The following is a 52,761-nucleotide window of genomic DNA, read 5'->3' on the forward strand; positions in this document are numbered from 1 at the left end:
GCCCACCGTGGCCGGGAAACTGTCGAAGGCGGGGCGGTGTCGGATTGCGGGGTGTCCGCGGCATGGGCCCGAGGCATGCCTCGGGCGGGTTGGGCAGGACGCCCAACCCCGGTCTTGCCGTGTGCGCAGGAAAGCGCACACGAGCAAGCCGCGGCCAAGCCTACAGGGACGTACTTGCGGCGTCCCCGCAATCCGACACCGCCCCGCCAAGCCACGGATCACCCCAGAGTCGGCTGTTGCTGTTGCCAGGGTTGCCGGCCAGCGGCCGGCACCGCAGCAGGTGCCGGGTGCAACCCGGCCGAACCCCCGCCGGGGTAAACTAGCTGGATGGCTTCCCGTCCCGCGCACGACCTGCTCCGCCGCGTCTTTGGTTACGACGATTTCCGTGGTCCGCAGCAGGACATCGTGGAGCATGTGGCTGCCGGTCACGATGCCCTGGTGCTGATGCCCACCGGCGGCGGCAAATCACTGTGTTACCAGGTGCCCGCCCTGCTGCGTGACGGCTGTGGCATCGTCATCTCGCCGCTGATCGCGCTGATGCAGGACCAGGTCGAAGCCCTGCGCCAGCTCGGCGTGCGCGCCGAATTCCTGAACTCGACCCTGGACGCCGAAACGGCCGGCCGGGTCGAACGCGAACTGCTCGCCGGTGAGCTCGACATGCTCTATGTCGCTCCCGAGCGCCTGCTGACCGGCCGCTTCCTGTCGCTGCTGTCGCGCAGCCGGATCGCCCTGTTCGCCATCGACGAAGCCCATTGCGTGTCGCAATGGGGCCACGACTTCCGCCCCGAATACCGGCAGCTGACCGTCCTGCACGAGCGCTGGCCGGAGATTCCGCGGATCGCCCTGACCGCCACCGCCGACCCGCCAACCCAGCGCGAGATCGCCGAGCGCCTGGACCTGGCCGAAGCACGTCACTTCGTCAGCTCCTTCGATCGCCCCAACATCCGCTACACCGTGGTGCAGAAGGACAACGCCCGCAAGCAGCTGAGCGATTTCCTGCGCAGCCATCGCAGCGAGGCCGGCATCGTCTACTGCATGTCACGGCGCAAGGTGGAGGAAACCGCCGAGTTCCTGTGCACGCAGGGGTTCAATGCCCTGCCCTACCACGCCGGCCTGCCCGCGGAGGTGCGTGCCAACAACCAGCGCCGGTTCCTGCGCGAGGACGGCATCGTCATGTGCGCGACCATCGCCTTCGGCATGGGCATCGACAAGCCGGACGTTCGCTTTGTCGCCCATACCGACCTGCCCAAGTCGATGGAAGGCTACTACCAGGAAACCGGCCGCGCCGGGCGCGATGGCGAAGCCGCCGAGGCCTGGCTCTGCTACGGCCTGGGCGATGTGGTGCTGCTCAAGCAGATGATCGAGCAGTCCGAGGCAAGCGAGGAACGCAAGCAGCTGGAGCGGTCCAAGCTCGACCACCTGCTGGGGTACTGCGAATCGATGCAGTGCCGCCGCCAGGTGCTGCTGGCCGGTTTCGGCGAGACCTATCCCAAGCCCTGCGGCAACTGCGACAACTGCCTGACACCGCCGGCGGCCTGGGATGCCACCATCCCCGCGCAGAAGGCGTTGAGCTGTGTTTACCGCAGCGGCCAGCGCTTCGGCGTCGGCCACCTGATCGACGTCCTGCGCGGCAGCGAGAACGAGAAGGTCAAGCAGCAGGGCCACGACAAGCTGAGCACCTACGCCATCGGCCGCGACCTGGACGCGCGCACCTGGCGCAGCGTGTTCCGCCAGCTGGTGGCCGCCAGCCTGCTGGAAGTGGACAGCGAGGGCCACGGTGGCCTGCGCCTGACCGATGCCAGCCGCGATGTGCTGACCGGTCGCCGCCAGATCAGCATGCGCCGCGATGCGGTCAGTGCCAGCGCCGGGCGCGAACGCAGCGCGCAACGCACCGGCCTGTCGGTGCTGCCGCAGGACCTGGCCCTGTTCAACGCGCTGCGCGGCCTGCGCGCCGAGCTGGCGCGCGAGCAGAACGTGCCGGCCTTCGTGATCTTCCACGACAGCACCCTGCGCAACATCGCCGAACAGCGCCCGACCTCGCTGGACGAGCTGGCCCGGGTCGGTGGCATCGGCGGCACCAAGCTCAGCCGCTATGGCCCGAGGTTGGTCGAGATCGTGCGCGAAGAGGGATGACCCCGGTAGCGCCGGGCCGTGCCCGGCGGCGCGCATATCGACCGCGCTTCACGCTCGCCGGGCATGGCCCGGCGCTACCAGGCTGCGCGATTGCACACCCTCGCCCGGCTCAAACCTTGAACCACCCGTTCAGCCGGATGTGCATGTCCGCCCACTTGTCGCTAGATTAGCGCCATGTCCCTCGCCTCGACCCTGCTCCGTGTCGTGCTCATGCTCAGCCTGTTTCTCAACGGGCTGAACACGGCCATGGCCAGCGGGCACGAGGACATGGGCCGCATGGCCCATGCGATGGCCTCGGCGATGACCGATGAAGGCGACGCCGACTGCCACCACCACGCAGGCATGACGGCCGACGAGGCGCCGCAGGCCAAGGCCCCCGCCCACGACGCACACTGCCAGATCAAGGACTGCGTGCGCAGCTGTGCCCAGCACCCGCTGCTGGCCGTGCAGGCACTGCCTTTCCTGGCGGGTCCCGGTCTTTCCCTGACCCCGCAGCCGATGCCTGCCAATGGCCGCCCGGCACCGCCGCTGCCGCCGATCTCACGCCCTCCCATCGGCTGATCCAACACGCCTCGTGCGCGCTGCGCACTGAAGCCGGCCCTGCGCTGGCGTCTTTCCGTGTTTGGAGTCACCACCATGAGTACCCGTATTCCTCCCGGCCCGGGCGCTGTGCCCATGCCGTCGCGCCGTCTGTTCGTGCAGGGCATCGCTGCTGGCGGCGTGGTCGCCGGCATCGCCGCGGCCGGCATCCCGCAGCGCGCGCTCGCCGCCGCTTCTGCCGCGCCACGCCTGGCCGGCGCACCTTCGGTCATCAGCGATACCCGCGTCGAACTGGCAATCGGCGAGTCGCTGGCCAACTTCACCGGACGCACCCGCCCGGCGATCACCGTCAACGGATCGCTGCCGGCACCGATCCTGCGCTGGCGCGAAGGCCAGACCGTGGACCTGTTCGTGCGCAACACGCTCGGCCAGCACCCTACTTCGATCCACTGGCACGGCATCCTGCTGCCGGCCAACATGGATGGCGTGCCCGGCCTGAGCTTCAACGGCATCGGCCCCGGCGAGACCTACCACTACCACTTCGACCTCAAACAGTCCGGCACCTACTGGTATCACAGCCATTCGCTGTTCCAGGAACAGGCGGGTCTGTACGGTGCGCTGATCATCGACCCGGCCGAACCGGCGCCGTACCGGCATGACCGCGAGCACGTGATCATGCTGTCCGACTGGACCGACATGGATCCCGGCGCGTTGTTCCGGCGCATGAAGAAGCTCGCCGAGCACGACAACTACTACAAGCGCACCCTGCCCGACTTCCTGCGCGACGCGCGTCGCGATGGCTGGTCGGCCGCGCTGTCCGACCGCGGCATGTGGGGCCGGATGCGGATGACGCCCAGCGACATCTCCGACATCAACGCGCACACCTACACCTACCTGATGAACGGGACCGCGCCGGCCGGCAACTGGACCGGGCTGTTCCGCAGTGGCGAAAAGGTGCTGCTGCGTTTCATCAACGGTGCGTCGATGACCTACTTCGACGTGCGCATTCCCGGCCTGAAGATGACCGTGGTCGCCGCCGACGGCCAGTACATCCATCCGGTCAGCATCGACGAGTTCCGCATCGCCCCGGCCGAAACCTACGACGTACTGGTGGAACCCAGCGGCCAGGATGCCTTCACCATCTTCTGCCAGGACATGGGCCGCACGGGTTATGCCGCCGGCACCCTCGCCGTGCGGCATGGGCTGCAGGCACCGATTCCCGCGCGCGATCCGCGCCCGTTGCTGACGATGGGCGACATGGGCCATGACATGGCCCATGTCACAGGAATGTCGGGTCACGACATGGGCGGCGGTGGCCACGGCGGCCACGACATGGCAGCAATGAAGGGCATGGAAGGCGGCTGCGGTGCCAGCATGGGCCACGGCGCACATGGCGGCGGTGATACCGCCAGCAAAGCGCCAAAGCATCCGGCCAGCGAGCGCAACAATCCGCTGGTGGACATGCAGAGTTCGGCCACCGAGCCCAAGCTGGACGACCCCGGCATCGGCCTGCGCGACAACGGCCGCCAGGTGCTGACCTATGGTGCGATGCGCAGCCTGTTCGAAGACCCCGATGGCCGCGAGCCCGGCCGCGAGATCGAGCTGCACCTGACCGGCCACATGGAAAAGTTCTCCTGGTCGTTCGACGGCATTCCCTTCGCCGGTGCCGAACCGCTGCGCCTGAACTACGGCGAGCGCATGCGCATCGTGCTGGTCAACGACACCATGATGCAGCATCCGATCCACCTGCATGGCGTGTGGAGCGACCTGGAAAACGCGCAGGGTGAATTCCAGGTGCGCAAGCACACCATCGACATGCCGCCCGGTACACGCCGCACCTATCGCGTACGCGCCGATGCCCTCGGCCGCTGGGCGTACCACTGCCACCTGCTGTACCACATGGAAGCAGGCATGATGCGCGAAGTGAGGATCGAAGAATGAGCCGTTCCTTGCTTGCCCCAAGCCTGTTGACCCTCGGCCTGTTGGCCGCGCTGCCCACGTTCGCGCAGTCCCATGCCGGCCATGACATGACAGCACACGCGCCTCCTGCCGATGCCACGCCAGCGGCCGACGTGGATCATTCGAAGATGGACCATTCGAAGATGGATCACGGTGCGATGGACCATTCAACGATGGACCATGGCGCGATGGATCACTCGACAATGGGCCACGGCACGCCCGCGCCGACGCAGCCGCGCGAACCGATACCTGCCCCCACCGATGCTGATCGTGCGGCCGCGTTTCCACCCATCGCGCATGGTGCGATGGAGCACCCACCGGAAATCCACAGCCTGCTGCTGATCGATCGCCTGGAACACTGGGATGGAAAGAACGGCAACGGCCAGGCCTGGGAGGCCAGCGGCTGGATTGGCGGCAACATCAACCGCCTGTGGCTGCGCACCGATGGCGAACGCAGCGAGGGCCGCACGGAATCATCAGGCGTGGAAGCGCTGTACGGGCGTGCAATTTCGCCGTGGTGGGACGTGCTGGTCGGTGTACGCCAGGACTTCCGCCCCGCCGATTCACGCACCTGGGCGGCGATCGGCATCCAGGGCTTGGCGCCGTACAAGTTCGAAAGCTCGGCCACGCTGTATGCCGGTTCCGGTGGTCAGCTGATGGCCAAGGCCGAGATCGAATACGACGTGCTGTTGACCAACCGGTTGATCCTGCAGCCCCTGCTGGAAGCTACCGTGGCCAGCAAGGACGAACCGGAGCACGGCATCGGCCGCGGCCTCAACAAGGTCGAAGCCGGCCTGCGCCTGCGCTACGAGTTCAACCGTCGCTTCGCGCCGTACATCGGCATCAGCCACGAGCGCGCCTTCGGCGATACCGCCGACTATGCCGGCGACCATGCACGCGACACACGCTGGGTCGCCGGCATCCGCATGTGGTTCTGAGCAGCCGATCATGAGCAGCAGCCAGCCCCGGCAACCGCCGGGGCCGGCTACACTGCCGCACGTTCCATTGCAGGCTGCACCATGTCGTTGCATATCCGCCGCGCCACCCTGGACGACGTCGACGCGTTGTCGGCAATCGCCATCGCCACCTATATCGAAACCTGGGGCGATTCCTATCCGCCGCAGGACCTGCACCGCTTCCTGCAGGATCACTACGGCGCCGAGCCGCAGCGAGCGGAACTGTCCGACCCGCGCAGCGCGGTGTGGCTGCTGCTGGAGGGTGAGACGGTGGTGGGCTATCTGGCCGCCGGTGCCAACACCCTGCCGCATGCCGAAGCACGCGAAGGCGACATCGAACTGAAGCGGCTGTACATCCTGGCCAGCCACCAGAACGGCGGCAACGGCGCGCGCCTGATGGATGCCTTCATGGCCTGGCTGGACCAGCCGCAGCGCCGAACCCTGTGGGTGGGCGTGTGGGAAGAGAACTTCGGCGCGCAGCGCTTCTACGCGCGTTACGGCTGCAGCAAGGCCGGCGAGTATGACTTCATCGTCGGCGACAGCCGCGACCGCGAGTTCATCCTGCGCCGGCCCTGAGCAGCGTCAGAAATCGAACAGCTCGGAGAGGAAGCTTTCCTTCTTCTTTTTCTTGTAACCCTGGCTGTACTGGCCACGGTTGTCATCATGGCGCTGGCCGAGATGACGGGTATCGCGATGCATCACCGGCGGCGGAGCGGCCTGCGGTTGCACAGGCGCGGGCCCTGGCGGCGGCATGGCGGCACCTGCACCGTCAGTGGCGCGCTCGATGATCTTGTCGAGTTCGCCACGATCCAGCCATACACCACGGCAGCTCGGGCAGTAGTCGATCTCGATGCCATGGCGCTCGGCCATCTGCAGGGTCTGGGTCTTGCACACGGGGCACAGCATTCGCATTGCTCCTGTCGGTCTGGCCTCGACTGTACCTGCGTGCGGATGACTGTGCGGCAACGCATGACCGATGGCACAGGGACTTCCGGCGCGTGCCGGCACGTCCCCCGCCCTGCAGACTGCCTTGCGACCTCGCTGCAAGGAATGCATGTGACTGCCCGTGACTCGATTTCCACCGGCGTCCGCCTGGTGCTGGTGCTGCTTGGCGTTGGCCTCGGCCTGAACGTGCGCGACATCAGTTCCACGCTGGGCGCGCCGATTCCCGCCCTGCCCATCCCCTACGGTGGCAGCCTGCTGGACAACGCGCTGGCGGTGCTGGTCGCACTGCTGCTGGCCACGCTGCTGCGCCCCCGCGGTGTGGGCCTGCTGGCCAGCCTCGGCCTGCGCGGAAACGGCATGCGTGGCCCGTTGTGGGTGCTGCTGGCCAGCCTGCCGTGCTGGCTGGGGCTGGCCCTGCTGGGGACGCCCAACACGGCGCTGACGACGCTGGACGCCACGATGCTGGCCGTGCTGTTCCCGCTGGCCGAAGAAGTGCTGTTCCGCGGCCTCGGCTTCGTGCTGCTGGTGAAGATCGTACGCGGCCCCTGGCCGTTGCTCGCACTGCCGCAGGCCCTGCTGTTCGGCATGGTGCACTGGCTGGGCTTCGGCGGCTTCGACGGCGGCGGCATGGCCCTGTTCGTCGGCGTAGTGATCGCCTTCGGCGGTTTCATCTTCGCCTGGCTCGACCACCTCGACGGCAATACCCAGTGGTGCGGTCTGGCCCTGCACATGTCGATGAACCTGGCCTGGAATGTGTTCAGCCTCGACGACGCCCTTGCGCTGGGCTGGCAGGCCACCAGTTTGCGCATCGGCACTACGCTGCTGGCAGTGGCAGCGCTGGCCTGGCATGTGCGGCGCCAGCGCAACCGCGCGCTGTAACGCCGGCTTAGCCGATCCTGCACACGGGGCTCACTGGGGGCTTGCGCATACTTGCGCGCCTTTCATGCCCTGCCGTCCGGAGTTGTTGCGTCATGCTGCTGTCCAAGCGCCACGTTGAACCACGCGTCCTGCTGATCGAAGACGCCGAGGAAACCCGTGAACTGAGCCGGATGGCGCTGGAGAGCCAGGCCTGCCACGTCGCAGGCGTCAGCAGCGCCGAAGCCGCGCTGGGCCTGCTGGCCGCCGGAGAGCGCTTCGACCTGATGTTCACCGACGTCAATCTCGGCCTGGTCAGCGGCATCGAGGCCGCCAACCGCGTGCGCAGCCTGTATCCGCAGCTGCCGATCCTGGTGACCTCCGGCATGGACCAGCATGCCGTGCTGCCGCAGTTGCACGACGGCATCCATTTCCTGCCCAAGCCCTACAACATGAGCGAGCTGCTGGATGCGATCCGGCTGTGCTTCCGCCATGCCGCCGATGCCGCGCTGATGCCGGCGCCGCAGGCGAGCGCGGCCTGAGGCTGCCATCCACGCATGGCGTGGCTCTACTGGTGCAGCCACGCATGGCGTGGCTCTACTGGTGCATCCACGCATGGCGTGGCTCTACTGGTGCATCCACGCATTGGCGTGGCTCTACTGGTGCATCCACGCATGGCGTGGATCTACTGGTGCAGCCACGCATGGCGTGGCTCTACTGGTGCATCCACGCATTGGCGTGGCTCTACTGGTGCAGCCACGCTTGGCGTGGATCTACGGCGATGCGCACCGTTGCGCGAACGGAAAATGCTGCCAGTAGATCCACGCCATGCGTGGATGGAGCCGGCCGTCAGCCGCCGGTATACGGTCCTTCGCCCGGAAGTACCTGCAGCAGCGCACCGGTGATCACGCGCGGATATACGGTGAGATGGTCTTCGCCATCAATCACGATGTTCTCCACCTGCAGCTTGCGACCACTGCGCTGCAGCTGGCCGGCGAAGTCGGCCGCCTGCCGCAGCATGTCGTTGCCCGTTGAATAGCGCGGCCCCGGCTTGACCGTCTCGTAGCCGCCCACCGACAGCAGCACGCGGATGGGCTGTGAAGGCATCACGGCGGCATCCTGCATGCGCGGCAGCAGGCCCTGGTCGAACCACAGCGACGGACTGGACAGGATGTAGGTGCCGAACATGTCGGGCTGGGTCGTCAGCACGTAAGCACCAAACAGCGCGCCATAGGAATGACCCGCAAACACACGCCGGGCCGGATCGGTACGGTAGCGCGCATCGATCAGCGGCAGCGCGTGGTCAGCCAGGAAGTCGCGGTAATGGGCCGCGCCGCCATAGGTCACGTCATCGCTGTAGTAGCCGGCAGGGGTGCGCACAGGATCACTGGGGGTGTAGTCGCGCGAGCGGCTCTGTTTGGAGGTCAGGCCTTCCTGCGGCGGCAAACCGACCAGGATGAAATCCTCGATGTTGACGCCCTGCTGCCCCACCAGGTTGCGTATGCTGCGCACCAGCGGAAAGCTGTACAGCGCATCGGTCACGTACACCACCGGATAACGCTTCTGCGGATGCGCCGCGTAGCCGGCAGGCAACGCCACCCACAGGGCATAGTCGCGCCCGATCGGGTCATGCACGCGCAGTGACTCGGTATCGGGCAGCACAACGCCTGGCACGGCCGTCGCGCTTTCCCTGGCTTCCTTCTGCGTTGCCGGCGGCGCCACCGACATCGCGCACCCTGCCAAGGCCAGGCAGGCCAGCACACTCCATACACGCACACGCTGCATCCGCGCTCTCCTGTTGCGGGCGGCGCACCCAGGTGGCGCCGCTGATGCATCCTCACACACCGCGTTGTTGCGCGCCAAACCCCTCTCAGGGCGACGCCGGCGGCGGTGCCGGGAACAACGTACGCAGGCCCTGCAGGGCGGCCGGGTGGTAGATCGTGGCATGGGTCTCTTCCGGCAGCGGCTGGTACTTCACCAGCGTCGCCGGCGATGCCTGCTGCAGCAGCGACGCCAAGCGTGCGCTCGACGCAGCCAGTTCCGGCTGGCCACTGCTGGCCAGGAACAGCCGCGCGCCGCTGCGCGCAACCGACGGCACCTGCTTGCCTGCGCCAGACAGCAAGGCGCCGCCGTTCCACCACAGGCTGGGGTCCAGCGCGATATAGCTGTTGAACAAGGCCGGTTCCTGCAGCAGCGTCTCGATCACGAACAACCCGGCCAGCGATTCCCCGATCAGTGCCCGCTCATCGGTGGTCGCATAGCGCTGGCGTACCTGCGGCATCAGTTCATCGCGCAGGAAATCACGGTACGCCGCCGAGCCACCGATGCGCGGCGCGATCTTCCGATCCTCCGCCACGTTGCTGGGGCCGGTCATGTCGCGGCGGCGCTCGGTGTTCTCGATGCCGACCAGCAGGAACGGGCGCATGCTGCCGTTGCCGGTCAGCACCTGCACCAACCCGGCCACGTGCAGGAAGTCCTCGCCGATGCCGCCGTCGGGCATGTACAGCACCGGCAGTGGCGTTTTCGGGTCCAGGCCCCACGGCTGCGGGCGGTAAACGTTGATGCGGCGGGTCTCGCCCAGCGCCTTGGACTGGAGGGTGAAGGTCTCGCCGATGACCAACGGTGAGGCGACCGCCGGCGGAGGCGCCGGTTCGGCGGCCATCAGCGGCGCGGCGGAGACACAGGACAACAACAGCGACAGCACGATCAAGCGCATTGGGCGCCCCATCCAGCGAAAGATGCCGAGCATAGCGCCCGGACGCGCGCATTGGTGCCTGCCAGATGCGTAGATCCACGCCATGCGTGGATGACTTGCCGTGACTCGCGCCCGGTTACGGCCGCCATACCGCGCGTGCACCGCCATGTGTCGTGTTTGAACCGCCAAGGACGCCGCTATCGTCGCACCTGCACCGAAATGCGGTGGGTACAACTGGAACGCACAGAGGACATTGATAGCGAAAGTGAAGCCAGCTTTACACGCGCTGGTTCACGGCAGATGCATCGTAATGTGCTGTTTGCGGCATCTTCCAGCGCGATCAACCAGCCGCAGAAACGAATGCGTCGTGTACTGACGCTTGCTGCGCAAGACAGGCCTACGCCACCATCGTCGCGCGTCTGGATTCCGCATGTCCTTCCGGAAATTCCTGATTGAAATCCAAGCGCAGGCGTAAACACCATGCTGCGCCACCGACAACGGGTGGCACCGGGCCTGCAAGCCTGGGAAGACAAAAAGCATGTTGTTTGCGCTCACCCGTCGGCACTGTCTCCGGACCGTGCCGGCGGGTGATCCGTCGGCCTTTATGGCGGGCGGTGCGTGGGGGTCTTCGGATCCGCCGGTTAACTGCTTACTGTCTTCCCGGCTTGCAGACACGCACCGTCCGCCACCCGCCTCACGCGGTGGCATTCCCACCCCAGAGCCGAGGAAGCCGAGATGACCGAAGGTCCGCCCTATCCCTCATATGCCGCCAGCGTCAACGACGACGATGACAACCCTGCGCCAGAACTGAGCACGTTCCTGGGTTGCCTCGAGCGCATCCGCGCGGGCGAAGGTGCAGACGGCCAGCCCTGGCCTGATACCAGCCTTCCCGCAGGGCGCAGGCTGGCACTGTCACGCGTGGAGCGGGCGGCCGTCGGCATGCTGACCGTGGCAGAGATGCTGCACGCCGCCGATCGCTGCCGATCAATGGCAACGCCGGACCGGCATCTGGATGACGGCGTGGTCGAGGGGCTGTTCTTCGCCTTCCGCGGGCTGGCGGAACTGGTATGCCGGGATATCCGGCCTGAATAGGAACCCTGCACCGTAATCCAGCCCATACTCGGGCCGGGCCCGTCCCGGGTTCCATCGACACTGACACAAGGAGGTTCGCATGTTGAATGCCATGATCATTGCCGCGCTGGCCGCAAGCCCGGCCGCGCCCGTACCGTACGCCGACTGCCTGCTCGGCAACATCCAACCCGGGTTATCCGACCGCGCCGTGCAATTGGTGCAGCAGGCATGCGCCGCAAAGCACCCCGACAGTTTCATTGCCTCGCTGGAACTGGAGCGCAATTACAGCGCCCAGCGGCAGGCCCGGTTCGACGCAGAGCGCGCCGCAGTGGAGCGTGCTGCGAATGCTGCCGCCAAGGTAGAGGCAGACCGCGAGGCGGCCCGTTCCCAGGGCGCGAAGGCCAGGTAGGACCTCAGGCTTCTGCAACAAAAAAGGCACCGCTTGGCGGTGCCTTTCTGGATGACCGAGGTCATGGCCTGCAATGGTGGGCCGTGATGGATTCGAACCATCGACCAAAAGATTAAAAGTCTTCTGCTCTACCGACTGAGCTAACGGCCCATGCAAGGCCCCGGCCTTTCGGCGGGGTGGGCATTCTACCGTACTTTTCCGGGCGGGGTGAAGCCGGGGATCTACCAGGTTGCCGGCCAGCGGCCGGCACTACCCCGGCTGCGGGCCTCTAAACCTTTCCGCCACGCGCCGCATCTCACCTGCGACCCTACCCCGGAGCGATGGATGCGCCTGCCACTGCCGCTGATGCTCGCCCTGCTGCTGCGGTTTGACGCCGCTGCGGCATCGCCTGCACAGGTGCGGACCGACGACATCGGCCGCTTCTGGGCTACTTACGATGCGGTACTCGCCGAGCCCGATGCCGCGCAGCGGGTGGCCCTTGTGCAGCAGCGCTATATCAAGCCCGGCAGCCCTGGCCTGCACGCGCTGATGAAGGTGCGCAACTACACCGCCGCCGAATACGAACAAGCAATGCTCGCCTGGCCGCGCTTCTGGGCCTCGGTGCGGCCGCTGACCGCCAACGCCCGGCAGGCCAGCGCTACGCTGGAGCGGGATCTGGCTGCGTTCCGCAGGCTTTACCCCGCCCTGCGTCCGGCCAGCATCACCTATGCGGTGGGCGTGCTGCGCACAGGCGGCACCACGCTGGGGGACCAGGTGCTGATCGGCGCCGAAATGGCACTCGGCGATGCAAGCGTGGATGTCAGCGAACTGCCGGAGCCGTTGCGCAGTCGCCTGCGGGCCTTCTACGACAGCGCGCCCGGCGCGAACAACGCGCAGAACAACCTGCATGAGTACGTGCACACCCAACAGCGCGAGACTACGGGATCGCTCGCACAGTACGCGGTGCGCGAAGGCGTGGCCGAGTACATCGCCGAGCGGATCAGCGGTCGCCGCCCGGCACTGCCGCTATACACCTATGGCCCGTTGCACGAATCGGAGATCCGCGCTCGCTTCAGAGCGGAGATGGATGGCGATGACCTGGACAACTGGCTGTACAACAACGCCCGCAGCCCGTTCGGGGTGAGTGATGTGGGGTACTACGCGGGTTACCGCATCGCGCAGGAGTACATGCGGCAGCAGCCGGATGAGCAGCCGGCGATCGCACGGATGATCGAGCTGGATTACAGCGATCCGGTTGCGGTGCGCGGCTTCATTGAAGCATCGGGGTGGCTGCGGCAGCGGTAGCGCCGGGCCGCGCCCGGCGGACAGCGCCAACCAAGGTTGGCACCTACCAGAATCAGACCTGCCGGGGCTGCCGGCCAGCGGCCGGCACTACCGGAATCCCAACATTGGTAGCGCCGGGCCGCGCCCGGCGGACAGCGCCAACCAAGGTTGGCACCTACCAGAATGAGACCTGCCGGGGAAGCCGGCCAGCGGCCGGCCATACGAGAGCCGGTCAGGCGTACAGCGTCGGGTCGGGCACGCCGGCTTCGGTGAAGCCCTGCGCGCGCAGGCGGCAGGCATCGCAATGCCCGCAGGCCGCGCCGCTGGCATCGGCGTTGTAGCAGGACACGGTCAGGCCGAAGTCCACGCCCAGTCGCACGCCTTCGCTGACGATCTGGCCCTTGCTGAGGAACTGCAGCGGCGCATGCACGGTGATGCCCGCGCCTTCCACGCCCGACTTGGTCGCCAGGTTGGCCAGCGCCTGGAAGGCGGCGATGAACTCGGGGCGGCAATCCGGGTAGCCGGAGTAGTCCACGGCGTTGACGCCGCAGAAGATGTCGTTGGCACCAAGCACTTCGGCCCAGCCCAGCGCCAGCGACAGCATGATGGTGTTGCGCGCCGGCACGTAGGTCACCGGGATGCCCTCGCCGCCCGCCTCGGGCACGTCGATGTCGTCGGTCAGCGCCGAGCCGCCGATGCTGCGCAGGTCCACGTCCACGGTCTTGTGCACGATCACGCCCTGGGCCTTGGCCACGCGCGCGGCAGCATCCAGCTCGGAGGTGTGGCGCTGGCCGTAACGCACGCTCAGGGCATGCACGGCGAAGCCCTGTTCCTGGGCCATGGCGATGACGGCGGCTGAATCCATGCCGCCGGAGAGAAGCACGACTGCCTTCTTCATGGGTAAATCATCCGGGTGGGGGAGAAAGCCAGCACGCTGTCCCGCGCCGGAGCTACATCAGGAAACGCTGCGCCGGCTCATCGGCCCGGCTCGTCGTTCCACAGGATTTTATGCAACTGCATCTGGAAGCGCACCGGCAGCCGGTCTTCGACGATCCAGTCGGCCAGCTGGCGGGCAGTGATTTCGCCCTTGCTGGGTGAGAAGAACACCATCGTGCGCTGCACCAGCTGGTGTTCGGCGACCATGGCCTTGGCCCAGTCGTAGTCTTCGCGGTTGCAGATCACGAACTTGATCTGGTCACGCGTGGTCAGCAGCGGCAGGTTTTCCCAGCGGTTGCGCGCGACCTCGGCCGAGCCGGGGGTCTTGATGTCGACCACGCGCGACACGCGCGGATCGACGGCGCTGACGTCCAGCGCACCGGAGGTTTCCAGCGACACCTCCAGGCCGGCGTCACACAGCTTCTGCAGCAGCACCAGGCAGCGCTTCTGCGCCAACGGCTCGCCGCCGGTCACGCAGACGTGGCGCACGCCCTGGGCCTGCACGTGGGCCACGATATCGTCGATGTCCCACCAGGTGCCGCCGTGGAAGGCGTAGGCGGTGTCGCAGTACTGGCAACGCAGCGGGCAGCCGGTCAGGCGCACGAACACGGTCGGCCAACCGGCGGTATCGGCTTCGCCCTGCAGGGAGGTGAAGATCTCGGTGATCTTCAGGCGCGGAAGGGGCGACTGCACGATCTCGCTGGGCGTGGCAACGGCGGCGGACGGGGGAACGGCGGTCATGGCAAAGACTTCTTGGTGGGACACGTGGCGGGTGGACTACCGTGGCCGGTAACGAACGCAGCCGAGCATGGCTCGGCTCTACAACAGCAGCCGGTCGGGTATGGCCCGGCGGGTAATGCAAGCCGCCGGGCATGGCCCGGCGCTACCGGATCCGGACGGGTTTGCCGACCCGGAAACGAAAGCAGCCGAGCAAGGGCTCGGCGCTACGGGGAACACATTGTACGCCCGCTCAGCGGATCAGCGGATCTGATTGCCGAGGCGGATCGACTGCAGGCGGTCCTGCGCGGTACGCGCGGCATCCGAGCCCGGGTATTGCGCCACGACGGTCTCCAGCGTCTGCTGGGCCTGGTCGACTTTGCCCTCGCCGTACTGCGAGAGGCCGACCTTGAGCAGGCCGCCAGCGGCCTTGTCGTGGGTGGGATAGCGCGAGAGCAGTTCGCGGAACTGGGACTCGGCCATCGGGAAATTGCGGGTGGCGTAATAGCTTTCGCCCAGCCAGTACAGCGCATTGGGGGCGTAGACGCCGTTCGGGTACAGCTCCAGGAAGCTCAGGAACAGCTGCGCCGAATCATCGTACTTGCCCGCCTTCAATGCGTCGAAGGCCACGTTGTAGGACGTACGCTCGTCACCGGTGACGGCCAGGCTGCCCGGGTCACCATGGACGGAAGGCGGCCGCTCGGAAGTGGCCGCCGCTGCGGGTTTTGCCGGGGCTGCAGGAGCCTTCGGTGCGCTCGCCGGAACCGCGGGCAGGGCCGGGGCGGCAGAGCCCCCTTCCAACCGGTTCAGGCGGCTGTCCAGATCCAGGTACTGGTCCTGGGCGGTCTGCTTGAGCTGGGCGTTGTCGTGCTGGAGTTGCTCGATCGAGGCCTGCAGGCTGGTGACCTGCTGCCGCAGCTGATTGATCTGGTTCAACAGGTCCTGGTTGGCACTGTTGTTGTACATCTGCTGCTCGAGCGAACCGACGCGGTCGGCCAGGCTCTGACGTTGTGCATGCGCCGGTGCGGCAGCCACGAGGGCTGCCGCAACGACCAGCATCAGTTTGATGCCAAGGCGCATGGATTACTGCGCGGTGTAGACGATTTCGACGCGACGGTTCTGCGACCAGCAGGACTCGTTCGACTCGGTGCAGACCGGACGCTCTTCACCGTAGGACACGACGGTCAGCTGCGAAGCCGAGCCACCGTTGGCCTGCAGTGCCGAGTTGACGCCGTTGCCACGACGCTCGCCCAGGGCCTGGTTGTACGCGCGCGAACCGCGCTCGTCGGTGTGGCCCTGCAGGGTGATGCGCGAGGACGGACGGTCACGCAGGTACTTGGCGTGGCAAGCCATGATGGCCTGGAATTCCGGCTTCACGTCTTCCTTGTCCAGGTCGAAGTAGACAACGCGCTGGCGCAGGCAGGCATCGGTGTCCAGGTCGCCCGGGCCGTACAGGCCGGAGGTGGACGGACCGGTCGGGGTGGTGGTCGAGGTGCCGGTATCGACCGGAGCCGGGGCTTCTTCCTTGACCTTCTTCGAGCAACCGGCCAGGACGGCCACAGACAGCAGGGAAACAAGCAGAACGCGGGTGGACTTGTTCATGGCGATACCTTTGTGGCTCCTAAGCCGATGAGGGGTTCAATACAGAGAAAATATTAACACTCTTTTAGCGCTGGGTACGGTATGGGGACCATGCCGGCTCGCGCACATCGCCGTCTGCCAGGACCAGGCGCTGGCGCACGCGCGCATCGGCCGAGACGGCGTACAGCACACCACGACCACCCTCACGGGCGGCATACAGCACCATGCTCGCGTTGGGCGCAAAGCTCGGCGATTCGTCCAGCGAACCCGGCGACAGCGTGCTCCAGCGGGGCGAACCCAGCGAGCTGTCCATCAGGGCGATCTTGTAGCTGTTGCCCGAACCCTGGGCGACGGCGATCTTCTTGCCGTCGTAGGACACCGAGGGCTTGGCGTTGTAGTTGCCCTGGAAGGTCACGCGCTCGGCGCTGCCACCACCGGCACCGACCTTGTAGACCTGCGGACGGCCGCCGCGGTCGGAGGTGAAGTACACCGCGCTGCCGTCCGGCGCCCAGGTCGGCTCGGTATCGATGGCGAAGTGGTTGGTCAGCTGGGTCAGCTGCTTGCTGCCCAGATCCATCACGTAGATTTCCGGGTTGCCCGAACGCGACAGGGTCAGGGCCAGCTTGCGGCCGTCCGGCGAGAAGGCCGGGGCGCTGTTGATGCCGCGGAAGCTGGTGACCAGCTCACGGGCGCCGGTGGAGATGTTCTGGATGTAGATGGCCGAGTTGCCACGTTCGAAGCTGACGTAGGCCAGCTTGTTGCCATCCGGGCTCCACGACGGCGACAGCAGCGGCTCGGCCGAACGCACGATGGTCTGCGGGTTGAAGCCGTCCGAATCGGCCACCATCAGCGCGTAGCGCATGGCGTCGCCCTTGCCGCTGGCGGTCACGTAGGCGATGCGGGTCCAGAAGGCACCACGGACACCGGTGATCTTCTCATAGATGGCGTCGGCCATCTGGTGGGCAACGTCGCGCATGGCATTGCCACGTGCGGTCATCGCCAGGCCCAGCAAGCGCTCGCCCTTGGGCACGTCGAACAGTTCGTACTCGACGCGGTAGGCGCCGGCACCGGCGTCCATGACCCGGCCGACGACGATGTAGTTCTGCTTCAGCGCGCGCCAGGTGGCGAACTGGATGTCACCGCCACGGATCGGCTTTTCGACGATCTGCGCTTCGGGCAGCGTGCGGAACTGGCCCGAACGTTCGAGGTCGGCACGGACCACGCCGGCGACGTCGGTCTGCGGAGCACCGGCTGCACCCTGGTAGGGCATCGGCACGATGGTGATCGGGAGGGCGGAGGCATTGCCGCCGATGATGTCGATATCCAGCCCCTTCTGCTGCGCGACGGCAGCAAAGGGCAGCAACAGGGCCGCAAACACGGCAAGCCAGCGAGGCATCTTCTTCATGGAGCGCTCAAATAGGGGGAACCGGAACGAGGGATAACAAAACGGCAGTGAACCGCTTCGCAATCATGAACCAAGGGTACGTGAATTCCTGGTCAGTGCCAGCCGGGTCTCTCACATGCCGTTAACGTCGCGGCCACCTTTCGTGCGAATGACGCGTCCCAAGCATGGCGTGGACGGGCCCGCACGATCCAGAGCTAAAGGCGTCATCGGATGACGGGACAGCCCCAAAGGGCTGCCCTGCCCCCGCGCCTCAGCGATCCTGGGCGGTGAACGTGAAGTTGATCGTGCGTGCGAATACCTGCTCGAAACCGCGGTACGGCAGCGGCTGGGCGTTGAGCACGGCGGCCTCGATCGAGCGCTTGCCGGCTTCATCGAACGGGCAGCCGGCGCTGACCGTGGCGCTGCGGACGGTACCGCCCGGCAACTGGTTGATGGTGATCTGGCAGCGTTGGCCCAGCGGCACGCTGTCCGGACGCACCCACTGCGCCAGCACCTTGGCCTGGATGGCCGCCGCGTACTTGGCAGACAGATCATCACTGCTGCCACCACCACCGGCAGCCGGCTGTGCGGCACCACTGGCACCGGCAGCGGCCGTGCCTGCGGCATTGCGCGCAGCGGCGACCTGGCGCAGCTTCTGCTCGGCCAGCTTGGCTTCCTTCTCGGCCTGCTCGCGGCGGGCGCGGATGTCGGCGATCTTCTTCTGCTTCTCGGCCTCGGCCTTGTCAGCGGCCAGGCGCTCCTGCTCGGCCTGCTTCTTCTTGGCGTCCGCTTCCTGCTGCTTGGCCAGGCGCAGCTTCTGCTCGGCCTCTTCCTGCCGCTTGCGCTCGGTCAGGTCGATCTGCTCCTGGCGGCGCTTGGCTTCCTGCTCCTGCTTGGCCTTTTCCTGCGAGATCGCCAACGCGCTGACCGCGTCCTGGTCCTTGGTATCGGGCTGCGCCACGCGCTCCTGCGCCTGTTGCTGCTGCGGCGTCGGTGCGTCCTGCGGGCGCGGCTCTTCAATCGGCTGCGGCGGCGGGATGGTGTCTTCCGGCACCGGGATCGGTTCGGCCACCGGCGGCGGCAGGTCTTCCAGCTTTTCCGACTGGCGCAGGGCCTGGCGGGCGGCAGCGGCTTCGGACGCGGACAGTGCCAGGCTGGCCTCGACCGAGGGATCACCTGCGGCGGCATCGGTATTGCGCTGCGGTGACCACAGCCAGGCGCCGATGAAGATCAACGCGACCAGCAGGTGCACCAGCACGGCCAGCACCATCGGCTGGCCCCAGCCGGGTTCCTGCTTGTGCGGTGGCGGCAGGGCGTCAGCGTGCATCGGTGGCCAGGCCTACCTTGTCCACGTTGGCGCGCTTGATCACGTCCATCGCCGCGATGACCTTTTCATAGGCCACGGCACGGTCGGCGGCGACGATCACGCGCACTCCCTTGTCCTGCGCGGCGATGCCGGACAGGTGGCCCTGCAGTTCCTCGGCAGTGACGGCCGTGGGTTCCTTGGCGTCGGGCAGCTTCAGGCTGAGCTGGCCGTCCTGGCGCACCGAGACGATCACCGGGTCCTGCTTGCTTTCCAGCGCCTTGGCGTTGGAATTGGGCAGGTCGACATCGAAGCTCAGGGTGAGCAGTGGCGCGGTGACCATGAAGATGATCAACAGCACCAGCATGACGTCGATATAGGGAACGACGTTGATTTCCGATTTCAGCTTGCGGCGCTTGCGGCGACCGATGGCAGCGGACATGGCTTGGACTCCCGGGTCTGGCGCTTACTCGTCGCCAGCGCTCTGGCGCTGCAGGATCGAGCTGAACTCGTCGGCGAAGGTCTCGAAACGCACCGACATGCGCTCCACGCGGGTGGTGAAGCGGTTGTAGGCCCATACCGCCGGGATCGCCACGAACAGGCCGATGGCAGTGGCGAACAGCGCTTCGGAGATGCCCGGGGCGACGGCGGCGATACCGGCCTGGGCGCCGCTGCTGATCATGTCGTGCATGGTCACCATGATGCCGAACACGGTACCGACCAGGCCAACGTACGGGGCGGTCGAGCCGATGTTGGCCAGCAGCTCCAGGTTGCGCTCGAGCTGGTCGACTTCGCGGGTGTAGGTGGTGCGCATGGCGCGCTGGGCACCTTCCAGCTGGGCACGGCCATCCAGCCGGCGCTTGTCGCGCAGGCGGGTGTACTCGCGGAAACCGGCTTCGAAGATGGCTTCCAGGCCGCCGACATTGCGGCTGCGGTCGGTGGCCGAGCTGTACAGCTTGCCCAGGTCGGCACCGGACCAGAAGCGGTTCTCGAACTCGTCGGCTTCGCGGGTGGCCTGCTTGAAGATGCGGGCCTTGCGGAAAATGATGACCCAGCTGACGAACGAGCCGACCAGCAGCGCCAGCACGATGATCTTCACCGGCAAGCTGGCCTTGGCCATCAGTTCGAGGTAGTTGATGCCGCCGCCGGTGGTGGCCTGGGCAAGGGTCTGGGTCGCGGCATTGCTGACGTCAGCCGGCAAAGCCTCGGTGACCGTGGCCTGCAGGGCCAGGAGCGTTGCGATCATCCGTTGTTCCTCAAGAGTTCTGTTCGGATTCGGGGTGGAGGTGGGGTTGCAGCGCGGCAAGGACGGCATCGTCCATGCCACGCGGGCGGAAACTGGCCGCGTCCAGTGCGGCGATGCGGACCTGTGCGGACAGCAGCAGCTGGCCGTCGCGCAGGACCTGCTGGTCGAAGACCATGCTGGCCTTCTTCAGCTGGACCAGGGTGGCGCTTACCTGCAGCTGGTCATCCAGCCGTGCCGGCTTGATGAAATCCATCTGCATGGAGCGCACCGCGAATACCATGCCGTGCTCGGACCGCATGCGCTCCTGGCCGTAGCCCAGCGCGCGCATCCATTCGGTCCGGGCCCGTTCCATGAAGGCCACGTAGCGGGCGTGGTAGACCACCCCGCCAGCGTCGGTATCTTCCCAGTAAATGCGTGTCGGCCAACTGAATCGCGGTTCAACCGACATCGGGGACCTCGGCAAACAGGTCCTGCGGCGGGTTCTTCGGCTTCAGGCCCATGTGCCGGTAGGCCTTGTGGGTCGCCATGCGGCCACGCGCGGTGCGCACCAGGAAGCCCTGCTGGATCAGGTACGGCTCGACCACGTCTTCCAGCGTGCCACGCTCTTCGGACAGCGCCGCGGCGAGCGACTCGATGCCTACCGGGCCACCGTCGAAGTAATCGACCATGGTCTTCAGCAGCCGGCGGTCAAGCTCGTCGAAGCCTTCCGGGTCGACCTTGAGCATCTGCATTGCGGCCTGGGCTACGGTCTGGTCGATGTGGCCACCGGCCTTGACCTGGGCGTAATCGCGCACGCGGCGCAGCAGGCGGTTGGCGATACGAGGGGTGCCACGCGCGCGGCGCGCGATCTCCCCTGCCCCGTCGGCGGTGCAGTCGATGGCCAGGATCGCGGCCGAGCGGCGCACGATGCGGGTCAGTTCTTCGACGCTGTAGAACTCCAGGCGCTGGACGATGCCGAAGCGGTCGCGCAGCGGTGCGGTCAGCAGGCCGGCGCGGGTGGTGGCGCCGATCAGGGTGAACGGCGGCAGGTCGATCTTGATCGAGCGCGCCGCAGGGCCCTCGCCGATCATGATGTCGATCTGGAAATCTTCCATCGCCGGATACAGCACTTCTTCCACCACCGGCGACAGGCGATGGATCTCGTCGATGAACAGCACATCGTGCGGCTGCAGGTTGGTCAGCAGCGCGGCCAGATCGCCGGCCTTCTCGATCACCGGGCCGGAGGTCACGCGCAGGGCCACGCCCAGTTCGTTGGCGATGACGTGGCTGAGGGTGGTCTTGCCCAGGCCGGGGGGGCCGAAGATCAGGACGTGGTCCAGCGCGTCGCCACGACCCTTGGCGGCCTGGATGTAGATCTCCATCTGCTCGCGCACCGGCACCTGGCCGAGGTAATCGGCAAGTCGCTTGGGTCGGATGCTGGCGTCGGCGGCGTCATCCTCGCGGGTGGCGCCGGCGGCGATGATGCGGTCGTCGGTCATGTGCTGATTATGCGGTAAAAGCGGGGAGATTCGGCCAGGCTGCGCCCGGCACCCGCAGAAGCAACTGCAACTTCAACTGCCGAAGCGACAGCAGAAGCAGGTTTCCTGATGGATGGCGGGGTGGGTCCGGTTGCGGGGGACCTGCAAGTACGTCCATGTAAGCTCGGTCACGCCATCCATGGCGCTCACGCCCCCGCAACCGGACTCACCCCGCCTTCGACAGATCTCCGCGATCTGCCGGAATGGCATGGCCTGCTCCTGGTAGGTGTCGACCTTGGTCGACACGGCATGGCCTGCTATTGGTGGGTGTCGACCTTGGTCGACACGGTAGATCCACGCCATGGGTGGATGGAACTGAGGAGCAGAGTGGGCTCGGCTTCTGGCACGCGGCGCCTCCGCAAGTGGAGCCCCCTTGTTGTTCAAGGGGGCGCGCCGACAGGCGGGGGGTTAAGGCGGAATGCGGGCGGGGCCCACGATTTGCGCAGCAAATCGTGGGACGTAGCGCAGGTGGAGATTAGATCTCCACCTGCGCGCCCAGCTCGACCAGGCGGTTGCCCGGAATACGGAAGAAGCCCGTCGCCGGGGCGGCGTTCCTGTGCATCAGCGCGAACAGCTTGTCGCGCCAGATCGGCATGCCACGGTTGGCGGTGGCGACGATGGTCTCGCGGCTGGCGAAGAAGGTGGTGTCCATCGGGTCGAAGTAGATGCCACCGTGGTCGCACGAGCGCATCAGCGCCAGCGGCACGTCGGGGGTCTCCATGAAGCCGAAACGCACGTAGACCCGATAGAACTCATCGCCCACCGATTCGATCTTCAGGCGCTGCCCTTCCGCCGCGTACGGCACCGGCAGGGTCACCACATGCAGGAACACGTTGCGCTCGTGCAGCACCTTGTTGTGCTTGAGGTTGTGCATCAGCGCATGCGGGGCCACGGTCGGGTCGGCGGTGAGGAACACCGCGGTACCGGGTACGCGTACCGGCGGCGCCAGCATCAGGCCCGGCAGGAAGGTGTCGATGCGGATGCCGTCCTTGCGGATCTCGTCGCGCAGCAGTTCGCGGCCACGGCGCCAGGTGCGCATCATGGTGAACAGGAAGATGCCCAGCACCACCGGGAACCAGGCGCCCTGCAGCAGCTTGGCGCCGTTGGCGATGACAAAGCCCAGATCGATGATGAAGAACACCACGCACAAGGGCAGGATCCAGTTGCGTGCCTTGGGCCACAGCGAACGTGCAACCAGGGCCAGCAGCAGGGTATCGATCAGCATGGTGGCCGACACCGAGATGCCGTAGGCCACGGCCAGGTTGGACGAGCTGCGGAAGGCCAGCACCAGGCCGATCACCATCACCGCGATGCCCCAGTTGATGCCGGGGATGTAGATCTGGCCGATGGTGTCGTGCGAGGTGTGCTTGATGCGCATGCGCGGGATGTAGCCCAGCTGCATGGCCTGGCGCGAGACCGAGAACGCACCGGTGATCACCGACTGCGAGGCGATCACCGCAGCCATCGTGGCCAGGATGATCATCGGGTACAGCGCCCACGACGGCACCGCCTCGAAGAACGGGTTCTTCACCGCCTCGGGATGGTTGAGCACCAGCGCGCCCTGCCCCAGGTAGTTCAGCACCAGGCAGGGCAGCACGAAGAAGTACCAGGCGTGGCGGATCGGCTTGGCACCGAAGTGGCCCATGTCGGCGTACAGCGCCTCGCCGCCGGTCACCGCCAGCACCACCGCGCCGAGGATGAAGATGCTGTGCCAGCCGTGCTCCATGAAGAAGCGGATCGCCCACCACGGGTTGAACGCCTTCAGCACTTCCGGCGCGTCGACGATGTTGTAGATGCCGATCGCGGCCAGCGAAATGAACCAGATCGAGGTGATCGGGCCGAACAGCTTGCCGATCTTAGCGGTACCGAAACGCTGCACCGCGAACACGGCCAGCAGCACCACCACGGTGATCGGCACGATGAAGGCGTGCAGCCCGGGGGCAGCGACCTCCAGGCCTTCGACGGCACCCAGCACCGATATCGCCGGGGTGATCACGCCATCGCCGAAGAACAGCGAGGCGCCGAAGATGCCGAGGATGCCGACCACATAGGCCGAGCGCGACCCATTGCGCAGCGTGCGCTGGGTCAGCGCCATCAGCGCCATGATGCCGCCCTCGCCGTCATTGTCGGCGCGCATGATGATGGTCACGTACTTCAGGGTGACCACGATGTTCAGCGCCCAGAACGCCAGCGACAGCACGCCCAGCACGGTGTCGTGGTCGCTGTTGAGCCCGTAGTGCGGCGAGAACGCCTCCTTCAGGGTGTACAGCGGGCTGGTGCCGATATCGCCGAAGACCACGCCGATCGCACCGATGATCAGCGCCAGGCCCCCGGCGGGGGGAGCGTGACCATGGCCACCATGGGCGGCGGTGTGCGGGGTTTGACTGCTGGACATGGGGCTCCTGGCGAAGCTCAGGGTGTAATGGGGAAGGAAACGGAGCGGATCAGCGCAGCGCCGATTGCAGGGCCTTGCGGATGACCATGGCCACTTCGTCGCCCTCGTTGAAGGCCTCGCGCGCCATCCGCGCCGCCTCGACGGGCTTGTAGCCCAGCTGCTGCAGGGCCACGGTGGCATCGGACAGCGGATCGGCCGGGGCCGGGCCACTGCCGGTCGGCAGTGCGCCACCGGCACCGAACTGCGCCGCGCGGTCGCGCAGTTCCAGCACCATGCGCTCGGCGGTCTTCTTGCCGATGCCCGGGATGCGGGTCAGCGCGGTGATGTCACCGGCCTGGACCATGCGGGCGAATTCTTCGACGGTGACCCCGGACAGCACGGCCAGCGCGATCTTCGCGCCGATGCCGCTGACCTTCTGCACGTCGCGGAACAGGCGGCGCTCGCCTTCGCGCAGGAAGCCGTACAGCGAGACGCTGTCTTCCTTCTGCGAATAATGGGTGTACAGCGTGACCTCACGGCCCAGCTCGGGCAGGTCGTAGAAGGTGCTCATCGGCGCCTCCAGCTCGTAGCCCACCCCGTTGACGTCCACCACCAGCCACGGCGGCGCCTTGTAGGCGACGATTCCGCGCAGTCGACCGATCATTGCGTGCAGCTCCTCATTTGCGGCCCCACGCCTGGCGGGCAGTCAGCCCCAGGCGGTTGGCCGTTGCCCTTACGTGGGCATGGGTGATGGCCACGGCCAACGCGTCGGCCGCGTCGGCCTGCAGCTTGGTTTTCAGGTTGAGCATGAGCCCGACCATGTGTTGAACCTGTTGCTTTTCGGCGCCGCCACGACCGACCACCGCCAGCTTGATCTCGCTGGCAGCGTATTCGTGCACCGGCAGGTCGCGCAGCACCACCGCCGAAATCGCCGCGCCACGGGCCTGGCCCAGCTTCAGCGCCGAATCGGGGTTGCGCGCCATGAACACCTTTTCGATGGCCACTTCCTGCGGCTGGAACTCCAGGCACAGCTCGGCCAGGCCCAGCACCAGCAGCTTCATGCGCTGCGGAAAGTCATCGGCACCGAGCAGCACCAGCGGCTGGTGATGCACGTGGCTGACCCGGCCGCTGGCATCGACATCGATGATGCCGACCCCGGTCCGTTGCGAACCCGGGTCGATGCCGAGAATGCGGGTCATGCGGCACACGCGCGCAGGCCGCTGATCCGGGAAGGACGCATGCGGCGGTGATGGCTGGAAACGTCTGGGGTCATCATGGTCCGCATTGTCCGCTCACCGGCCGCCAAAGGCGACCGGCGCAGCGTCCGTTCAGGCGTAGGCGTCCGCGCCGAGATCGGCGTTGGAGTACACGTCCTGCACGTCGTCGAGGTCTTCCAGCATGTCCAGCAGCTTCTTGACCTGCAGGACGGTGTCGCCCTCGACCTTGATGTCGTTGTCGGCACGGAAGGTCAGCTCGGCATGATCCGGCGTGCGGCCAGCCGCCTGCATCGCATCCTTGACTGCGTGGAAGCTGTCCGCGGCGGTGAGCACGTCGATCGCGCCATCCTCCGGGTAGACCACGATGTCATCGGCACCGGCCTCGATGGCCGCTTCGGAGATGGCGTCCTCATCGGCGCCGGCGCCGTAGTGCAGCACGCCCACGCGCTTGAACATGAAGCTGACCGAGCCTTCGGTGCCCATGTTGCCGCCGCACTTGCTGAACGCATGGCGGACATCGGCCACGGTGCGCACGCGGTTGTCGGTCAGGCAATCGACGATGACGGCCACGCCACCGGGCGCGTAGCCCTCGTAGCGGATCTCTTCGTACTCGACGCCTTCCAGTTCACCGGTGGCCTTCTTGATGGCGCGCTCGATCACGTCCTTGGACATGTTCGCGGTCAGCGCCTTGTCCACGGCTACACGCAGGCGCGGGTTGTTGTTGGGGTCGCCTCCACCGCCGCGGGCGGCCACGCCGATCTCACGGATGATCTTGGTGAAAATCTTGCCGCGCTTCGCGTCAGACGCGTTCTTGCGGTTCTCGATGGAGGGGCCTCTACCCATGGGTCTTTCCGTACGTGCGTTGATGGATAAGGCCGCGGATTCTACCTGATCGGGCCCGCTGACCGTGTCGAGGACGGATGGATGCCGCTGCGCTCGCCGGGCATGGCCCGGCGCTACCGGGGGTGCACCGCCGTGGTAGCGCCGGGCCATGCCCGGCGAACCGCCTTACGCGGCGGCAGCGTTCCGGCCATGGTCGAACTGGCCATGGCGGAGGAAATGCGCGGTCTGCCGCGCGGCATCGGGCGACACCACCAGGCCGCTGTGGCTGGTGCGCACCACGCAGTGGTCGGCCAGGCCTGGCAGGCGGGTCTCGGCCAGCGCCACGGTACCGTCGGAATCGTCATCCAGCGCCCCGAGCAGGCTGCCCAGCCCATGTGGCACCGAGCCGGCGATCAGGCCGACGGCGGCCTTGCCCTGCCAGTCCGGCAGCCCGTCCAGCAGCAGCTCGCTGCTGCGGCCCAGGGCCAGGCCCCAACCATGTTCGGACAACGAGCGCGCAGTACCACTGCCCCGCAGTGGCGATCCCAGGCAGACCACGCGCTGCACGGGCAGCTGCGGCTGCCGGCGCAGGGCTTCCAGCGCCAGCAGGCCACCCAGGCTGTGCCCGACCAGCGACAGCGGGCCTGCATCTGCCAGCCGCTCCAGCAACTGCGGCACGGCCACATCGGGACCGCCAAATACGGACGAGTAGCCAAAGGTATGGACCTGGAAGCCGCGCGCGCGCAGGCGCCAGGCCAGCGGCCCGACCCAGGCACGGGCATTCCAGATGCCATGCAACAACAGAACGGGGGGAGTCATGTGCAACAGCCTGGCGGTCAGCGGGGCGGAACTACGGTGATTGAACAGAAGCCAGGGGCAAGCGGCGGTGAACGGTTTCAGGCCGGATGCGGCAAACGGCGCAGGATGAACTCAAGATCGTTGGTATCGCCCACCGGGAACAGGTACTCGCCGGCCTTTTCAAAACCATACCGGGCGTAGAAGCGCTGCGCGCCGAAGTTTTCCGACCACACGCCCAGCCACAGCGTGCGCGGGCCGTCGTGCTCCAGCCAGGCCAGCGCGGTTTCCAGCAGGCGGCTGCCCCAGCCGCAGCTCTGCTGCGTCTTGATCAGGTACAGGCGCTTGAGCTCACCGTCACCGGGCTTCACCTCCGGATGCGGCAACCCACAGGGGCCGGCGGCGGCATGGCCGACCGCCTCCCCGTCCAGCTCCAGCAGCCACACCGCGTAATCGGGGTGGGCCAGGATCGTGCGCTGACGCTCGACCGTGTAGGCCTCGTCGATGAAGTCCTGCAGGTCCTGCGGCGGATACAGATGGCCGAAGGTTTCGGTGAACGTGCGTGCGGCCAGCGCCGACAGGGTCGGCGCGTCGTCCACAGTGGCGCGGCGGATCGAATACATGGGTCGAGTTGACGTCAGGACCACGGTTCGGGTCAAGCCCGTTCCGCCGGCTCCTTGTCGTCTTCTTCCTCTTCCTCTTCTTCGTATTCCTCGTCGTCCTCTTCTTCCTCGCCGTCTTCCTCTTCTTCGCCTTCCTCGTCCTCGTCGTACTCTTCCTCTTCGTCGTCTTCGTAATCCTCGACGCCGAAGTCTTCACCGTCCCAGCGGCCTTCGCCGTCGGCGACGAAGGTCAGGGCCATGGCCGACGGGTTGGTACCGACACGGACCAGCCAACCACCGAAGACACGTGCACGCTCGGTGACCAGGTTGGCCTCGGAGCCTTCATTGCCCAGCTTTTCCCACTCCAGCGAAAACGCAAACTCGGTCATTGCCTGGATCTCCTGATCAGTTTTTCTTGGGGCGAACCTGGATGTGCACTTCGGCCAGCTGCTCGTCGACGATCGGCGACGGCGCGTCGGTCATCAGATCCTGCGCACCGGTGGTCTTCGGGAACGGGATGACGTCGCGGATCGACTCGGTGCCGGCCATCAGCGCGGCAATGCGGTCGATGCCGAAGGCGATGCCACCGTGCGGCGGCGCGCCGTAGTTCAGCGCGTCGAGCAGGAAGCCGAACTTGGCGCGGGCTTCTTCGGCACCGATGCCGAGCAGTTCGAACACCGCGCTCTGCATGTCGGGGCGGTGGATACGGATCGAACCGCCGCCGATTTCATTGCCGTTGAGCACCATGTCGTAGCCGCGCGAAACGGCGGTCTTGGCGTGCGCGCGCAGGTCGGCGATGTCGTCCACGGCCGGCGCGGTGAAGGGGTGATGCAGGGCGACGTAGCGCTGCGCTTCCTCGTCCCATTCGAACATCGGGAAGTCGGTGACCCACAGCGGTGCCCAGCCGTCGGCGACCAGACCGAAGTCCTTGCCGGCCTTCAGGCGCAGCGCGCCCATGAAGTCGGACACCTTGTTGTAGCCGCCGGCACCGAAGAACACGATGTCGCCGTTGCCGGCGCCGACATGGGCGACCAGGGTGGCGAAGCCCTCTTCACTGAAGAACTTCTGGATCGGCGAGCTGATTTCACCGTTCTCGCCCACCTTGATGTAGGCCAGGCCCTTCGCACCGTACTTGGCGGCGTGCGCGGCGTACTCGTCGATCTGCTTGCGCGACAGGCTGGCACCACCGGGGATGCGCAGGGCGGCGACGCGGCCATCGGCATCGTTGGCAGCAGCGGTGAACACCGGGAATTCGCTGGTCTTGACCAGCTCGGCCACGTCCACCAGTTCCAGCGCGATGCGCAGGTCAGGCTTGTCCGAACCATAGCGACGCATCGCCTCGGCCCAGGTCATGCGCGGGAAGCTGGCATCCAGTTCGACGTCGACCACTTCCTTGAAGATGGCGCGGATCATGTCTTCGACGAAGTCCTGCACGTCGCGCTCGCGGACGAAGGCGAACTCCATGTCCAGCTGGGTGAATTCCAGCTGGCGGTCGGCACGCAGGGCCTCGTCGCGGAAGCAGCGCGCGATCTGGTAGTAGCGGTCGAAGCCGGCCACCATCAGGATCTGCTTGAACAGCTGCGGGCTCTGCGGCAGGGCATAGAACTCGCCCGGGTGCATGCGCGCCGGCACCAGGAAGTCGCGTGCACCTTCCGGGGTGGCCTTGGTCAGGATCGGCGTTTCGATGTCCTGGAAGCCCTTCTCGTCCAGGTGGCGGCGCAGGGCCTGCACCAGCTTGATGCGGGTGCGCTGCATGCGCTGCATCTCCGGACGGCGCAGGTCCAGGTAGCGGTACTTCAGGCGGGTTTCTTCGCCCGGGTTCTCGTGGGCGTGGAACGGCAGCGGTGCGGCCTTGTTCAGCACGGTGATGGCGGTGGCGATCACTTCCACCTTGCCCGTGCGCAGCTTGTCGTTGACCGCGTGGCGGGCACGTACCACGCCTTCCACCTGCAGCACGTCCTCATAGCCCAGCGAGGCGGCCACGGCGAACACTTCGGCGTTGTCGAGCTCCACCGTCACCTGCACGATGCCTTCATGATCGCGGAGATCGATGAAGCAGACGCCGCCCTGGTTACGGGCCACGTCGGTCCAGCCGGCGAGGGTGACAGTCTGGCCAATCAGGGTCTCATCGACCAGGCCGCAGAAGTGGGTACGCATTGGGGGAAAGCTCCGCTGGAGAACGCCGGCGCCTGATGGGGGCCGGAAAGCCTCTTATTCTGCGGCCGACGCCCCGGCCGGGGCAAATGCGGACGGTCACGCGGGCTTGATCGCCCCCGTCCTTATAGTCGCGCACCTACTCCCGTATGGGGATGTCGCCATGAAACCGCAGTCCCTGGCCAGCCTGGCCGTGATCCTTGGCACCTTTACCGCGCTCGCCCTGCACTCCGCCCCTGCCGCCGCGCAGGACGGGGTGGTCCGCTGCGAGAGCCAGAACAACCGTGAACGCGTCTGCAGCACCGGCTGGCGCGATGCCCGGCTGGTCCGCCAGCTGTCCGGCTCGGCCTGTGTGGAAGGCCGAACCTGGGGCACCCGCAATGGCAGCATCTGGGTCAACAACGGCTGCCGCGCCGAATTCACCCAGGGCCGAGGCGGCTGGGGTGGCGGCAACGGCGGCGGTTGGGGTGGTGGCAACGGCAACGGCAACAGCGGCACCGTGCGCTGCGAAAGCCAGGACAACCGCGAACGCAGCTGCCCGGTGGGCTGGCGCAATGCACGCGTGGTCCGGCAGATCTCCGGCACGCAGTGCGTGGAAGGCCAGAACTGGGGCGTGCGCAACGGCGCGATCTGGGTCAACCGCGGCTGCCGCGCCGAGTTCGCCGAGGCCCGCGGTGGCTGGGGCGGCGGCAATGGTGGGGGCAATGGCGGCGGTTGGGGTGGTGGCAACAGCAACTACACCGTGACCTGCAGCAGCAACAACAACCGCCAGCAGAGCTGCAACTGGGATGAACGCCAGGGCCGGCCTGTGCTGCAGCAGCAGCTGTCCGGCAGCGCCTGCCAGGAAGGCCGGACCTGGGGCTACTCGCGCGGCAATGTGTGGGTCAGCAACGGCTGCCGGGCGCGCTTCGGCACGCGTTGAGGGGTAGCGCCGGGCCATGCCCGGCGAGCGCAGTGGCAGGGTGTCCGCTTGAAAGCCGCCGGGCATGGCCCGGCGCTACCGGGCTGTCCGCGGCAGCATGCCAGGGGGCCGATCAGGGTGCCGGCGCCGCTGCATCACCCCAGGGCGCCGGCGGTAGCGCGACCGGCTTGCTGAGATCGAACTCGACCCGGAAACGGCGCCCTTCCGGGCGCGTCAGCTCATAGACGAAACGCTGGTCCGGCTCGATCTCCATCGCCCAGGTGTTGTGGGTTGAAGCCAGCATGTCGGCACGGCGGAACATCGCCACCGATTCGCCATCTGCGGGGAACTGCTGGCGTCCGGCGGTGCCCGGCGGCTTGCTGTCACCGCCGTACAGGGTGATCGCATCGGGACTGCCATCGGCGTGGCGATGGTCGTGCTTCAGGCGCAGCCCGTGCTCGGTGCGGGTCAACACCCAGGTGCGCGAATGATCATCGCCGACGTGGAACGGGATGCGCAGCTCATGGCCCGGGTCGGCGCAGCCCCGCACGTGCATCACCAGCTTCTGCCCGGCGAAGGGGTCTTTACCGGTAGGGGCCGGCGTGTCTTCCACCACCTTGCCCTCGTACGCCTGGCCACAATGGGCAGCGACCGCGGCCATGAAGGCGTCGGCCGGCGCGGTCGACAGATCGTGGTTGACCGTATGCGATGGCTGCGAGCAGGCGGCGAGGCCGAGCAGGGCGAAGGCGGAAGCAACAGCGGCGATCGGTTTCATGCCCCAACCCTAACGGCCATGGCCGATGCGCGCAAACCGCACTCCCTGGATCCACCTCAGCGCTCGGCTGCAGGGGCGACGGCAACCACGTCCGTCGCCGCCACCGGCGCATCTTCTCCCTGCCCTGCCGGCTCCTGCTCGACCGGATCGACATCGAACGGCGTGCGGAACACCAGCGAAGGCAGCAGCGTGGTCAAGGCCGCATACAGCAGCAGCGCGCCGAACAGCACCGCGGGAATCTGGAAGCGATCGCGCATGATCGCGGCCAGCACCAAGGTGAAGATCAGCGTCGGTGCCAGCGCCAGCGATACGCGCAGGCTGCTGCGGAAGCTCTCGCCGAACATCACGCGGCGCTGCAGCCAGACCACCGCGATGCGCAGCGGCAGCACCACCAGGGTGATGACGATGCCCAGCCCCAGTGCCTCCCAGCTCAGCGCTTCGCTGGGCACCTTGGTGCCGGCGTTGAAGAAGTAGAACGGCACGAAGAACGAGGCGAACAGACGCAGCGCATGCAGGTTTTCGTGCGAGGCCAGCAGCGGCATGCGCTGGTGCAGCAGGCGCGCGACCAGGCCGGCAATGAAGGCGCCGACCAGGTAGTACACGCCCAGCAGGTAGGTGATGTACGCCGCCACCATGCCCACCATCACCAGCAGCGAGAATTCCGAGCCCGGCGCATGCGGCGCGACCCAGCGACCGAGCGCGATGAACAGCAGCGGCAGGCCGATCATCATCGCCAGCAGGGCCAGGCTGGACAGCGCCATGTGCCCGGGGTCGCCAGCCTGCAGCACGATGAACAACGCCGCCAGGGCCAGCAGTTCACCGGCGATGGCCTTGCTGGTGACCCAGAACCGCTCGTCCTCGCTCAGCCCCAGCCGCGACAGCGAATCCATGATGAAACCGGTGGAGGGGGTCAGCAGCGCAAGCGCCAGCAACCCGGCCGCTTGCCATGGCAGGCCGGCGTAACGCCAGGCCAGCCAGCCGACGCCGAACAGGGTCGCACTGCGGATCAGCAGATGCGCCAGCAGCGGCCACATGCCGCGCCGCAGGGCCTGCAGGTCAACTTCCAGGCCGGCGAACAGGAACAGTGAGGAGATGCCCAGCGTGGCCAGCAGCGCGATGACCGCGTCGTGCGCCTGGTCGCCCAGCCAGAGCATGCCGATGATGCCGAACAGCAGGCAGGTCAGCGGCGCCGGCAGGCTGAACCGCTGCAGCGCGCGCGGGATGACCAGCAGCGCGAAGATCAGCAGCAGGTAGACCAGTTCATGGCTCATCGGGGGGACTTCCGTGTGGATCGAACGCGCGCAGGATGCGGGTTCGATCCGGATCGGGCAAGCCGGACACGGCTGAAAGTGTCCTCATCTTTTCGGCAGGGCGCCCTTCAGCGGATCAGCCCATCGGCGATCCGCCCGACCTGCGCAAGCACCGCCGCGCGCTGTTCGAAGCTGATCGTGCCCGCCTGCAGATAGGCGGTCAGGACCCAGGGCGAACCGCCCTGCACCGGCCACAACACGGCGATGTCGTTGCGGGCGTCTTCGCCATTGCTGCCGGTCTTGTCGCCCACCCGCCAGCGCTTGCCCAGGCCCGCACGAAGGCAGGCATCGCCGGTTTCGTTGTCGATCAGCCAGTCGGCCAACTGCTGGCGTGAGGCAGGCCTGAGTGCATTGCCCAGCACCAGACGCTGCAGTGTCGATGCAATGGCCGCCGGCGTAGTGGTGTCGCGGGGATCATCGATGGCGAAGCTGTTCAGTTCCGGCTCCAGGCGATCGCTGCGGGTGATCGTGTCGCCGCTGGCGCGCAGGAACGCGGTGACTGCTGGCGGCCCGCCGATCGCTGCGAACAACAGGTTGGCGGCGGTGTTGTCGCTGGTGATCAACGTGGCCCGGCACAGGTCACGCACGGTCAGGTCCTTGCCGACGTGGCGGCGGGTGACCGGCGCGTGCTCCAGGAGGTCCTGGGTCCGCACCGGCAGGCGCCGGTCCAGCAGTGCCGCATCGCGCTCGGCCTGCTTGAGCACCGTGGCGGCCAGCACGCTCTTGAAGGTGCTGCACAGCGGGAAGCGTTCGTCCTGGCGATGGCCGAGGCGACGACCACCGGCACTGTCGAGCAGGGTTACGCCGAGTCGACCGCTGCACGCCTTTTCCAGTGCCGCGAAGTCGGCGGCGGCGGCGATGGCGGCATTGACCGGTGTGGCGGGCACGGTGGCGGGTGCGGCAGCCCGGGCCAGCAGCGGCAACGCAAGGGTGGAGGCGACTGCGGCACTACTGAACTGCAGGAATCGACGACGGGCAAGCATGCGGAATCCTCGTGGAAGCTGTCCCGATTATTGAAAGGGTGGGCAAAGGCGACCAGCGCGTTTTTTCAGCGTCAGCCATGAGATTAATTCATGCATGACGCATTAAACCCTTTATTTATCCAACGCCCATGGCAAGGCGCTACCATCAGCCATCATCCTGCCTCACACGTCCCTATGCTGCACCCCACCCTTTCGCTGAATGCGTTGCGCGCCTTCGAAGCGGCTGCCCGGCACCAGAACTTCACCCGGGCCGCCCTGGAACTCTGCGTCAGCCAGGCGGCGCTGAGTCACCAGATACGCGGACTGGAGGACCGGCTGGGTATCCGCCTGTTCCACCGCCTGCCCCGCGGCGTGGCGTTGACCGAGGAAGGAGCAGCCCTGTACCCGGTGCTCAATGAATCCTTCGAGCGCATTTCAGCCAGCATCGCCCGCTACACCGGTGGCCCGGCGCGGGAAGTGCTGACGATCGGCGTGGTCGGCACCTTCGCCACCGGCTGGCTGCTGCCGCGGCTGGCCGCGTTCGATGCGGCCCACCCGGATATCGAACTGCGGCTGCAGACCCACAACAACCGCATCGACCTGGCCGGTGAAGGCCTGGACCTGGCGATCCGTTTCGGCGATGGCGACTGGCAGGGACAGGCCTGCACGGCGATCCTGGACGCGCCGTTCGCACCGTTGTGCGCGCCGGCACTGGCGCGGCGGCTGAAGCATCCGCGCGACCTGGCGGCCTTGCCGCTGCTGCGTTCGTACCGCAGCGACGAATGGCCACGCTGGCTGCAGATGGCCGGGGCCAACGGCGTGGAAGCACGCGGACCGGTGTTCGATTCGTCCTTGACGCTGGCGGTAGCTGCGGCCGGTGGCGCAGGCGTTGCCCTGCTGCCGTTGCGCATGTTCGAAGCGGACCTGGCCGAGGGCCGGCTGCTGCAGCCGTTTGCCACCACGCTGGAACTGGGTCGCTACTGGCTGACCCGTCTGCGCTCGCGTGCCGAACGGGAACCGGCCAAGCGGTTCCGCGAATGGCTGCAGGCACAGGGATGAAACACGCGCGCCGCGGGTAGCGCCGGGCCATGCCCGGCGCGCGCAGCGGTTGGAAGAAGCCGCCGGGCATGGCCCGGCGCTACCGATGGAATCAGGACTCCAGCAGTTCCATCCAGGCCGCTTCGGCCTTTTCCAGCTGTGCGGCGGCGGCTTCGCGGTCGCGGCCGAGCACGGCCATGCGCGTGGCATCGGCATAGTTGCTCGAGTCGGCAAGCTGCCGGTCCAGTTCGGCCAGCACACCTTCCAGCTCGGCGACCTTGGCTTCGGCGCTGGCCAGCTTGTGCGGGTTGACCGGCTTCTTCTGCACCACCTGCGCGACCGGTGCGGTCGTGACCACCACCGGTTCCTCCACCTGCTCCATGCGTGCCTTGGTGCCCTGCGCCTGCGGGCGCGTGCGCAGCCAGGCGGCGTAGGCATCGAGGTCACCATCGAAGGGTTCGACCACGCCGTCGGCCACACGCCAGAAGGTGTCACAGACCAGGCCGATCAGGTGGCGGTCATGCGAAACCATCACGATCGCGCCGTCGAAATCGGCCAGTGCTTCGGCCAGGGCTTCGCGCATTTCCAGGTCAAGGTGGTTGGTCGGTTCGTCCAGCAACAGCACGTTCGGCTGCTGCCAGGCGATCAATGCCAGCGCCAGGCGTGCACGCTCGCCACCGGAGAAACCATCCACCGGTTCAAAGGCACGGTCGCCCGGGAAATTCCACTTGCCGAGGAAATCGCGGAACGACTGGTTCGGTGCATCCGGGGCCAGGTCGCGGAAGTGCTCCATCGGCGACTGGCCTTCATGCAGCGACTCGACCGTGTGCTGGGCGAAGTAGCCGATGCGCAGGTCCGGGTGCGCGGCGCGCTCGCCGGCAATCGGTGCCAGTTCGCCCACCAGGGTCTTCACCAGGGTGGTCTTGCCGGCGCCGTTGGGGCCCAGCAGGCCGATGCGCTGGCCCGCTTCCAGGCCGAAGCCCACGTTGCGCAGGATCACCGAATCGCTGCCGTAGCCGGCCTCGACGTGGTTCAGGCGGATCAGCGAGAACGGCAGCTTGGCCGGCGGTGCGAACTCGATGCGGAATTCGCGCTCGGCGCGCACCGCCTCGGTGCCGGCCAGCTTGGCCAGGCGCTTCATCCGGCTCTGTGCCTGTGCGGCCTTGCTGGCCTGGGCCTTGAAGCGGTCGATGAAGCTCTGCAGGTGGGCGCGCTCGGCCTGTTCCTTCTCATGCGCGATCTGCTGCTGGCGCAGCTGCTCGGCACGCTGGCGCTCGAAGTCGGTGTAACCGCCCGGGTAAAGCTTGGCGCCACCACCGTGCAGGTGCAGGGTGTGGGTGGCCACGTTGTCGAGGAACTCGCGGTCATGCGAGATCAGCAGCAGGGTGCCCGGGTACTTCAGCAGCCACTGTTCCAGCCAGTACACCGCGTCCAGATCCAGGTGGTTGGTCGGTTCGTCGAGCAGCAGCAGGTCGCTGGGCATCATCAGCGCGCGGGCCAGGTTCAGGCGCACGCGCCAGCCGCCGGAGAACGAGGACACCGCGCGGTGGTGCGTTTCGGCCGGGAAGCCCAGGCCATGCAGCAGCTTGCCGGCACGTGCTTCGGCGTCGTAGGCGTTCAGCTCGGCCATGCGCGTATGCGCCTCGGCCACCGCTTCCCAGTCTTCGCGGGCGGTGGCGTCGGCTTCGGCAGCCAGCACCGCAGCCACTTCGATGTCACCGCCCAGCACGAAGCTCAGCGCCGGGTCCGGCAGGGACGGGGTTTCCTGGGCAACGCTGGCGATGCGGATCTTGCCCGGCAGGTCGACGTCACCCTTGTCGGCCTCCAGTTCGCCCTTCACCGCCGCGAACAGGCTGGACTTGCCAGCACCGTTGCGGCCGACCACGCCTACCCGGTAACCGGCATGCAGGGTCAGGTCGACATTGGACAACAGCAGCCGCTCGCCGCGGCGCAAGGCGAAATTACGAAGCGAAATCATGGGGGGAGGCGTCCATATAACCGAATGGAATGTGCTGGTAAGCACTGTTCCTGCGACGCAATTCTAACGTTAACGAATACTTGACGCGCCCCGGGATGCGCGACGGCCGACGTTCCTCTCTCCCACGTCCTGTCCGCGCGCCTCCCGGGCCCCTCCCCCGTCATTGCCTGTCGCAGCTAAATGGTTGCTGCTGCAACGTTTTTTCTGATGACCAGCATTTGACAGGCACTGAATATCCCGTTAATTCCTGTATTGCGCACCGCAACAACCGTCGTCCGCCTCACCCCCGTGATGTCGATTCCGGTGCCATCCCGCCAACCGGAGCCCCCTCCCGATGACCCGCAAGACCAGCCTGATCGCCGCCGCCGTCGCTGTCGCACTCGGTGGTTCTCCGTTCGTTGCCGCCGCCCAGCAGGCCGGCACCGCCGCCAACACCCTGGATACGGTGATCGTCACCGGCACCCGCGTGGCCGACCGCACGGTCGCCGAATCGCAGTCGCCGATCGACATCATCACCCCCGAGATCCTGCAGTCCACCGGTACCGGTGAGCTGGCCACCGCGCTGTCGCGCGCGCTGCCGTCGCTGAACTTCCCGCGCCCCGCGCTGACCGACGGCACCAGCGGTGTGCGCCCGGCACAGCTGCGCGGCCTGTCCCCGGACCAGGTGCTGGTACTGGTCAACGGCAAGCGCCGCCACACCTCGGCGATGATCAACGTCAACGGCAGCATCGGCCGCGGTTCGTCGGCGGTGGACATCAACGCGATTCCGATCGCCGCCATCGAGCGCGTCGAGGTGCTGCGCGACGGCGCCTCGGCGCAGTACGGTTCGGATGCCATCGCCGGCGTCATCAACATCGTGCTGAAGGGCAGCGGCAGCGGTGGCAGCCTGGCCGTCGATTACGGCCAGTACTCGGCCGGCGACGGCAACAAGTACCAGCTGTCCGGCGATACCGGCGTGGAATTCGGCAACGGCCGTGGCCGCGTGCACGTGGCCGGCCAGATCAGCCAGCAGGACGAGAGCGACCGCGCCGGCCCCTATCGCGGCACCACGCCGAACACCGTCAACTACCCGTCCGTGGGCCAGACCACCTTCATCGTCGGCGACCCGCGCGTGGACGCCACTGCGGCGTCGGCCAATGCCAGCTTTGATTTCAGCGACCACGTGACCGGCTATGCGAGCGCGCTGCTCAGCAACCGCGACATCACCTCGTTCGCGTTCTACCGTTCGCGCAACCACAACGGACAGACCGCGCTGCTGGCGCAGACCTACCCCGACGGCTTCGTGCCGGAGATCAACCAGTACTCCAAGGACCGCTCGCTGGTGGCCGGGGTCAAAGGCAACACCGACAACGGCTGGACCTGGGACCTGAGCCTGAACCACGGCGAGAACACCCTGGATTTCCACACCCGCAACAGCATCAACTACAGCCTGGGCGCGACCAGCCCGCGTTCGTTCTACGACGGCACGCTGAAGTACCAGCAGGACATCTTCAACGCCGACCTGACCAAGTCGCTGGACTGGGGCCTGGCCTATCCGGTCACGCTGTCCTTTGGCGGTGAGTACCGCCGCGAGAAGTGGGACCAGAACCCGGGCGAGCTGAATTCCTACACCGGCACCGGTGCGCAGGGCTTCGGCGGCTTCACCCCGACCAACGAAGTGCACACCGACCGCCACAACTACGCGGTCTATGCGGGCCTGGAAGCGGACCTGAGCGAGAAGTTCTCCGCCGGTGTCACTGGTCGTTACGAGGATTACTCGGACTTCGGCGACCGCTTCTCCGGCAAGCTGTCGGCGCGCTATGCCTTCACCGACAAGGTGGCGCTGCGTGCCACCGCCTCCAGCGGTTTCCGCGCACCGTCGCTGGCCCAGCAGGGCTACCAGGCGGTGACCAGCCAGTTCCTCAACGGCGTGTTCGTTGAACGCGGCACCTTCCCGACCACCAGCCCGGCCGCACAGGCTTTGGGCGCGTCGCCGCTGAAGGCCGAGACCTCCACCTCCTACAGCCTGGGCCTGGTGCTGCAGCCGGTGGATCGCCTGTACATCACCGTCGACGCGTACCAGATCGACATTGACGACCGCATCGCGTTGTCGTCCAGCATCAGCACCAATGCCGCCAGCAGCGCGCTGCTGACCACGCTCGGCCTGCCGCAGGTGACTGCGTTCTCGTACTTCACCAACGGCCTGGACACCCGCACCCGCGGCGTCGACTTCGTGTCCAGCTACACCGTGCCGTTCAGCGCCAGCAGCCTGGAACTGACCGCGGCCTACAGCTACAACGACACCGAAGTGCAGCGCGTGGGTGGCACGCCGGCGGTGTTCGGCACACTGGGCCTGACCCAGTCGCTGATCGGCCGCGATGAGATCGGCCGCATCGAGGACAGTTATCCGCGTGACAAGACGATCCTGAGTGGCACCTGGCGTTCGGATCACTGGGAACTGGGCCTGGCGGCGACCCGCTACGGCGAGTTCACGGTGCGCAACTCGGCCACCGCCGCGCGCGACCAGACCTACGGCGACAAGTGGGTGCTGGATGCCTCGGCCAGCTACAAGCCGAGTGCGAACTGGACGCTGACGGTGGGCGCCGACAACCTGCTGGACGAGTACCCGGATCGCACCGAGGACCTGCAGAACTCGACCTTCGGCATGCTGCCGTACAGCAACTACTCGCCGTTCGGCTTCAATGGCGCGTATGTGTACGGGCGGATCAAGTACAACTGGTAAGCGGTAACGGGCGTGCCGGGCCCTGCCCGGCGGGTTCATCCGGGGTCAGATCCCTTTTCCTGCAGGAAAAGGGATCTGACCCTATTTGCTCTAAAGGTTTGCCGCATTTGGCTCATTAGGTGAAAATCGGGGCATCCCCCCGATTTCTGCGAGAGCCGATGCACCATGACACCGACCTGATCAACATCGTTGCCGTTGGTCTCGGGCTCGCCTTCATCTTCGGCGCGCTGGCCAACAAGCTCCGCTTGTCTCCTCTGGTCGGTTACCTGGTTGCTGGCATCTGCGTCGGGCCGTTCACGCCGGGCTTCGTTGCCGACCAGGCACTGGCCAACCAGCTGGCCGAGCTGGGCGTGATGCTGCTGATGTTCGGCGTCGGCCTGCACTTCTCGCTGAAGGACCTGATGGCGGTCAAGGCCATCGCCATTCCCGGTGCCATCGGCCAGATCCTGGTCGCTACCCTGCTCGGCTGGGGCCTGGCGGCATTGATGGGCTGGCCGGTCATCCACGGCGTGGTGTTCGGTTTCGCGCTGGCCACGGCCAGTACCGTAGTGCTGCTGCGCGCGATGGAAGAGCGCCGCCTGCTGGAAACCCAGCGCGGCAAGATCGCGGTCGGTTGGCTGATCGTCGAGGACCTGGCCTGCGTGCTGGCACTGGTGATGATGCCGGTGATGGCCGGTGTGTTCGGGCCCGACGCGGCCAATGAACACCACACCCTCGGCAGCGTGCTGGCCAGCATCGGCTGGACGTTCGTGCAGCTGGGCCTGTTCGTGGCGGTGATGCTGGTGGTCGGCCGCCGGGTCATTCCGTGGATCCTGGAGCGCATTGCCGGTACCGGCTCGCGCGAACTGTTCACCCTGTCGGTGCTGGCGATCGCGCTGGGCGTGGCGTTCGGCTCGGCGATGCTGTTCGGTGTGTCCTTCGCGCTGGGCGCGTTCTTCGCCGGCATGCTGCTCAATGAATCGGAACTCAGCCACAAGGCGGCCAGCGATTCCCTGCCGCTGCGCGACGCGTTCGCGGTGCTGTTCTTCGTCTCGGTGGGCATGCTGTTCAATCCCGGCATCCTGATCGAGCACCCGTGGCAGGTGCTGGCCACCGCCGGCATCATCATGTTCGGCAAATCGGCGGCGGCGTTCTTCATCGTGCGCGCGTTCGGCCACCCCACCGGCACCGCGTTGACGATCTCGGCCAGCCTGGCGCAGATCGGCGAGTTCGCCTTCATCATCGCCGGCCTCGGCGTGACCCTGAAGATCCTGCCGCCGACCGGCCAGGCGCTGGTGCTGGCCGGCGCGCTGATCTCGATCATGCTCAATCCGCTGGTGTTCGGCCTGCTCGACCGCTGGCTGCTGAAGCACCAGGAAACCACGCCCACTGCGGTGGAGACCGAGCTGCCACCGGGGCCGTCGCTGGATCTGCACGACCATGCCATCGTCATCGGCTATGGCCGCGTCGGTAGCGCGCTGGCGCAGGTGCTGCGCGACCGTGGCGTGCCGGTGATGATCATCGACGACAACAAGGAACACGTGGCCGAGGCGCATGCCGCCGGCCTGCCCGGCATCCGCGGCAGCGCCGCCTCGGACAAGGTGCTGGCCGAAGCCCATCCCGAGCGCGCGAAGATCGCGGTGCTGGCGATCCCGCAGCCGCTGGAAGCCGGTGAGACCTTGGCCAAGCTGCGTGCGATCAACCCCAACCTGACGCTGCTGGCGCGTGCGCACAGCGATGCCGAAGTGAAGCATCTGCTTGAACACGGTGCCGACGGCACGGTGATGGCCGAGCGCGAGCTGGCCTACTCGCTGGCGGAAATGGTGATGGCCACCCCGCCGTACCGCAGTCTTGGGCAGCACAGCATCCCGGTGGTGTGAGGGTGCGGCCGGGCTGCGCGCGGCACCCGCTGTTGTGCCGGCCGCTGGCCGGCAATCGCAACAGCAACAGCAACAGCAACAGCTTGCTTCCTGTGGGATGGCGGAGTGGGTCCGGTTGCGGGGGACGCCGTGAATCCATCCCTGGAGGCTTGGCCGCGGCATCCATGCCGCGGACACCCCCGCAACCAGACCCACCCCGCCTTCGACAGATTTCAGCGAGCTGCGGGTACGGCGTTCGGTGCCGCTGTTGGTAGGTGTCGACCTTGGTCGACACAGTAGATCCACGCCATGCGTGGATGGATCTCCATCGGAATCGAGTATTTCGACAGTGCATCAAAATGCGTCCATGCACGGCGTGGATCTACCTGGGTTGGCTGCGCCCAAAAAAATCCCCGGCCGACCCGCATCGGCCGGGGATGATATCGCCACGCCCTTGGAGAGCGTCTCTACCGTAACGCTTTCCTGCAGTGGTGGTGATCGCCTCTGGCGATGACGACCAAGCCAGCAGGCATCAGCCGTCCGCCAACGCCTGTTCCAGGTCCGCGCGCAGATCGCCGATGTGCTCGATGCCGATCGACAGGCGCACGGTGTCCTCGCTGACCCCGGCCCTGGCCAGTTCGGCCGCATCCAGTTGGCGATGGGTGGTCGACGCAGGATGGGTGGCCAGTGACTTGGCATCGCCCAGGTTCACCAGCCGGGTGAACAGTTTCAGGGCATCGAGGAAGCGGGCGCCGGCAACGCGCCCGCCCGGCAGTCCGAAGGTCAGCACACCGGAGCCATGGCCGCCCAGATAACGCTGCGCTGCCGCGTGTTCGGGGTCATCGGCCAGCCCGGCATAACGCACCCACGCCACCTTCGGATGCGCGCGCAGGTACTGCGCCACGGCCAGCGCATTGGCGTTGATCCGCTCCATGCGCAGCGCCAGGGTCTCGATGCCCTGCAGGATCAGGAAGGCGTTGAACGGTGACAACGCTGCGCCGGTATTGCGCAACGGCACTACCCGCGCACGGCCGATGTAGGCCGCCGCGCCGAGCGCTTCGGTATAGACCACGCCGTGATAGCTCGGATCGGGCTGGTTCAAGCGGGCGAAGCGTTGCGGCTGTGCCGTCCAGTCGAAGCGGCCGGAATCGACGATCGCCCCGCCCAGGCTGGTGCCGTGGCCACCGAGGTACTTGGTGAGCGAGTGCACCACGATGTCGGCGCCATGTTCGAACGGGCGCAGCAGGAATGGCGTGGCCACCGTATTGTCGACGATCAACGGCACGCCGGCCGCATGCGCGACCTCGGCGATGGCGGCGATGTCGGTGACGTTGCCGCGCGGGTTGCCGATCGATTCGACGAACACCGCCTTGGTGCGTTCATCGATCAGCGCGGCGAACGCGGACGGATCTGCCGGATCTGCGAAACGCGCCTGGATGCCGTACTGCGGCAGCGTGTGCGCCAGCAGGTTGAGGCTGCCGCCATACAGCGCACTGGCAGCGACGATGTTGTCGCCGGCCTCGGCAATGGTCTGGATCGCGTAGGTGATCGCGGCCTGCCCGGAAGCCAGTGCCAACGCGCCGATTCCCCCTTCCAGCGCCGCAACGCGCTGCTCCAGCACGTCGGTGGTGGGGTTCATGATGCGCGTATAGATGTTGCCCGGCACCTTCAGGTCGAACAGATCCGCCCCGTGCTGGGTGTCATCGAATGCGTAGGCCACGGTCTGGTAGATCGGCACCGCCACCGCGCGGGTGGTCGGGTCGGGGCGGTAGCCGCCGTGCACGGCCAGGGTTTCCAGTTGCCACTGCGGATCGCTCATTGCGCCAGGCTCCATCCGGGGAAACGCCCACCATAGGCCAGCCATCGACCGCCATTGAGAGCCCCTGGCGATGACGCCAGTACCGGCGGTTATCAGGTTGCCCGGGATTCAGGCAGTCGTCATGGGCCATTGCTAGGCTTCGCCGCCGGGCCCTTTGCCCGGACAAGGACGCCCTACCGATGCAGCCCTCCCCGTGGACTCCCGCCGCCGGCAACCCGACCCAGGTGCTGCTGGTCGAGGACGACCGCCGCCTGGCCGAGCTGGTCAGCGACTACCTGAGCGAACATGGATTTGCCGTGCAGCACGTGCCGCGTGGCGACCTGGCCAGCGCGGCCTGCCGCCAGCACGCGCCGGAACTGGTGGTGCTGGACCTGATGCTGCCTGGCCTCGGTGGCATCGACGTGTGCCGGCAGATCCGCAGTTTTTCCGACGTGCCGATCCTGATGCTGACGGCGTGCGAGGACGATATCGAACAGGTGCTGGGCCTGGAGTCCGGCGCCGATGACTACGTGCACAAGCCGATCGAGCCGCGCCTGCTGCTGGCGCGCCTGCGCGCGCTGCTGCGCCGTCGCCATGGCAGCGGTCCTGCCGGGGTGCCGTGCAGGCTGATGCATGGCGAACTGCTGATCGATCGCGTGCAGCGCGAGGTCCACCTGCATGGGCAGCCCGTAGAGCTGGGCACCACCGAATTCGAGATCCTCTGGCTGCTGGCCAGCCAGCCCGGGCAGATCCTGTCGCGCGACCAGATCCTGCAGGCGGCGCGCGGCATCGGTTTCGATGGCCTGGACCGCAGCGTGGATGTCTGCATCGGCAAGCTGCGCCGCAAGCTGGGCGATGACGCGCGCGAACCGCGCCGGATCAAGACCGTGTGGGGCCGCGGTTACCAGTTCAATCCCTCGGCCTGGTCGGCGTGAAGCGCCTGTTCCTGTGGTTGTGGTTCGTCACGGGCGGCTGCCTGCTGGTGTCGGTGTTCAGCCTCAACCACCTGCTGGACCGCATCTACACGCCCCTGCAGGAACGAGTCTTCGTCGAACAGGTGCGCGGACAGGTGTATGCGCTGCGCAGCGGACTGGCCGGCCTGGACCGCCAGCAGCAACAGCAGCGCCTGCTGCAGTGGCAGCCGCATTACGGCATTGCGCTGTCACTGCTGGATGCACCGCCCGTGCTCGATGACGAAGAGCGCAGTGCCCTGCGCGGGGACGGCTTCATCGTCCGTGAGCGCTACCAGCAGGTGCTGCTGCCTATCGAGGGGACTGACGGACCCTGGCTGCAGCTGCGCCTTCCCGGCGAGGTGCAGATGACCCTGTACATGACCGCCGCCGCCTACCTGTGCATCCTGCTGCTGGTCGGCGCCTGCCTGTATGCCTGGGTACGCCTGCTGTGGCGCGACCTGGAAGCGCTGCGGGGTCATGCCGATCGCATCGGTGCCGGCGACCTGCAGGCACGTGCGCAGGTATCGCCACGCTCGCAGATCCGGGTCATCGTCGAGCATTCCAACCGCATGGCCGCGCGCGTGGCCGAACTGGTGCAACGGCAGCGCGATCTTACCCATGCCATTTCCCACGAGCTGCGCACGCCGATCGCACGCCTGGCCTTCGGCCTGGATCTGATGCAGGACAGCAACGACCCGGCGCGGCGGGCACACCTCGCTGCCGGCCTGCATGGTGATCTGGCCGAGCTCAACCGGTTGGTCAGCGAACTGCTGGCCTATGAGCGGCTGGAGCATCCCAACGACGCCGAGCCCATGCAGCGGATCGAGGCGAACGACTGGCTGCAGGCCTGCATGGAAGACGCACGGCGCGATGCCGAGCGCGCGGGCCTGGTGCTGCAGGTCTGGCCCAGCGCGCTGCCACGCGTGGATGCCGAGCCACGCCTGCTGCAGCTGGCCCTGAGCAACCTGGTCGGCAACGCGATGCGCTATGCACGCACCCGTGTGGAGGTGTCACTGGTCAGCGTGGCCGGCAAGGCCTGCCTGCGCGTGGATGACGATGGCCCCGGCATTGCCGAAGGCGATCGCGAGAAGGTGTTGCGCCCGTTCACCCGTCTGGATGACAGCCGCAGCCGCGACACCGGCGGCTTTGGTCTTGGCCTGGCCATCGCCGGGCGCATCGCGGTTCGTCACCACGGCGAGCTGCGCGTGGGACGCGCGACCCTGGGCGGTGCACGCCTGGAAATGCACTGGCCACTGGCTGCCAGCTGAACGCCACGGGCCGCGCTTACAGTTGCTTACAACTCCCGCACAACTGCGGACGGATTGGTCGGTGGCATCCCGCCACGCTGTCGACCCAGCAGCACGCGCCGGATGCGCGCACTGCATTTCCTCCCACTGTAGAGAGTTGCCATGTCCCACCGTCGCCGTTTCCCCATCCTGCTCGGCCTGGCCCTGCTGCCCTTGTTCGCAACGTCCACAGCGCATGCCAAGGAGGATCAATGGACCTTCGAGCTGGCCGCCGGTGGCGGCGTTGCCCCGCGCTATAGCGGCAGCGAGGAATTCCAGGCCGCACCGACGCTGTCGTTCGACGTGACTTCGCCGGGCGGCTGGTTTCTGGGTACCAGCGGTGCGGGTTGGGGCACGGCGATCGGCGAACACACCCGCGTGCGTGCCTACGTCGGCGGCAGCGGCAGCCGACGCGAGAAGAACTCGATCCTCGGCGGCTCGGACTTCCTGCGTGGCATGGGCGATATCGATACCCGGCCCCTGGTCGGCCTGGCGGCTGGCTATACGCTGGGTGAGGCGGTGTTGAGTGGTTCCTGGCAGTACACGCTGAAAGACGAAGACAAGGGCGACAACGGCCTTGCCACCCAGCAGATCCACCTGAACCTGGAGATGCCGCTGTTCGATCTGGCCGGTGGCGTGGTCAGCGGCAGCGTCTCCACCGACTACGGCAACCGCGGCTATATGCAGACCTGGTACGGCGTCAGCCCCGACCAGGCCGCACGTACCGGTTTCGCCCAGCACAAGCCCAAGGCCGGCCTGGTCAGCGCCGGGCTGGGCATGAAATGGAGCCATCGTGCTGGTCGCAACGGCAACTGGTACATCGCCGTGGAAGGCACCCGCCTGCTCGGCGACGCCGCCGACAGCCCGATCGTGCAGAAGGCCAACCAGTTCGGGTTGATGACCGGGTATACGCACCGGTTCTGAGCATGGCCGGCGAGCGCCGGACACCGACGTTCGCGCTGGCAAAGAGACGGGGCGCTGCGATCATGCAGCGCCCCGTTGCACGCATCAGGCCTTGGCGAACACCAGATGGCCGCCGTCGTTGCCCACTTCGATGGTATCGCCGTTGACGAACGCACCGGACAGGATCTTCTGCGCCAGCGGGTTCTCCAGCTGTGCCTGGATCGCACGCTTCAGCGGACGCGCACCGTAGACCGGATCGAAGCCGACGTTGCCGAGCAGATCGAACGCTGCATCGGACACCACCAGCTTCAGGCCACGCTCGGCCAGGCGCTTTTCCAGGCCACGCATCTGGATGCGCGCGATCTGCTTGATCTGCTGCTTGTCCAGCGGATGGAACACCACGATGTCATCCAACCGGTTGATGAACTCCGGACGGAAGTGCGCCTGCACCACGCCCATCACCGCCGCCTTCATCTGCGTGTAGGCCTCCGGCGTGTCATCGCCGCTCATGTCCTGGATCTGGTGCGAACCCAGGTTGGAGGTCATCACGATGACGGTATTGCGGAAGTCCACCGTGCGGCCCTGGCCATCGGTCAGGCGACCATCGTCCAACACCTGCAGCAGGATGTTGAACACATCCGGATGCGCCTTTTCCACCTCGTCCAGCAGGATCAGCGAATACGGGCGACGGCGCACAGCCTCGGTGAGGTAACCGCCTTCCTCATAGCCCACGTAGCCGGGGGGCGCACCGATCAGGCGTGCGACGCTGTGCTTCTCCATGAACTCGCTCATGTCGATGCGGATCATCGCGTCGGCGCTGTCGAACAGGAACTCGGCCAGCGACTTGCACAGTTCGGTCTTGCCCACGCCGGTCGGGCCCAGGAACAGGAACGATCCCCCCGGTCGATTCGGATCGGACAAGCCAGCGCGCGAACGACGCACCGCGTCGGACACCACCTTGATCGCCTCTTCCTGGCCGACCACGCGGTTGTGCAGCACCTCTTCCATGCGCAGCAGCTTGTCACGCTCGCCTTCGAGCATCTTGTTGACCGGGATGCCGGTCCAGCGCGAGACGACCTCGGCGATCTCCTCGTCGGTGACACGGTCCTGCACCAGCTTGAAGTCGTGGTTCTCCACTTCCTGGGCGGCAGCCAGCTGCTTTTCCAGCTGCGGCAGCACGCCATACTGGATCTCGCTCATGCGCGCGAAATCCTGCCGGCGCTGCGCCGACTCCAGTTCAACCTTGGCCTGCTCGACCTGTTCCTTGATCTTCGTCGTGCCCTGCAGCGCGGCCTTCTCCGACTTCCAGACTTCGTTGAGATCTGAGAACTCGCGCTCCAGCGCATCGATATCGTTTTCCAGATCGGCCAGGCGCTGCCGCGAAGCGTCGTCCTTTTCCTTCTTCAGCATCTCGCGCTGGATCTTCAGCTGGATCAGGCGACGTTCCAGCCGGTCCAGTTCCTCCGGCTTGGAATCGATCTCCATGCGCAGCCGTGAAGCGGCCTCGTCCATCAGGTCGATGGCCTTGTCCGGCAGCTGGCGGTCGGTGATGTAGCGGTTGGACAGGGTGGCCGCAGCGACGATGGCCGGGTCGGTGATCTCCACCCCGTGGTGCACCGCGTACTTTTCCTTCAGGCCGCGCAGGATCGCGATGGTGTCCTCCACCGTCGGCTCGCCCACGAAGACTTTCTGGAAGCGGCGCTCCAGCGCGGCATCCTTCTCGATGTACTTGCGGTACTCGTCCAGCGTGGTCGCACCGACGCAGTGCAGTTCACCGCGCGCGAGTGCCGGCTTGAGCATGTTGCCGGCATCCATCGCACCGTCGGCCTTGCCCGCGCCAACCATGGTGTGCAGCTCGTCGATGAACAGGATGATCTGCCCTTCGCTCTTGGCCAGGTCGTTGAGCACGCCCTTCAGGCGTTCTTCGAATTCACCGCGGAACTTCGCGCCGGCGATCAGCGCGCCCATGTCCAGCGACAGCACGCGCTTGCCGCGCAGGCCTTCAGGCACCTCGTCATTGATGATGCGCTGGGCCAGGCCTTCGACGATCGCGGTCTTGCCCACGCCGGGTTCGCCGATCAGCACCGGGTTGTTCTTGGTACGGCGCTGCAGCACCTGGATGGTGCGGCGGATTTCTTCATCGCGACCGATCACCGGGTCGAGCTTGCCGCTCTCGGCGCGTGCGGTCAGGTCGATGGTGTATTTCTCCAGCGCCTGCCGCTGCTCTTCGGCGTTCTCCGACTGCACGTTCTCGCCACCGCGCAGCTTGTCGATGGCGGTCTGCAGGCGCGCCTTGTCGGCACCGGCAGCGCGCATCGCCATGCCCAGCGTGCCGCCGTCTTCCAGTGCGGCCAGCACGAACCACTCGCTGGCGATGAAGGCATCACCGTTCTGCTGGGCCAGCTTGTCGGTATGGTTGAGCAGGCGGTTGAGGTCGTTGCCGATCGACAGGTTGCCGGCCTGGCCGGACACCTTCGGCAGCGCTTCAAGCGCCTCGTCCAGGCGTTCGCGCAGCACCGGCACGTTGACGCCGGCCTGGGCCAGCAACGGCCGGGTGCTGCCCCCCTGCTGGTCCAGCAGGGCACTGAACACGTGCACCGGTTCGATGATGCTGTTGTCGCGGCCTACCGCCAGCGACTGCGCGTCTGCCAGCGCCTGCTGGAAACGCGAGGTGAGCTTGTCCATCCGCATTGCGAAACCTCATCGGTCATCTTGGCCGGCCCGCGCCGGCGATGCTGGAAAGATGCGGTTGCCCCACCCCGTTTCAAGGGTGGCTGCGACTGCATTCGAAGGCCAGTCAGCCTGTGGCCAGCATGCCGGAAGCGGTGTTGTCGGCGCGTTGATCCGGATCAGATCCGCACGCTGGAGGCCTCAATGGGTGATCGCGGCCCGGATCGCCCGCAGCTGCTGCTTGACCGCCCGCGCCTGCGCCACGTCCATGCGCAGCAACGCCTTCTGCCCGATCGAGCGCGACTGCAGGGTGGCATCGGCAAAGCGGTAGCGGCCCCGCTCATCGCGCTGCAGCAGTGGCGCCTGGGCCAGCTCCGGGGTGTCCAGCAGGTGATCCATCACCGTTACCAGGCGATCATTGAAATACCCGTCAGGACGGCCCAGATCGACATACGCCTGCTGGATCAACGGATAGAAGCGCTTGTACGCGTGGGCCGCCGCCGCCGGGTCGAGCGCAGTGAAGGCCTGCACATAGGGCGCATAGCGCGCTGCATTGGCCGCGGCGATGCGTTCGCCGCCCTCGCCCGGCTCCAACTGCAGGCTGCCCGGTAGCGGCCGGAAGGCCAGCGCGGTAGGCGGCACACTGGCCTTGTCCAGGTTGTCGACCTGGGTGACCAGGCGCTGGATCAGGTGATCGCGCAGCAGCGCAGTCAACGCGCCCTCGCCCTTGAACAGTTCGCTCAATGTGCTCCAGGCGGCGGCGTCGCTGTCGGCCAGGTTCGGCAACGCAGGGTCGGCGGCCGCCTCCGAATCCAGCGGATGCTTGATCGGAGAGGGCGCGGGTTCCTGCGTAGCAGCGGGCTTCGGTGCGGCGACTGCCGAGGTCGGTGCGGATTGCTCCGGCACCGCTACGCCATCTGCCAGGTGCTGCAACTGGTCGCGGAACAACCACGTGCCCGCGCCGCCCACCACCACCACGCCCAGAACCCAGGGCCAGACCACTTTTCCACTCTGCATGATGCAGAACCTCGCCTTTCAGCTGCATGGACAAGGTGTGACTGCCCTGATTCGGCGGGGTTCCCCAGCCATTCCGCTGCCGTTGTGGTTCACGCCTGCTTTGCGCGGTACGCGCGACCCTGCTGTTCCTGTTGGGTGGAGAAGCCTTCATGCAGTACGCGTTGTACTACTGGACCGGCATCCAGGGCCGTGGCGAATTCGTGCGGCTGGCGCTGGAAGATGCCGGCGCCGCTTACGTGGACATGGCGCGTGTGCACGGCGACGCCGTGATGCAGCCGTTCCTCGATGGCCACAGCGAAGGTGCGCAGCCTTTCGCGCCACCGTTCCTGAAGGCGGGGCGACAGGTCATCGCGCAGGTCGCGGCCATTCTCGATTTCCTCGGCCCGACGCTGGATCTGGTTCCGCAGGCCGCCTCGCGGCGCATGCAGGCGCTGCAGTTGCAGCTGACCATCGCCGATCTGGTGGCCGAAGTGCACGACACCCACCATCCGATCGCCGCGTCGAAGTACTACGAAGACCAGAAGACCGAGGCCAGGGCGCGCGCGGCAGCGATGCGCGATGAGCGCCTGCCGAAATTCCTTGGCTACTTCGAGCAGGTACTGAAGGCCAATGGCGGTCGCCACCCGCTGCGCGAACACTCCTACGTGGACCTGTCGCTGTTCCAGTTGCTGAGCGGGCTGGACTATATGTTCCCACGCCGCATGCAGGCGCTGTGGCCGACGTTGCCACTGCTGCGCGCGCTGAAGGATCGGGTGGAACAACGGCCCGGCATCGCCGCCTATCTCGCTTCGGAACGGCGGCTTGCCTTCAACACCAACGGCATCTTCCGGCATTACCCGGAACTGGATGGCGAGAAGTAGCGCCGGGCCATGCCCGGCGGCAGGGCAACCCAACGCCGGGCATGGCCCGGCGCTACCGGTCAATGGGCGTTTTCAGCCAGCGGCTTCACCGCCTGCTTCTGCAGCGACAGCAGCCCCAGCAGGATGGCCAGCGCCACATAGGCACCGGCGAACTGCCAGCTGATGACGCGGGCCAGGCCCTGCAGATCCCACGGCAGGTAGATGCCGCCGCGCGGATCCACCGAATGGATCAGGCCGAACAGGGTGAGCGCCGCCGCCACCAGCAGGAAGCCGCAGGCGCGGCGCAGACGGCCATCAACCATCGCTGCGACGGTGGCGATCCACAGCATCGAAGTGATGATGAAGCCGTTGCCCAGCGCGAAGATCACCGCCAGCTCCGGCAGGCCGTGGCCATCGACGTGGGTCAGCAGCGCGCCCATCTGCTCGGCTGGAATCCAGCCCGGCGCCTTGATCGCCAGCAGGTAGGCCGCCGACGGCAGGAAGCCCAGCACCATCGCACCGGCATGCTGGCGCGGGGTGGCCTGGAAGGCCTGGGTGGTGATGTCGATCGACACGTACACGATGATCGGCGCCAGTACCGCCAGCGGCAGCCACTGGACCAGCCCGGAAATGATGCCGAGCATGCCGCCGATGCCGACGAACAGGCCGGTCAGCAGCGTGTAGCCGCTGCGCGCGCCCATGTGCTTGTAGGCCGGCTGGCCGATGTACGGAGTAGTCTGCGCAACGCCACCGCAGACGCCGGCCACAAGTGTGGCCACCGCCTCCACCAGCAGGATGTCGCGGGTGCGGTAGTCATCGCCGGCCGCGCGCGCGCTTTCGGATACGTTGATGCCACCGACCACCATCAGCAGGCCGAACGGCAACAGCAGCGGCAGGTAGGTCATCGCGGTCGGCAGGCCCTCGATGAAGCCCAGCGTCGGCAGCGGCAGCACCACCTGCGGCGGCACCCAGGCCGGAATCTGGAAGCCGGGCACACCCAGGCCGGCCAGGCCGAGCCCGTAATACAGCACGGTGCCGAACACGAAGGCCAGCAGCACACCGGGGCCGCGCAGCGGCAGCTTGCCCTTGGCGATCAGTACGTACAGCAGCAGGCCCAGCGTGGTGAAGCCCACCAGCGGCGAGCGCAGGGTCTCCAGCAAGGGCAGCAGGCCCATCAGCACCAGTGCGATGCCCGCGATGGAGCCCAGCAGCGCAGCGCGCGGCAGCGCGCGGGTCACCGCTTCACCGAAGAAGGACAGGATCAGCTTGAGCACGCCCATGATGACCAGCGAGGCCATGCCCAGCTGCCAGGTGGCGATGGCGGCGGCATGCGGGTCCAGGCCCTGCTGCTTGAAGGCCAGGAAGGCCGGGCCCAGCACCAGCAGCGCCATGCCGATGCTGGTCGGTGCATCCAGACCCAGCGGCATGGCGGTGACGTCGTCGCGCCCGGTACGCGCGGCCAGGCGCCGTGCCATCAGGGTGTACAGCAGGTTGCCGACCAGCACGCCCAGGGCGGTGCCGGGGAACATGCGGCCGAAGACCACGTCGGCGGGGAACTGGAACATCCCGACCAGCGCCATGGCGATGAAACCGAGGATGGAGAGGTTGTCGACGACCAGGCCGAAGAAGCCATTGAAGTCGCCAGCGACGAACCAGCGGCGCGGCGCGGTGGAAGCGGGAGCGGACATGGAAGGGGCGGTGGGGGTGGGGACCGCCGATGGTAGGCCCAGCGGGGCCGGCGCGCCAATTCCCGAGTGGAATGATGGGTTCCAGCCAACGGCGGAGCCCCTCGTGGTTGGTCGCTGAAAGCAGCCTATCGGAGTGGGTCGTGCGGGGTGGGCTGCGCAGGACACGCCGTAAACCCGTCCATGGGGGCTCGATGGCGCCATCCATGGCGCCAACGGTCCTGCGCAGCCCACCCCGCCCGGCCACGGACAGTTTCCTGCGGGCGCCAGCCACGGAAGAGAATCAAAAGATCAAAAGCAGAAGCCGGTCGCTGCGCTCTCAGGCGCCGGATCGCAGGCATCTGCGTGGTTGCCGGCCAGCGGCCGGCACTACCGACAGACATCCACGCATGGCGTGGATCTACTGTGTCGACCAAGGTCCCACTAGCAACAGGCCATGCCATTCCAACAGATCGCGGAAATCTGTCGAAGGCGGGGTGGGTCCGGTTGCGGGGGTGTCCGCGGCATGGATGCCGCGGCCAAGCCCCCAAGTATGGGTTTACGGCGTCCCCCCCCACCCCCCCCACCCCCCCCACCCCCCCCAATCCCCCGTCTGCGGTTGCTTCGGCCGGT

Annotated in this window: 47 protein-coding genes and 1 tRNA gene; 18 read left to right on the plus strand and 30 right to left on the minus strand. The window is 66.8% G+C overall.

Annotated elements, in window-relative coordinates; translation table 11 throughout:
• Nucleotides 1-327 precede the first annotated feature (327 nt).
• The 5 genes from recQ (at nucleotide 328) to M2299_RS16900 (ending at nucleotide 6,164) form a co-directional block, all read left to right on the plus strand.
• The gene (gene recQ / locus M2299_RS16880; RefSeq protein ID WP_025874645.1) at nucleotides 328-2,133 is read left to right on the plus strand and encodes a DNA helicase RecQ; all 1,806 of its coding nucleotides are present in this window, start codon (nucleotides 328-330) and stop codon (nucleotides 2,131-2,133) included.
• Between the two features lie 174 nt (nucleotides 2,134-2,307).
• A complete protein-coding gene (locus M2299_RS16885) occupies nucleotides 2,308-2,694 on the plus strand; it encodes a CopL family metal-binding regulatory protein (protein WP_223486467.1) in 387 nt (128 codons plus the stop codon).
• 75 nt (nucleotides 2,695-2,769) lie between these two features.
• On the plus strand, nucleotides 2,770-4,614 hold the full coding sequence (locus M2299_RS16890) for a copper resistance system multicopper oxidase (protein ID WP_280884716.1): 1,845 nt from the start codon (nucleotides 2,770-2,772) through the stop codon (nucleotides 4,612-4,614).
• The gene (locus M2299_RS16895; protein WP_280884717.1) at nucleotides 4,611-5,570 is read left to right on the plus strand and encodes a copper resistance protein B; all 960 of its coding nucleotides are present in this window, start codon (nucleotides 4,611-4,613) and stop codon (nucleotides 5,568-5,570) included. Before M2299_RS16890 ends, M2299_RS16895 begins: the two co-directional genes overlap by 4 nt.
• A gap of 81 nt (nucleotides 5,571-5,651) precedes the next feature.
• A complete protein-coding gene (locus tag M2299_RS16900) occupies nucleotides 5,652-6,164 on the plus strand; it encodes a GNAT family N-acetyltransferase (RefSeq protein ID WP_280884718.1) in 513 nt (170 codons plus the stop codon).
• Nucleotides 6,165-6,170: 6 nt separating this feature from the next.
• Here the strand turns inward: M2299_RS16900 and M2299_RS16905 are convergent, their stop codons facing one another.
• Nucleotides 6,171-6,494 (minus strand): zf-TFIIB domain-containing protein, encoded by a 324-nt coding sequence (locus M2299_RS16905; protein WP_025874650.1) that lies wholly within the window; start codon nucleotides 6,492-6,494, stop codon nucleotides 6,171-6,173.
• A gap of 150 nt (nucleotides 6,495-6,644) precedes the next feature.
• On the opposite strand from M2299_RS16905, the gene M2299_RS16910 reads away from it, so the two are divergent.
• Together M2299_RS16910 and M2299_RS16915 are read left to right on the plus strand one after the other, a co-directional pair.
• Nucleotides 6,645-7,412: a CPBP family glutamic-type intramembrane protease gene (locus tag M2299_RS16910; RefSeq protein ID WP_280884719.1), complete on the plus strand. Its 768-nt coding sequence runs from the start codon at nucleotides 6,645-6,647 to the stop codon at nucleotides 7,410-7,412.
• Nucleotides 7,413-7,504: 92 nt separating this feature from the next.
• Nucleotides 7,505-7,930, plus strand: a complete 426-nt coding sequence (locus M2299_RS16915) for a response regulator (RefSeq protein ID WP_025874652.1) — start codon at nucleotides 7,505-7,507, stop codon at nucleotides 7,928-7,930.
• Between the two features lie 307 nt (nucleotides 7,931-8,237).
• On the opposite strand, the gene M2299_RS16920 is transcribed toward M2299_RS16915, so the two are convergent.
• Both M2299_RS16920 and M2299_RS16925 read right to left on the minus strand, forming a co-directional pair.
• The gene (locus M2299_RS16920) at nucleotides 8,238-9,173 is read right to left on the minus strand and encodes an alpha/beta hydrolase-fold protein (RefSeq protein WP_280884720.1); all 936 of its coding nucleotides are present in this window, start codon (nucleotides 9,171-9,173) and stop codon (nucleotides 8,238-8,240) included.
• A gap of 85 nt (nucleotides 9,174-9,258) precedes the next feature.
• Nucleotides 9,259-10,104: an alpha/beta hydrolase-fold protein gene (locus M2299_RS16925; RefSeq protein ID WP_280884721.1), complete on the minus strand. Its 846-nt coding sequence runs from the start codon at nucleotides 10,102-10,104 to the stop codon at nucleotides 9,259-9,261.
• 714 nt (nucleotides 10,105-10,818) lie between these two features.
• On the opposite strand from M2299_RS16925, the gene M2299_RS16930 reads away from it, so the two are divergent.
• Both M2299_RS16930 and M2299_RS16935 read left to right on the plus strand, forming a co-directional pair.
• Nucleotides 10,819-11,175: a hypothetical protein gene (locus M2299_RS16930; protein WP_093818719.1), complete on the plus strand. Its 357-nt coding sequence runs from the start codon at nucleotides 10,819-10,821 to the stop codon at nucleotides 11,173-11,175.
• Between the two features lie 79 nt (nucleotides 11,176-11,254).
• The gene (locus M2299_RS16935; RefSeq protein WP_100436822.1) at nucleotides 11,255-11,563 is read left to right on the plus strand and encodes a hypothetical protein; all 309 of its coding nucleotides are present in this window, start codon (nucleotides 11,255-11,257) and stop codon (nucleotides 11,561-11,563) included.
• Nucleotides 11,564-11,637: 74 nt separating this feature from the next.
• On the opposite strand, the gene M2299_RS16940 is transcribed toward M2299_RS16935, so the two are convergent.
• Nucleotides 11,638-11,713, minus strand: a tRNA-Lys gene (locus M2299_RS16940).
• Between the two features lie 174 nt (nucleotides 11,714-11,887).
• Here M2299_RS16940 and M2299_RS16945 point away from each other — a divergent pair.
• Complete coding sequence (locus M2299_RS16945; RefSeq protein ID WP_280884722.1) at nucleotides 11,888-12,847, plus strand: DUF2268 domain-containing putative Zn-dependent protease; 960 nt, start codon at nucleotides 11,888-11,890, stop codon at nucleotides 12,845-12,847.
• A gap of 211 nt (nucleotides 12,848-13,058) precedes the next feature.
• Here M2299_RS16945 and queC read toward each other — a convergent pair whose 3' ends face one another.
• From queC to aspS, 18 genes are all read right to left on the minus strand, one after another.
• Nucleotides 13,059-13,724: a 7-cyano-7-deazaguanine synthase QueC gene (gene queC, locus M2299_RS16950; RefSeq protein WP_280884723.1), complete on the minus strand. Its 666-nt coding sequence runs from the start codon at nucleotides 13,722-13,724 to the stop codon at nucleotides 13,059-13,061.
• A 77-nt stretch (nucleotides 13,725-13,801) separates the two neighbouring features.
• Nucleotides 13,802-14,503, minus strand: coding sequence for a 7-carboxy-7-deazaguanine synthase QueE (queE, locus tag M2299_RS16955; RefSeq protein ID WP_280884724.1), 702 nt, complete (start codon nucleotides 14,501-14,503; stop codon nucleotides 13,802-13,804).
• 237 nt (nucleotides 14,504-14,740) lie between these two features.
• Nucleotides 14,741-15,559 carry a tol-pal system protein YbgF gene (ybgF, locus tag M2299_RS16960; protein WP_025874667.1) on the minus strand — a complete coding sequence of 273 codons (819 nt, stop codon included), beginning with the start codon at nucleotides 15,557-15,559 and terminating at the stop codon, nucleotides 14,741-14,743.
• A gap of 3 nt (nucleotides 15,560-15,562) precedes the next feature.
• Nucleotides 15,563-16,081, minus strand: a complete 519-nt coding sequence (pal, locus tag M2299_RS16965; protein WP_025874668.1) for a peptidoglycan-associated lipoprotein Pal — start codon at nucleotides 16,079-16,081, stop codon at nucleotides 15,563-15,565.
• Nucleotides 16,082-16,145: 64 nt separating this feature from the next.
• Nucleotides 16,146-17,465 (minus strand): Tol-Pal system beta propeller repeat protein TolB, encoded by a 1,320-nt coding sequence (gene tolB / locus M2299_RS16970; protein ID WP_025874669.1) that lies wholly within the window; start codon nucleotides 17,463-17,465, stop codon nucleotides 16,146-16,148.
• A 250-nt stretch (nucleotides 17,466-17,715) separates the two neighbouring features.
• The gene (gene tolA / locus M2299_RS16975; protein ID WP_025874670.1) at nucleotides 17,716-18,771 is read right to left on the minus strand and encodes a cell envelope integrity protein TolA; all 1,056 of its coding nucleotides are present in this window, start codon (nucleotides 18,769-18,771) and stop codon (nucleotides 17,716-17,718) included.
• Nucleotides 18,761-19,189, minus strand: coding sequence for a protein TolR (gene tolR, locus M2299_RS16980; protein ID WP_025874671.1), 429 nt, complete (start codon nucleotides 19,187-19,189; stop codon nucleotides 18,761-18,763). Before tolR ends, tolA begins: the two co-directional genes overlap by 11 nt.
• A gap of 24 nt (nucleotides 19,190-19,213) precedes the next feature.
• Nucleotides 19,214-19,993 (minus strand): protein TolQ, encoded by a 780-nt coding sequence (tolQ, locus tag M2299_RS16985; RefSeq protein WP_025874672.1) that lies wholly within the window; start codon nucleotides 19,991-19,993, stop codon nucleotides 19,214-19,216.
• Between the two features lie 10 nt (nucleotides 19,994-20,003).
• Complete coding sequence (ybgC, locus tag M2299_RS16990; protein ID WP_032975136.1) at nucleotides 20,004-20,441, minus strand: tol-pal system-associated acyl-CoA thioesterase; 438 nt, start codon at nucleotides 20,439-20,441, stop codon at nucleotides 20,004-20,006.
• A complete protein-coding gene (gene ruvB / locus M2299_RS16995) occupies nucleotides 20,431-21,471 on the minus strand; it encodes a Holliday junction branch migration DNA helicase RuvB (RefSeq protein WP_025874674.1) in 1,041 nt (346 codons plus the stop codon). Before ruvB ends, ybgC begins: the two co-directional genes overlap by 11 nt.
• A 514-nt stretch (nucleotides 21,472-21,985) precedes the next feature.
• Nucleotides 21,986-23,905, minus strand: coding sequence for a potassium transporter Kup (locus M2299_RS17000; protein WP_033831825.1), 1,920 nt, complete (start codon nucleotides 23,903-23,905; stop codon nucleotides 21,986-21,988).
• A gap of 49 nt (nucleotides 23,906-23,954) precedes the next feature.
• A complete protein-coding gene (gene ruvA, locus M2299_RS17005) occupies nucleotides 23,955-24,548 on the minus strand; it encodes a Holliday junction branch migration protein RuvA (RefSeq protein WP_099785159.1) in 594 nt (197 codons plus the stop codon).
• A gap of 13 nt (nucleotides 24,549-24,561) precedes the next feature.
• Nucleotides 24,562-25,083: a crossover junction endodeoxyribonuclease RuvC gene (ruvC, locus tag M2299_RS17010; RefSeq protein WP_025874677.1), complete on the minus strand. Its 522-nt coding sequence runs from the start codon at nucleotides 25,081-25,083 to the stop codon at nucleotides 24,562-24,564.
• A gap of 129 nt (nucleotides 25,084-25,212) precedes the next feature.
• Nucleotides 25,213-25,944, minus strand: a complete 732-nt coding sequence (locus tag M2299_RS17015; RefSeq protein WP_032975140.1) for a YebC/PmpR family DNA-binding transcriptional regulator — start codon at nucleotides 25,942-25,944, stop codon at nucleotides 25,213-25,215.
• A gap of 165 nt (nucleotides 25,945-26,109) precedes the next feature.
• The gene (locus M2299_RS17020; RefSeq protein WP_280884725.1) at nucleotides 26,110-26,742 is read right to left on the minus strand and encodes an alpha/beta fold hydrolase; all 633 of its coding nucleotides are present in this window, start codon (nucleotides 26,740-26,742) and stop codon (nucleotides 26,110-26,112) included.
• 77 nt (nucleotides 26,743-26,819) lie between these two features.
• On the minus strand, nucleotides 26,820-27,341 hold the full coding sequence (locus M2299_RS17025) for a GNAT family N-acetyltransferase (protein ID WP_099843426.1): 522 nt from the start codon (nucleotides 27,339-27,341) through the stop codon (nucleotides 26,820-26,822).
• Between the two features lie 32 nt (nucleotides 27,342-27,373).
• Nucleotides 27,374-27,709, minus strand: coding sequence for a hypothetical protein (locus tag M2299_RS17030; protein WP_025874681.1), 336 nt, complete (start codon nucleotides 27,707-27,709; stop codon nucleotides 27,374-27,376).
• A 16-nt stretch (nucleotides 27,710-27,725) separates the two neighbouring features.
• Nucleotides 27,726-29,477 carry an aspartate--tRNA ligase gene (gene aspS, locus M2299_RS17035; protein WP_280884726.1) on the minus strand — a complete coding sequence of 584 codons (1,752 nt, stop codon included), beginning with the start codon at nucleotides 29,475-29,477 and terminating at the stop codon, nucleotides 27,726-27,728.
• A gap of 160 nt (nucleotides 29,478-29,637) precedes the next feature.
• On the opposite strand from aspS, the gene M2299_RS17040 reads away from it, so the two are divergent.
• On the plus strand, nucleotides 29,638-30,396 hold the full coding sequence (locus M2299_RS17040) for a DUF3011 domain-containing protein (RefSeq protein ID WP_280884727.1): 759 nt from the start codon (nucleotides 29,638-29,640) through the stop codon (nucleotides 30,394-30,396).
• A 112-nt stretch (nucleotides 30,397-30,508) separates the two neighbouring features.
• On the opposite strand, the gene M2299_RS17045 is transcribed toward M2299_RS17040, so the two are convergent.
• The 3 genes from M2299_RS17045 to blaL2 form a co-directional block, all read right to left on the minus strand.
• A complete protein-coding gene (locus M2299_RS17045; protein WP_099843428.1) occupies nucleotides 30,509-31,150 on the minus strand; it encodes a hypothetical protein in 642 nt (213 codons plus the stop codon).
• Nucleotides 31,151-31,206: 56 nt separating this feature from the next.
• Nucleotides 31,207-32,421 carry a cation:proton antiporter gene (locus M2299_RS17050; RefSeq protein WP_099843430.1) on the minus strand — a complete coding sequence of 405 codons (1,215 nt, stop codon included), beginning with the start codon at nucleotides 32,419-32,421 and terminating at the stop codon, nucleotides 31,207-31,209.
• A 107-nt stretch (nucleotides 32,422-32,528) separates the two neighbouring features.
• Nucleotides 32,529-33,443, minus strand: coding sequence for a L2 family extended-spectrum class A beta-lactamase (gene blaL2 / locus M2299_RS17055; protein WP_099785165.1), 915 nt, complete (start codon nucleotides 33,441-33,443; stop codon nucleotides 32,529-32,531).
• A gap of 174 nt (nucleotides 33,444-33,617) precedes the next feature.
• On the opposite strand from blaL2, the gene ampR reads away from it, so the two are divergent.
• Entirely contained in the window at nucleotides 33,618-34,481 is an 864-nt protein-coding gene (ampR, locus tag M2299_RS17060) for a LysR family transcriptional regulator AmpR (RefSeq protein WP_025874688.1), read from the plus strand.
• Between the two features lie 91 nt (nucleotides 34,482-34,572).
• Here the strand turns inward: ampR and M2299_RS17065 are convergent, their stop codons facing one another.
• Nucleotides 34,573-36,438, minus strand: a complete 1,866-nt coding sequence (locus tag M2299_RS17065) for an ABC-F family ATP-binding cassette domain-containing protein (protein ID WP_280884728.1) — start codon at nucleotides 36,436-36,438, stop codon at nucleotides 34,573-34,575.
• 334 nt (nucleotides 36,439-36,772) lie between these two features.
• On the opposite strand from M2299_RS17065, the gene M2299_RS17070 reads away from it, so the two are divergent.
• The gene (locus M2299_RS17070) at nucleotides 36,773-39,160 is read left to right on the plus strand and encodes a TonB-dependent receptor (RefSeq protein WP_025874690.1); all 2,388 of its coding nucleotides are present in this window, start codon (nucleotides 36,773-36,775) and stop codon (nucleotides 39,158-39,160) included.
• A gap of 158 nt (nucleotides 39,161-39,318) precedes the next feature.
• Nucleotides 39,319-41,019: a YbaL family putative K(+) efflux transporter gene (gene ybaL, locus M2299_RS17075; protein WP_025874691.1), complete on the plus strand. Its 1,701-nt coding sequence runs from the start codon at nucleotides 39,319-39,321 to the stop codon at nucleotides 41,017-41,019.
• Between the two features lie 511 nt (nucleotides 41,020-41,530).
• Here ybaL and M2299_RS17080 read toward each other — a convergent pair.
• Nucleotides 41,531-42,817, minus strand: coding sequence for an aminotransferase class V-fold PLP-dependent enzyme (locus M2299_RS17080; RefSeq protein WP_100436826.1), 1,287 nt, complete (start codon nucleotides 42,815-42,817; stop codon nucleotides 41,531-41,533).
• A 179-nt stretch (nucleotides 42,818-42,996) separates the two neighbouring features.
• On the opposite strand from M2299_RS17080, the gene M2299_RS17085 reads away from it, so the two are divergent.
• The 3 genes from M2299_RS17085 to M2299_RS17095 all read left to right on the plus strand — a co-directional run bounded on the left by M2299_RS17085 (nucleotide 42,997) and on the right by M2299_RS17095 (nucleotide 45,959).
• Entirely contained in the window at nucleotides 42,997-43,731 is a 735-nt protein-coding gene (locus tag M2299_RS17085; RefSeq protein ID WP_025874693.1) for a response regulator transcription factor, read from the plus strand.
• Complete coding sequence (locus M2299_RS17090) at nucleotides 43,728-45,017, plus strand: ATP-binding protein (protein ID WP_099785174.1); 1,290 nt, start codon at nucleotides 43,728-43,730, stop codon at nucleotides 45,015-45,017. Before M2299_RS17085 ends, M2299_RS17090 begins: the two co-directional genes overlap by 4 nt.
• Nucleotides 45,018-45,158: 141 nt before the next feature.
• Nucleotides 45,159-45,959 (plus strand): MipA/OmpV family protein, encoded by an 801-nt coding sequence (locus M2299_RS17095; protein WP_280884729.1) that lies wholly within the window; start codon nucleotides 45,159-45,161, stop codon nucleotides 45,957-45,959.
• Nucleotides 45,960-46,043: 84 nt separating this feature from the next.
• Here M2299_RS17095 and clpB read toward each other — a convergent pair whose 3' ends face one another.
• Nucleotides 46,044-48,629 (minus strand): ATP-dependent chaperone ClpB, encoded by a 2,586-nt coding sequence (gene clpB, locus M2299_RS17100; RefSeq protein WP_032975152.1) that lies wholly within the window; start codon nucleotides 48,627-48,629, stop codon nucleotides 46,044-46,046.
• Nucleotides 48,630-48,809: 180 nt separating this feature from the next.
• Complete coding sequence (locus M2299_RS17105) at nucleotides 48,810-49,625, minus strand: DUF3014 domain-containing protein (RefSeq protein ID WP_223486513.1); 816 nt, start codon at nucleotides 49,623-49,625, stop codon at nucleotides 48,810-48,812.
• Between the two features lie 149 nt (nucleotides 49,626-49,774).
• Between M2299_RS17105 and M2299_RS17110 the strand changes: the two genes are divergently transcribed.
• Nucleotides 49,775-50,485, plus strand: coding sequence for a glutathione S-transferase (locus M2299_RS17110; RefSeq protein ID WP_223486514.1), 711 nt, complete (start codon nucleotides 49,775-49,777; stop codon nucleotides 50,483-50,485).
• Nucleotides 50,486-50,544: 59 nt separating this feature from the next.
• Here the strand turns inward: M2299_RS17110 and M2299_RS17115 are convergent, their stop codons facing one another.
• Nucleotides 50,545-52,152 carry a hypothetical protein gene (locus tag M2299_RS17115; RefSeq protein ID WP_099785180.1) on the minus strand — a complete coding sequence of 536 codons (1,608 nt, stop codon included), beginning with the start codon at nucleotides 52,150-52,152 and terminating at the stop codon, nucleotides 50,545-50,547.
• Nucleotides 52,153-52,761 lie beyond the last annotated feature (609 nt).

The organism is Stenotrophomonas sp. 1278 (genome assembly GCF_029892765.1).
GTDB lineage: Bacteria > Pseudomonadota > Gammaproteobacteria > Xanthomonadales > Xanthomonadaceae > Stenotrophomonas > Stenotrophomonas indicatrix.

Bases quoted from the DNA above. Each gene is read 5' to 3' on its own strand.
- recQ (WP_025874645.1), top strand. From the start codon at position 328: ATGGCTTCCCGTCCCGCGCACGACCTGCTCCGCCGCGTCTTTGGTTAC.
- M2299_RS16885 (WP_223486467.1), top strand. From the start codon at position 2,308: ATGTCCCTCGCCTCGACCCTGCTCCGTGTCGTGCTCATGCTCAGCCTG.
- M2299_RS16890 (WP_280884716.1), top strand. From the start codon at position 2,770: ATGAGTACCCGTATTCCTCCCGGCCCGGGCGCTGTGCCCATGCCGTCG.
- M2299_RS16895 (WP_280884717.1), top strand. From the start codon at position 4,611: ATGAGCCGTTCCTTGCTTGCCCCAAGCCTGTTGACCCTCGGCCTGTTG.
- M2299_RS16900 (WP_280884718.1), top strand. From the start codon at position 5,652: ATGTCGTTGCATATCCGCCGCGCCACCCTGGACGACGTCGACGCGTTG.
- M2299_RS16905 (WP_025874650.1), bottom strand. From the start codon at position 6,494: ATGCTGTGCCCCGTGTGCAAGACCCAGACCCTGCAGATGGCCGAGCGC.
- M2299_RS16915 (WP_025874652.1), top strand. From the start codon at position 7,505: ATGCTGCTGTCCAAGCGCCACGTTGAACCACGCGTCCTGCTGATCGAA.
- M2299_RS16920 (WP_280884720.1), bottom strand. From the start codon at position 9,173: ATGCAGCGTGTGCGTGTATGGAGTGTGCTGGCCTGCCTGGCCTTGGCA.
- M2299_RS16925 (WP_280884721.1), bottom strand. From the start codon at position 10,104: ATGCGCTTGATCGTGCTGTCGCTGTTGTTGTCCTGTGTCTCCGCCGCG.
- M2299_RS16930 (WP_093818719.1), top strand. From the start codon at position 10,819: ATGACCGAAGGTCCGCCCTATCCCTCATATGCCGCCAGCGTCAACGAC.
- M2299_RS16935 (WP_100436822.1), top strand. From the start codon at position 11,255: ATGTTGAATGCCATGATCATTGCCGCGCTGGCCGCAAGCCCGGCCGCG.
- M2299_RS16945 (WP_280884722.1), top strand. From the start codon at position 11,888: ATGCGCCTGCCACTGCCGCTGATGCTCGCCCTGCTGCTGCGGTTTGAC.
- queC (WP_280884723.1), bottom strand. From the start codon at position 13,724: ATGAAGAAGGCAGTCGTGCTTCTCTCCGGCGGCATGGATTCAGCCGCC.
- queE (WP_280884724.1), bottom strand. From the start codon at position 14,503: ATGACCGCCGTTCCCCCGTCCGCCGCCGTTGCCACGCCCAGCGAGATC.
- ybgF (WP_025874667.1), bottom strand. From the start codon at position 15,559: ATGCGCCTTGGCATCAAACTGATGCTGGTCGTTGCGGCAGCCCTCGTG.
- pal (WP_025874668.1), bottom strand. From the start codon at position 16,081: ATGAACAAGTCCACCCGCGTTCTGCTTGTTTCCCTGCTGTCTGTGGCC.
- tolB (WP_025874669.1), bottom strand. From the start codon at position 17,465: ATGAAGAAGATGCCTCGCTGGCTTGCCGTGTTTGCGGCCCTGTTGCTG.
- tolA (WP_025874670.1), bottom strand. From the start codon at position 18,771: ATGCACGCTGACGCCCTGCCGCCACCGCACAAGCAGGAACCCGGCTGG.
- tolR (WP_025874671.1), bottom strand. From the start codon at position 19,189: ATGTCCGCTGCCATCGGTCGCCGCAAGCGCCGCAAGCTGAAATCGGAA.
- tolQ (WP_025874672.1), bottom strand. From the start codon at position 19,993: ATGATCGCAACGCTCCTGGCCCTGCAGGCCACGGTCACCGAGGCTTTG.
- ybgC (WP_032975136.1), bottom strand. From the start codon at position 20,441: ATGTCGGTTGAACCGCGATTCAGTTGGCCGACACGCATTTACTGGGAA.
- ruvB (WP_025874674.1), bottom strand. From the start codon at position 21,471: ATGACCGACGACCGCATCATCGCCGCCGGCGCCACCCGCGAGGATGAC.
- M2299_RS17000 (WP_033831825.1), bottom strand. From the start codon at position 23,905: ATGTCCAGCAGTCAAACCCCGCACACCGCCGCCCATGGTGGCCATGGT.
- ruvA (WP_099785159.1), bottom strand. From the start codon at position 24,548: ATGATCGGTCGACTGCGCGGAATCGTCGCCTACAAGGCGCCGCCGTGG.
- ruvC (WP_025874677.1), bottom strand. From the start codon at position 25,083: ATGACCCGCATTCTCGGCATCGACCCGGGTTCGCAACGGACCGGGGTC.
- M2299_RS17015 (WP_032975140.1), bottom strand. From the start codon at position 25,944: ATGGGTAGAGGCCCCTCCATCGAGAACCGCAAGAACGCGTCTGACGCG.
- M2299_RS17020 (WP_280884725.1), bottom strand. From the start codon at position 26,742: ATGACTCCCCCCGTTCTGTTGTTGCATGGCATCTGGAATGCCCGTGCC.
- M2299_RS17025 (WP_099843426.1), bottom strand. From the start codon at position 27,341: ATGTATTCGATCCGCCGCGCCACTGTGGACGACGCGCCGACCCTGTCG.
- M2299_RS17030 (WP_025874681.1), bottom strand. From the start codon at position 27,709: ATGACCGAGTTTGCGTTTTCGCTGGAGTGGGAAAAGCTGGGCAATGAA.
- aspS (WP_280884726.1), bottom strand. From the start codon at position 29,477: ATGCGTACCCACTTCTGCGGCCTGGTCGATGAGACCCTGATTGGCCAG.
- M2299_RS17040 (WP_280884727.1), top strand. From the start codon at position 29,638: ATGAAACCGCAGTCCCTGGCCAGCCTGGCCGTGATCCTTGGCACCTTT.
- M2299_RS17045 (WP_099843428.1), bottom strand. From the start codon at position 31,150: ATGAAACCGATCGCCGCTGTTGCTTCCGCCTTCGCCCTGCTCGGCCTC.
- M2299_RS17050 (WP_099843430.1), bottom strand. From the start codon at position 32,421: ATGAGCCATGAACTGGTCTACCTGCTGCTGATCTTCGCGCTGCTGGTC.
- blaL2 (WP_099785165.1), bottom strand. From the start codon at position 33,443: ATGCTTGCCCGTCGTCGATTCCTGCAGTTCAGTAGTGCCGCAGTCGCC.
- ampR (WP_025874688.1), top strand. From the start codon at position 33,618: ATGCTGCACCCCACCCTTTCGCTGAATGCGTTGCGCGCCTTCGAAGCG.
- M2299_RS17065 (WP_280884728.1), bottom strand. From the start codon at position 36,438: ATGATTTCGCTTCGTAATTTCGCCTTGCGCCGCGGCGAGCGGCTGCTG.
- M2299_RS17070 (WP_025874690.1), top strand. From the start codon at position 36,773: ATGACCCGCAAGACCAGCCTGATCGCCGCCGCCGTCGCTGTCGCACTC.
- ybaL (WP_025874691.1), top strand. From the start codon at position 39,319: ATGCACCATGACACCGACCTGATCAACATCGTTGCCGTTGGTCTCGGG.
- M2299_RS17080 (WP_100436826.1), bottom strand. From the start codon at position 42,817: ATGAGCGATCCGCAGTGGCAACTGGAAACCCTGGCCGTGCACGGCGGC.
- M2299_RS17085 (WP_025874693.1), top strand. From the start codon at position 42,997: ATGCAGCCCTCCCCGTGGACTCCCGCCGCCGGCAACCCGACCCAGGTG.
- M2299_RS17095 (WP_280884729.1), top strand. From the start codon at position 45,159: ATGTCCCACCGTCGCCGTTTCCCCATCCTGCTCGGCCTGGCCCTGCTG.
- clpB (WP_032975152.1), bottom strand. From the start codon at position 48,629: ATGCGGATGGACAAGCTCACCTCGCGTTTCCAGCAGGCGCTGGCAGAC.
- M2299_RS17105 (WP_223486513.1), bottom strand. From the start codon at position 49,625: ATGCAGAGTGGAAAAGTGGTCTGGCCCTGGGTTCTGGGCGTGGTGGTG.
- M2299_RS17110 (WP_223486514.1), top strand. From the start codon at position 49,775: ATGCAGTACGCGTTGTACTACTGGACCGGCATCCAGGGCCGTGGCGAA.
- M2299_RS17115 (WP_099785180.1), bottom strand. From the start codon at position 52,152: ATGTCCGCTCCCGCTTCCACCGCGCCGCGCCGCTGGTTCGTCGCTGGC.